At 65.9% G+C, this 43,486-nt stretch carries 46 protein-coding genes, 1 tRNA gene and 1 pseudogene; 36 read left to right on the top strand and 12 right to left on the bottom strand.

From position 1 onward, the window contains the following. A partial coding sequence (locus tag TX88_RS20150) for a nitronate monooxygenase (RefSeq protein ID WP_044519656.1) occupies positions 1 to 525 on the top strand: 525 nt, incomplete at its 5' end. Here the strand turns inward: TX88_RS20150 and TX88_RS20145 are convergent. From TX88_RS20145 to TX88_RS20130, 4 genes are all read right to left on the bottom strand, one after another. Further along, complete coding sequence (locus tag TX88_RS20145; protein WP_044519655.1) at positions 522 to 1,412, bottom strand: DUF4097 family beta strand repeat-containing protein; 891 nt, start codon at positions 1,410 to 1,412, stop codon at positions 522 to 524. The two genes, TX88_RS20150 and TX88_RS20145, sit on opposite strands and share 4 nt — an antisense overlap. A 32-nt stretch (positions 1,413 to 1,444) precedes the next feature. Then, complete coding sequence (locus tag TX88_RS20140) at positions 1,445 to 2,089, bottom strand: response regulator transcription factor (protein WP_044519654.1); 645 nt, start codon at positions 2,087 to 2,089, stop codon at positions 1,445 to 1,447. Beyond that, positions 2,077 to 3,387 carry a sensor histidine kinase gene (locus TX88_RS20135; protein ID WP_044519653.1) on the bottom strand — a complete coding sequence of 437 codons (1,311 nt, stop codon included), beginning with the start codon at positions 3,385 to 3,387 and terminating at the stop codon, positions 2,077 to 2,079. Before TX88_RS20135 ends, TX88_RS20140 begins: the two co-directional genes overlap by 13 nt. Before the next feature lie 83 nt (positions 3,388 to 3,470). Continuing rightward, a complete protein-coding gene (locus TX88_RS20130; protein WP_044519652.1) occupies positions 3,471 to 3,884 on the bottom strand; it encodes a VOC family protein in 414 nt (137 codons plus the stop codon). A gap of 51 nt (positions 3,885 to 3,935) precedes the next feature. Here TX88_RS20130 and TX88_RS20125 point away from each other — a divergent pair, with 51 nt between their 5' ends. The 6 genes from TX88_RS20125 (at position 3,936) to TX88_RS20100 (ending at position 9,761) form a co-directional block, all read left to right on the top strand. Then, positions 3,936 to 4,817: an LLM class flavin-dependent oxidoreductase gene (locus TX88_RS20125; protein WP_044519651.1), complete on the top strand. Its 882-nt coding sequence runs from the start codon at positions 3,936 to 3,938 to the stop codon at positions 4,815 to 4,817. Between the two features lie 382 nt (positions 4,818 to 5,199). Further along, the gene (locus tag TX88_RS20120) at positions 5,200 to 5,571 is read left to right on the top strand and encodes a hypothetical protein (RefSeq protein ID WP_044519649.1); all 372 of its coding nucleotides are present in this window, start codon (positions 5,200 to 5,202) and stop codon (positions 5,569 to 5,571) included. 171 nt (positions 5,572 to 5,742) lie between these two features. Further along, entirely contained in the window at positions 5,743 to 7,098 is a 1,356-nt protein-coding gene (locus tag TX88_RS20115) for an LLM class flavin-dependent oxidoreductase (RefSeq protein WP_044519648.1), read from the top strand. A gap of 13 nt (positions 7,099 to 7,111) precedes the next feature. Then, complete coding sequence (locus TX88_RS20110; RefSeq protein ID WP_044519647.1) at positions 7,112 to 8,170, top strand: ABC transporter substrate-binding protein; 1,059 nt, start codon at positions 7,112 to 7,114, stop codon at positions 8,168 to 8,170. Then, entirely contained in the window at positions 8,167 to 9,042 is an 876-nt protein-coding gene (locus TX88_RS20105) for an ABC transporter permease (RefSeq protein ID WP_049925218.1), read from the top strand. Before TX88_RS20110 ends, TX88_RS20105 begins: the two co-directional genes overlap by 4 nt. Beyond that, the gene (locus tag TX88_RS20100; protein WP_044519646.1) at positions 9,018 to 9,761 is read left to right on the top strand and encodes an ABC transporter ATP-binding protein; all 744 of its coding nucleotides are present in this window, start codon (positions 9,018 to 9,020) and stop codon (positions 9,759 to 9,761) included. The genes TX88_RS20105 and TX88_RS20100 overlap by 25 nt, the downstream gene beginning before the upstream one ends. A gap of 61 nt (positions 9,762 to 9,822) precedes the next feature. Here TX88_RS20100 and TX88_RS20095 read toward each other — a convergent pair whose 3' ends face one another. The 3 genes from TX88_RS20095 to TX88_RS20085 all read right to left on the bottom strand — a co-directional run bounded on the left by TX88_RS20095 (position 9,823) and on the right by TX88_RS20085 (position 12,187). Then, a complete protein-coding gene (locus tag TX88_RS20095; protein ID WP_044519645.1) occupies positions 9,823 to 10,167 on the bottom strand; it encodes a hypothetical protein in 345 nt (114 codons plus the stop codon). 182 nt (positions 10,168 to 10,349) lie between these two features. Further along, on the bottom strand, positions 10,350 to 11,021 hold the full coding sequence (locus TX88_RS20090) for a GntR family transcriptional regulator (RefSeq protein WP_044519644.1): 672 nt from the start codon (positions 11,019 to 11,021) through the stop codon (positions 10,350 to 10,352). An 8-nt stretch (positions 11,022 to 11,029) separates the two neighbouring features. Then, positions 11,030 to 12,187, bottom strand: coding sequence for an acyl-CoA dehydrogenase family protein (locus TX88_RS20085; RefSeq protein WP_209447078.1), 1,158 nt, complete (start codon positions 12,185 to 12,187; stop codon positions 11,030 to 11,032). Positions 12,188 to 12,320: 133 nt separating this feature from the next. On the opposite strand from TX88_RS20085, the gene TX88_RS35225 reads away from it, so the two are divergent. From TX88_RS35225 to TX88_RS34335, 6 genes are all read left to right on the top strand, one after another. Next, complete coding sequence (locus TX88_RS35225; protein WP_049925215.1) at positions 12,321 to 12,884, top strand: tyrosine-type recombinase/integrase; 564 nt, start codon at positions 12,321 to 12,323, stop codon at positions 12,882 to 12,884. A gap of 1 nt (position 12,885) precedes the next feature. After that, positions 12,886 to 13,212, top strand: a complete 327-nt coding sequence (locus TX88_RS35220) for a site-specific integrase (protein WP_049925213.1) — start codon at positions 12,886 to 12,888, stop codon at positions 13,210 to 13,212. Positions 13,213 to 13,377: 165 nt separating this feature from the next. Then, on the top strand, positions 13,378 to 13,722 hold the full coding sequence (locus TX88_RS20075; RefSeq protein ID WP_244438553.1) for a type VII secretion target: 345 nt from the start codon (positions 13,378 to 13,380) through the stop codon (positions 13,720 to 13,722). A gap of 12 nt (positions 13,723 to 13,734) precedes the next feature. After that, positions 13,735 to 15,171 carry an Rv0964c family protein gene (locus TX88_RS20070; RefSeq protein ID WP_044519643.1) on the top strand — a complete coding sequence of 479 codons (1,437 nt, stop codon included), beginning with the start codon at positions 13,735 to 13,737 and terminating at the stop codon, positions 15,169 to 15,171. A gap of 2 nt (positions 15,172 to 15,173) precedes the next feature. Next, positions 15,174 to 15,491 carry a hypothetical protein gene (locus TX88_RS20065; protein ID WP_168441794.1) on the top strand — a complete coding sequence of 106 codons (318 nt, stop codon included), beginning with the start codon at positions 15,174 to 15,176 and terminating at the stop codon, positions 15,489 to 15,491. A gap of 15 nt (positions 15,492 to 15,506) precedes the next feature. Then, the gene (locus TX88_RS34335; protein ID WP_162563190.1) at positions 15,507 to 15,803 is read left to right on the top strand and encodes a hypothetical protein; all 297 of its coding nucleotides are present in this window, start codon (positions 15,507 to 15,509) and stop codon (positions 15,801 to 15,803) included. A 21-nt stretch (positions 15,804 to 15,824) separates the two neighbouring features. Here the strand turns inward: TX88_RS34335 and TX88_RS20060 are convergent, their stop codons facing one another. Both TX88_RS20060 and TX88_RS20055 read right to left on the bottom strand, forming a co-directional pair. After that, positions 15,825 to 16,547 carry a sensor domain-containing protein gene (locus tag TX88_RS20060; RefSeq protein WP_049925210.1) on the bottom strand — a complete coding sequence of 241 codons (723 nt, stop codon included), beginning with the start codon at positions 16,545 to 16,547 and terminating at the stop codon, positions 15,825 to 15,827. A 225-nt stretch (positions 16,548 to 16,772) separates the two neighbouring features. Continuing rightward, positions 16,773 to 16,845, bottom strand: a tRNA-Arg gene (locus TX88_RS20055). Between the two features lie 105 nt (positions 16,846 to 16,950). Here TX88_RS20055 and argS point away from each other — a divergent pair. The 6 genes from argS to rho all read left to right on the top strand — a co-directional run bounded on the left by argS (position 16,951) and on the right by rho (position 25,750). Further along, a complete protein-coding gene (gene argS, locus TX88_RS20050; RefSeq protein ID WP_044519641.1) occupies positions 16,951 to 18,600 on the top strand; it encodes an arginine--tRNA ligase in 1,650 nt (549 codons plus the stop codon). Further along, positions 18,597 to 20,021, top strand: a complete 1,425-nt coding sequence (gene lysA / locus TX88_RS20045; protein WP_044519640.1) for a diaminopimelate decarboxylase — start codon at positions 18,597 to 18,599, stop codon at positions 20,019 to 20,021. Before argS ends, lysA begins: the two co-directional genes overlap by 4 nt. Next, complete coding sequence (locus TX88_RS20040) at positions 20,018 to 21,337, top strand: homoserine dehydrogenase (RefSeq protein ID WP_044519639.1); 1,320 nt, start codon at positions 20,018 to 20,020, stop codon at positions 21,335 to 21,337. The genes lysA and TX88_RS20040 overlap by 4 nt, the downstream gene beginning before the upstream one ends. Beyond that, complete coding sequence (thrC, locus tag TX88_RS20035) at positions 21,334 to 22,434, top strand: threonine synthase (RefSeq protein WP_044519638.1); 1,101 nt, start codon at positions 21,334 to 21,336, stop codon at positions 22,432 to 22,434. The genes TX88_RS20040 and thrC overlap by 4 nt, the downstream gene beginning before the upstream one ends. A 5-nt stretch (positions 22,435 to 22,439) precedes the next feature. Beyond that, positions 22,440 to 23,387, top strand: a complete 948-nt coding sequence (gene thrB / locus TX88_RS20030; RefSeq protein ID WP_044519637.1) for a homoserine kinase — start codon at positions 22,440 to 22,442, stop codon at positions 23,385 to 23,387. Positions 23,388 to 23,698: 311 nt separating this feature from the next. Then, positions 23,699 to 25,750 carry a transcription termination factor Rho gene (rho, locus tag TX88_RS20025; protein ID WP_044519636.1) on the top strand — a complete coding sequence of 684 codons (2,052 nt, stop codon included), beginning with the start codon at positions 23,699 to 23,701 and terminating at the stop codon, positions 25,748 to 25,750. A gap of 53 nt (positions 25,751 to 25,803) precedes the next feature. Here the strand turns inward: rho and TX88_RS20020 are convergent, their stop codons facing one another. Beyond that, positions 25,804 to 26,448: a TetR/AcrR family transcriptional regulator gene (locus TX88_RS20020; RefSeq protein WP_044519635.1), complete on the bottom strand. Its 645-nt coding sequence runs from the start codon at positions 26,446 to 26,448 to the stop codon at positions 25,804 to 25,806. Between the two features lie 85 nt (positions 26,449 to 26,533). On the opposite strand from TX88_RS20020, the gene fadD1 reads away from it, so the two are divergent. The 16 genes and pseudogenes from fadD1 (at position 26,534) to TX88_RS19940 (ending at position 41,094) form a co-directional block, all read left to right on the top strand. Beyond that, entirely contained in the window at positions 26,534 to 28,087 is a 1,554-nt protein-coding gene (gene fadD1 / locus TX88_RS20015) for a fatty-acid--CoA ligase FadD1 (RefSeq protein ID WP_044519634.1), read from the top strand. A gap of 135 nt (positions 28,088 to 28,222) precedes the next feature. Beyond that, complete coding sequence (gene rpmE / locus TX88_RS20010; RefSeq protein ID WP_019344296.1) at positions 28,223 to 28,465, top strand: 50S ribosomal protein L31; 243 nt, start codon at positions 28,223 to 28,225, stop codon at positions 28,463 to 28,465. An 84-nt stretch (positions 28,466 to 28,549) separates the two neighbouring features. Further along, the gene (gene prfA / locus TX88_RS20005) at positions 28,550 to 29,626 is read left to right on the top strand and encodes a peptide chain release factor 1 (protein WP_044519633.1); all 1,077 of its coding nucleotides are present in this window, start codon (positions 28,550 to 28,552) and stop codon (positions 29,624 to 29,626) included. Then, positions 29,623 to 30,468 carry a peptide chain release factor N(5)-glutamine methyltransferase gene (gene prmC / locus TX88_RS20000; protein WP_044519632.1) on the top strand — a complete coding sequence of 282 codons (846 nt, stop codon included), beginning with the start codon at positions 29,623 to 29,625 and terminating at the stop codon, positions 30,466 to 30,468. Before prfA ends, prmC begins: the two co-directional genes overlap by 4 nt. A 30-nt stretch (positions 30,469 to 30,498) precedes the next feature. Beyond that, on the top strand, positions 30,499 to 31,161 hold the full coding sequence (locus TX88_RS19995; RefSeq protein ID WP_044519631.1) for an L-threonylcarbamoyladenylate synthase: 663 nt from the start codon (positions 30,499 to 30,501) through the stop codon (positions 31,159 to 31,161). Between the two features lie 7 nt (positions 31,162 to 31,168). After that, the gene (locus TX88_RS19990) at positions 31,169 to 32,389 is read left to right on the top strand and encodes a glycosyltransferase family 4 protein (RefSeq protein WP_084622032.1); all 1,221 of its coding nucleotides are present in this window, start codon (positions 31,169 to 31,171) and stop codon (positions 32,387 to 32,389) included. 293 nt (positions 32,390 to 32,682) lie between these two features. Continuing rightward, positions 32,683 to 33,129: an ATP synthase subunit I gene (locus TX88_RS19985; protein ID WP_044519629.1), complete on the top strand. Its 447-nt coding sequence runs from the start codon at positions 32,683 to 32,685 to the stop codon at positions 33,127 to 33,129. 10 nt (positions 33,130 to 33,139) lie between these two features. Next, positions 33,140 to 33,916, top strand: a complete 777-nt coding sequence (atpB, locus tag TX88_RS19980) for a F0F1 ATP synthase subunit A (RefSeq protein ID WP_044519628.1) — start codon at positions 33,140 to 33,142, stop codon at positions 33,914 to 33,916. 81 nt (positions 33,917 to 33,997) lie between these two features. Continuing rightward, entirely contained in the window at positions 33,998 to 34,258 is a 261-nt protein-coding gene (locus TX88_RS19975) for a F0F1 ATP synthase subunit C (protein WP_003888102.1), read from the top strand. A gap of 9 nt (positions 34,259 to 34,267) precedes the next feature. After that, positions 34,268 to 34,786, top strand: coding sequence for a F0F1 ATP synthase subunit B (locus TX88_RS19970; RefSeq protein ID WP_044519627.1), 519 nt, complete (start codon positions 34,268 to 34,270; stop codon positions 34,784 to 34,786). After that, complete coding sequence (locus TX88_RS19965) at positions 34,787 to 36,124, top strand: F0F1 ATP synthase subunit B/delta (protein WP_044519626.1); 1,338 nt, start codon at positions 34,787 to 34,789, stop codon at positions 36,122 to 36,124. A gap of 58 nt (positions 36,125 to 36,182) precedes the next feature. Then, complete coding sequence (gene atpA, locus TX88_RS19960) at positions 36,183 to 37,832, top strand: F0F1 ATP synthase subunit alpha (protein WP_044519625.1); 1,650 nt, start codon at positions 36,183 to 36,185, stop codon at positions 37,830 to 37,832. Positions 37,833 to 37,839: 7 nt separating this feature from the next. Beyond that, positions 37,840 to 38,763: a F0F1 ATP synthase subunit gamma gene (locus TX88_RS19955; RefSeq protein ID WP_044519624.1), complete on the top strand. Its 924-nt coding sequence runs from the start codon at positions 37,840 to 37,842 to the stop codon at positions 38,761 to 38,763. Positions 38,764 to 38,804: 41 nt separating this feature from the next. Then, entirely contained in the window at positions 38,805 to 40,232 is a 1,428-nt protein-coding gene (gene atpD, locus TX88_RS19950; RefSeq protein WP_044519623.1) for a F0F1 ATP synthase subunit beta, read from the top strand. Positions 40,233 to 40,265: 33 nt separating this feature from the next. Then, entirely contained in the window at positions 40,266 to 40,631 is a 366-nt protein-coding gene (locus tag TX88_RS19945) for a F0F1 ATP synthase subunit epsilon (protein ID WP_044519622.1), read from the top strand. Between the two features lie 27 nt (positions 40,632 to 40,658). Next, positions 40,659 to 41,094: pseudogene (locus TX88_RS19940) on the top strand (DUF2550 domain-containing protein). A gap of 32 nt (positions 41,095 to 41,126) precedes the next feature. On the opposite strand, the gene TX88_RS19935 reads toward TX88_RS19940, so the two are convergent. Further along, the gene (locus tag TX88_RS19935; RefSeq protein ID WP_044519621.1) at positions 41,127 to 41,693 is read right to left on the bottom strand and encodes a cob(I)yrinic acid a,c-diamide adenosyltransferase; all 567 of its coding nucleotides are present in this window, start codon (positions 41,691 to 41,693) and stop codon (positions 41,127 to 41,129) included. 97 nt (positions 41,694 to 41,790) lie between these two features. Here TX88_RS19935 and murA point away from each other — a divergent pair, with 97 nt between their 5' ends. Further along, a complete protein-coding gene (murA, locus tag TX88_RS19930; RefSeq protein WP_044519620.1) occupies positions 41,791 to 43,047 on the top strand; it encodes a UDP-N-acetylglucosamine 1-carboxyvinyltransferase in 1,257 nt (418 codons plus the stop codon). Between the two features lie 74 nt (positions 43,048 to 43,121). On the opposite strand, the gene TX88_RS34715 is transcribed toward murA, so the two are convergent. Beyond that, on the bottom strand, positions 43,122 to 43,486 hold a 365-nt coding region (locus TX88_RS34715; protein ID WP_209447077.1), incomplete at its 5' end, for a hypothetical protein.

The raw sequence follows: 43,486 nt of genomic DNA, 5'->3' as shown, positions 1-43,486 counted from the left end.
GCGCTCGCCGTGCAGGGGCCCTCCGCGGGTGGGCACCGGGGCACGTTCGACCCGGCCGCAGCGCCGGCATCGCAACCGCTGGAGGAGTTGCTGGCCGAGGTGCTGGCGGCGGTGGACGTTCCCGTCGTGGCGGCGGGCGGATTGGTCAGCGCCGGCGACGTGGCGGGTGTGCTGGCCGCCGGCGCGGTGGCCGTCCAACTCGGCACCGCGTTCCTGCTGGCCGACGAAGCCGGCAGCAGCCCGGTACACCGTGCCGCGCTGCAAAGTCCTGAGTTCACCGAAACCGTTGTCACCCGGGCATTTTCCGGCCGGTACGCCCGCGGGCTGCGCAACCGCTTCATCGTCGAGCACGATGCACAGGCCCCGCTGGGCTACCCCGAGATCCATTACCTGACCAGCCCGGTGCGCAAGGCCTCGGCGGCTGCGGGTGATCCGCAGGCCACCAACGTGTGGGCCGGAACCGGATGGCGCCAGGCCCGGACCGGGACGGTGGCCGAGATCATGACGGGGTTGGCCCCGGTCTAGCCCCGTCCGCGCCCCGGACCCACACGCTCCACGACCACGTCGCCATCGTCGGAGCGGACGGTGACCTCGGCGGCAGCGACGTCGGGATCGTTGGTCTCGGCCACGCGGACCTCTGTCGAGGCCCCGGACTGTGCGTGCACGAGATACGGTCCCCGCTCCGGCAGTCCGATCACCACGTCGCCGTTGCGGCTCACCGCGTCGACGCGGCGCGGCGCGGCGTCGCGGAAGTCGACGGTGATGTCCCCGTCGGAGGTGGTGGCGCTGAATTCTTCGGTGACCGCGATCGGGTCGCGCGAGACGATCTCGCCGTCGACGGTGTGGGCCTCGACGCGGCGGGCGGCACCGCGCAGGATGATCGACCCGTCAGACACCCGGGAGATCAACTGGTCCACATCGGCCTGTGCGATCACCGTGCCGAGCTCCTGCTCAGTGCGTACCGTCAGGCGCCGGGCCTGCTCGGGCGGCACGGCGATCGTGATCTCCCCGCCGCGGGCCCACTCCAGCATGGGGGAGGGCTTGCCCGCGATGGTGATCCGGGTGCCGTCGCCGTCGGTGGTGACCTGCAGTCGGTGTACCCCGCTGTGTGTGGTGTTAACCAGGCGCAGATCCGCTGTGGCATCGCGGGTTTCGCGGTCCGCGGTGATGCGGATCGCGATGGGGATCTGCGCGGTGTCGATCACCAGAGACCGCATCGTCGCGGGCAACGCCTGGTGATCGGTGACGACCCGGACGGTGCTCACGGCCCAGGCCGCCACGCCGAGCGCGGCTACCGTGCCGACCACCAGCAGCACGGCCGAGGAGATCAGGACGAGACGGAACGTGGTGCGGCCGCCTGAGTTCAACTGGGGCGGCGGATTGACCGGTGGCGGAGGGGCGATGGTTGTCACGATGAAAGTCCTTCCCGGTAGGGGTGTTCGTTCTAGGTCTCGAGGTAGCGCAGCACCGCCAGCACGCGGCGGTTCTCGCTCTCGTCGGGAGCGAGGTCGAATTTCGTGAAGATCGAGGCGATGTGTTTCTCGGCCGAGCCGACCGAGATGTGCAGGGCGGCGGCGATCGCCGAGTTCGTCTTGCCCTCGGCCATCAGTTGCAGGACATCGCGCTCCCGCGGGGTCAGCTGGCTCAGGGCGCTGCGGCGGGCCGAACGGACCAAGATCTGTGACACCACCTCGGGATCGAGCACCGTGCCTCCGCCGCCCACCACGGCGACGGCGTCGAGGAATGCCGGCACGTCGGCGACCCGGTCCTTCAGCAGGTAGCCGAATCCTCTTGTGTCCGACGTGATCAGATCGGCCGCATAGCGCTCTTCGACGTAGTGGGAGAGCACCAGCACGGGGGACTCGGGATTCTGACTGCGCAGGAGCGCCGCGGCCCGGATGCCCTCGTCGGTGAACGTCGGCGGCATCCGGACGTCGAGGATGGCCAGGTCGGGATGATGCTCGTTGACCAGTCGCAGCAGGTTGGTGGCGTCGGGCACCCCGGCGACGATCTCGTGCCCGGCGTCGGCCAGGATCCGTTCGATGCCTGCCCGCAGCAGTGCCGAATCCTCGGCGATCACGATCCGCATGGCAGCACCGCCGTGATGATCGTCGGGCCCGTGGCCGGGCTGGACACCGCGAAGGTTCCGCCTGCCGCGCGTACCCGTTCATCGAGCCCGCGCAGGCCGGTGGCGTTCTCGCCGGCATCGACAACCGCGCCGCCCTGACCGTCGTCGAACACCGAAACGTGCAACACGTCGGCGGTGTCGTCGAGCCGGACGGTGACCACGGCCTGAGAGGCGGCGGCGTGTTTGGCGACGTTGGTCAAGGCCTCGGCGACCACGAAGTAGGCGACCGATTCCACTTCGTCGGGCAGCCTGCGAGGCAGATCGATGTGCAATGTGGTTGGTACTCCGGAGGTCTCGGTGCGCTGCACCACCGAGGACAACGCGGCGTCAAGACCTCGGTCCGACAGGATCGTCGGGGCGATACCGCGCACCACGTTGCGTAGTTCCACCAGTGCGCTCTTGGCGTCGTCATGCGCCTCGGCGATCAGCGCCTTGGCGGCGGGCGGATCCGAATCCAGCTTGGTCTGGGCCAGCCCGATCGTCATCGCCAGGGAGACCAGCCGGGGTTGCACGCTGTCGTGCAGATCGCGTTCGATGCGGTGGCGCTCGGTCTGCGCCGAGGACACCGCGCCCTGCCGCGCATCGGCCAGCGCGTTCACCTGGTACTCGAGGGCTGCGGTGGGCGAGGGGGACAAGAGCCATCGGTCGATCGCGGCATCCACGGCCGGGGCGAAGATCAGGATGGCAACCGCGGCGGCGGCGGCGACGATCGCCAGCAGCACGGCGATCGGCGGCGAGAGGAAGATCAGACCGGCGTCGTTGTCGCTCTGCCGGATCGCGATGGCCGCGGCCGGGCCCACGAACGCGAAGGCGAGCAATGCGAACGCGACGCCGGTGGCCAGCATGTCGTAGGTCATCCGCAGGTAGTGCTGGCAGACGCCCTTCCAGAACCGGGTACTGCTGATGTCCAGCCACAGCTGATGAGCCCAGCCCTGGAACCCCGTGTGAGGTGACAGCTGGCGAGGCGGAATCCCGATACCGAGGCCGAACACCGCTTCGCTGCGCGTTCGCTCGACCCACTCGACACCGCGCATCAGGTAGATGAAGACCACCCCTGAGAGCAGGAATCCGATCACCGAAGGAATCGAGGAGACCCCGATGACCATGATGGACAACGGAATCCAGAACCACACCAGTGCCACTGCGGCACCGGTGATCATCGACGCGGTCGGCACGAGGCCGATGTTGCGTGGTGCCGTCACGGACTCGGCAGCCGGCTCGGCCGGGGCGGGCAGGGCGGTTTCGCTTGTTGCGACCATGCCTTCAACCTACGAAGTTGCGCGGCCCGGCGACACAGCGTTTTCCCCAGACCCGGGTGGGGGATATCCCCCGGGCCGGGGATCTACTTCGGCGCGGTGAGCTCCAAGGCGATGTTGTCGGGGTCGCGGAACTCCAGGATGTAGGAGGGTCCGATGTCCTTGACGGCCTCGTGTTCGATGCCCAGATCGTCGAGGTGTTGCGCGGCGTCGTTCAGCTCGTCGAGGCTCTTGAGCCGAAAGGCCAAGTGGTCCAGTCCTGTTCGGTTCTCGTCGAACGCGTCGCGCCCGACCGGGCGTAGGCCGATCAGCGTCGCCCCGGCGTCGTAGATGACCCCGCCGGACAGAAAACTGAGGCGGGCGCGGGTGGTGGCGTCGGCGTCCTGCGGCAGTTCGATCAGAATCGGCCAACCGAAAACGCTCTCGTAGAACTGCCGGGACCGTTCGATATCGGTGACCGTCAGCCGCACGTGGGCGACCGAGGACGTGGTGATGGCCATAAGGATCATGCTGCCACCTGGACGTGACAGAATCCCTGCGTGCGCGTGGGTATGACGATGCCGGTCATGGAACCTCAGTTGGATGCGACGACGCTGCGGTCCTGGGCGCACGTCATCGACGGAGGCCCGTTCTCGTCGCTGTGCTGGGGCGAGCGCATCGCCTTCGACAATCCCGACAGCCTGACGCTGCTGGGCGCCCTGGCGGCGTGGACCGACCGCGTGCGGCTGGTCACCACGGTGGTGGTGCCCCAGCTGCACGATCCGGTAATGCTGGCCAAAGGCCTGGCGACCGGAGATCTGCTCAGCGGCGGGCGGTTGACCGTGGGCATCGGCGTCGGCGGCCGCCACGAGGACTACCACGCGGTCGGCGCCGACCCGGCGTCCCAGACCCGGCGGGGCATGGCGGAGCGCGTCGCGGTGATGAAACGGGTCTGGGCAGGGGAGAAGGTCACCGACTCGGTGCTTCCGGTCGGGCCATCACCGGTTCAGACCGGCGGACCGCCCCTGCAGATCGGCTCCATCGGGCCCAAGACCATCCGTGACGCCGCGGCCTGGGCCGACGGCGTGGCAGGCACGACACTGGACCTGGATCTGACCCGCCAGGCCGAGTTGTTCGACGTCGCCCGCACCGCCTGGGCCGAGGCCGGCAAACCCAAGCCGCACCTGGCCACCTCCTTCTGGTTCGCGCTCGGCAAGCCCGAGGAGGCCCGCGCCCAGGTCCACCGGCACCTGCGCCGGTACATGAACTGGATCCCGGCCGAGTATGTCGACGCCATGGCTCCCATGACCGGGTGGGCCGGTACCGAAGAACAACTGATCGAGGTGCTCGGCAAGTTCGAGGACATCGGTACCGACGAGGTGCACCTGATCCCCACCAGCTCCGATATCGACCAGGTGCGCCGGGTGGCCGAGGTGGCAAAGGTCTTCGCCTGAGGTACCAGCGCAGGTCATCCCAGCAAAAAGTGAGCAAGATCATCCGGGGGCCTGCGACGTAGTCTGGGTCTCGAAATCGCGATGAGCTTCCCGGCGTTGTCCACTTCGAGGTGGCCTGTCTGCAGCACCCTCGAATGCCGAGGAAGCGCATGGTAGATGGGCATGGTGCGCGGCTGTTAACCCGGCGGTTACCTGCTGTTCGGTTACGGGGACCGGCCCGGTCGGGCGCACTGGGCCGTGGCCAGGGGTCGCCCCGGGCGGGCGCAGCTACAGCAAACGATCTCGAGCGGCTGACATGGCAGGACGGGAGCTGGGTTCTGGGACTAGCGTGTCAAATCGGCGTCGCGGTCGGGCGGCGTCGGACACGACAGTTGGGGACCCAATGATCCAGAAGAGTTTGATCGCCACGACCCTCGCCGCGGGGGCCCTCGGCGCCGCGGTGGCGCTGTCCGCGCCGGCGTCGGCCGATTCCAAGGGCAACAGCACCGTCGGGTGCTCGCCGTGTGACCGCGTGTCTTCGTCGGTCACCGATGCCATCACCGACGCCGCCGAGAAATCCCTGACCGGCGGGGTTGATCTGCCCGACATCCCTGTCGTCGACAAGTGGACGAAGTTCCCGGGTGAGACCGCCGAGAAGTGGGCGGGTTTCCCTGGCAAGACCGCCGAGAAGTGGGCGACGTTCCCCGGCAAGACCGCCGAGAAATGGGGAGGCTTCCCGGGCAAGGTCCTGAAGAAGTGGACAGGCCTGGGCTGAACCCCGACCGACGGCACCAACCTCACTCACGAGCGTGCGGCAGACATGCCGCACGCTCGTGTGCTGTCTGCGGGTTAGCTGGAATTTCGCTGATCTTAACTGTTCTCGGAGCGCAGCCCGTCCCCCTGAAATAGACGCAGCCCGGTTCACCGACCAAAGGAGCTCGTCGCAATGGCTGCGCCCGCAAGGCAGTTGCACCTCAACGCATTCCTGCGCAACATCGGCCAGCACGAAGCGGCGTGGCGTCTCCCCGAGACCGATCTGTCGGGCATCACCGACATCGGCCACTACATCGAACTGGCCCGCATCGCCGAGCGCGGCAAGCTCGACGCGGTTTTCTTCGCCGACCATCCAGTCCTCAAGGACCAGACCGAGTTTCGTCCGTTCGATGCTCTTGACCCGGTCACCCTGGTCTCGGCGCTGGCCGGGGCGACCACCAACGTCGGGCTGATCGCGACAGCGTCCACCACCTACAACGACCCGTACGGTTTGGCGCGTCGCTTCGCCACACTCGACCATGTGAGCCGCGGACGGGCCGGCTGGAACGTCGTGACGACCGCCAATGCCTCGGCCGCGGCCAACTTCGGGGTGCCGAACCACCCGGACCCGGCGGCTCGATACCAGCGTGCCGACGAATTCCTCCAGGTCGCGCTGAAATTGTGGGACAGCTGGGAAGACGACGCCATCGTCGGCGACAAGGTCGCGCCACGGTTCGTGGATCCGGCCAAGATCCACGCGATCAACCACTCCGGGCCGCATTTCGACGTGGCCGGGCCGCTGGAGGTGCCGCGCTCCCCGCAAGGGCATCCAGTGCTGTTCCAGGCGGGATCGTCGGAGCCCGGTAAGGATCTCGCGGCCAGGTACGCCGAGGCGATCTTCACCGCGCAGCCGACGCTGGACGAGGCCCGCGACTTCTACCGCGACGTCAAGGCCCGGATCCGCCGGTACGGTCGCAACCCGGACCAGGTGCACATTCTGCCCGGGTTGTCGACGATCATCGGTGGCTCCGAAGCCGAGGCGCGCGAGCGTCAACGTGAGTTCGAAGAACTCACCGTGCCCGATTACGGGCTCGAACAACTGAGCGCCATCGTCGGATTCGCGGTCACCAAGGACGATCTCGACCGGAAACTGAGCTTCCCGTCCGAGGATCCGGGCGACACCTTCATCAAGAGCCGGCTCTCCCTGGTGAAGCGGTTGGTCGAGACCGACAATCTCACCGTCCGGGAGTTGTTGCTGCGGCTCAGCAGTGGTCGGGGACATCGATTGTTCGCCGGCACGCCCGAGCAGGTGGCCGACACCATCGCGGAGTGGTTCACCACCGGTGCCGCAGACGGTTTCAACCTCATCCCGCCCGCGCTGCCGTCCTCACTGACCGAGTTCGTCGACCACGTCGTCCCAGAGTTGCAGCGCCGCGGCATCTTCCGCGAGGAATACACCGGCAGCACCCTCCGTGACCACCTCGGTTTGGACCGGCCGGCCAACCGATTCACCACCGGCGCGGACGCTTCCGTGTCGGCCGCGAGCTGACAGGGAACCAGACATGCGTAATCCGTTGACCCGCTTGACCCGGGTGATCCTGGCCGCCGGCCTCGTCGCGGTCGTGGTGGCCGGTTGCCAGTCGTCCGGATCCGGGACGCAAGGCAGCGGCGGACTGTCCGCCGACGCACCGATTCCGGTGGCGGTTCCGGCGGGAACCAGCCTGGTGGTGGCCGACGACGCGAACCGGCTCAAGACATTGTTCAAACTCTCCGGTGAGCAGGACCGGCTCAGCGCCGACGTGACCTACGCCAACTTCAGCAGCGGACCGCTGCGCCTGGAGGCGATCCGGTCGGGCAACGCGCAATTGGGCCGGGTGGGTGATGTCCCGCCGATCCTCGCGCAGTATTCGGACGCCGGGGTGCCCATCGTCGGGGCGGTGAAATACGACGGGAACGGGCTGGTGCTGGCAACCTCACCGGGCTCGGGCATCAAATCGCTGAAAGACCTGGCCGGCAAGAAGATTGCGATCAACGAGGGCACTGCGCAGCAGGCCGTCGTGCTGCGCAACCTGAAATCCGCAGGCCTGAGCATCAAGGACGTGCAGCCGATCAATCTGGGTCTGGCCGAGTTCGCCGACGGTCTGCGTGCCGAGCAGGTCAACGCCGCGGTGCTCAAGCAACCCGACCGCGTCCGGTACCTCGCTTCCACACAGGGGGAGGGGAGCATCGAAATCCCCAACGCCCCAGGCGCCTACCCCGGCCTGTATTACGTCTACGCCAGCCAGGAAGCGTTGTCGGACCCGGCTCGCGCGGCCGCCATCCGCGAATTCGTGATCGCCTGGTACCGCGCCGAGCAATGGCTCAACGACAACAAGCAGACCTGGATCGACGAGTACCTGATCAAGGATCAGAAGGTCAGCCCCGAGGACGCCAAGGCCATCGCCGCGGCCGACGGAAAGTCCTCGGTGCCGGGGTTCACCGATGAGCTGATCAACACCCAGCAGGAGACCATCGACCTGCTGCAGCAGGCGGGCGCGTTCTCCGGGAAAGAGTTGCACGCCAAGGACGAATTCGATTCCCGGTTCGCCGATCTCAACGCGACGTCGACGGGCAAACAGTGACCACCGTCCAGACGGCCCCTGCTTCGGCGGTGACAGATGGGGCCGCCGGACGCCAGGACTATCCGCATCTGGAACACCGGTCGGGCAGTGAACGCCGCCGGCGGTTGGGGCCGGGCCGGGCCATCCCCGCGTCGTTGGCCATCGGACCGCTTCTGCTGGTGGTCATCTGGATCGTCACCTCGCAACTGGGCATCCTCGATCCGCGTACGCTGCCGCACCCGCTGGACATCGTGCGCACGATCGGCGAGATGTGGTCGGACGGCCGGTTACCCACGAACATCCTCGCCTCACTCAAGCTGGCATCGATCTCATTGGCGATCGGCGTGGCATTGGGTCTGGTGCTCGCGTTGATCTCGGGGCTGAGCCGCATCGGCGAGGCCATCGTCGACGGGCCGATCCAGGTCAAGCGCGCGGTGCCGACCCTGGCCATCATCCCGCTCGCGATCATCTGGTTCGGGATCGGCGACACCATGAAGATCATCATCATCGCCACCAGCGTGCTGATCCCCGTCTACATCAACACCACCGCACAGCTCAAGGGTGTCGACCTGCGCCACGTCGAACTTGCTGAAACCGTTGGGCTTTCCCGCAGCCAGTTCATCCGCAAGGTGGCCATCCCCGGTGCCCTGCCCGGTTTCTTCACCGGGCTGAGGCTCGCGGTCACCATCTCGTGGACCGCGCTGGTGGTCGTCGAACAGGTCAATGCGACCAGTGGCATCGGCTATCTGATGACCCAGGCCCGGATGTACGGGCAACTGGACGTCGTGGTGGTGGGCCTGCTGGTCTACGCGGTGTTCGGACTCACCGGCGACTACGCGGTCCGGGCCATCGAGAGGAGAGCGTTGTCGTGGCGGCGCGCACTGGGAACCTGACCGAGGAAGTCGCCGTAGTCCGGCAACTGAGCCGATCATTCGGTGGCACGACAATTCTCGACGAGGTGGACCTCACCATCCGCAAGGGTGAGTTCGTGGCCCTGCTGGGCCGCAGCGGCTCCGGCAAGAGCACGCTGCTGCGCGCGCTGGCCGGGCTGGATCACGGAGTCGCCGGAACAGGGGACCTGTTCGTCGCCCGCGACGTATCGGTGGTGTTCCAGGACTCCCGACTGCTGCCGTGGGCGCGGGTGCTCGACAACGTCGCGCTCGGTTTGTCCGGTCGCGAGGTCAGACAACGGGCGAGCATGGTGCTCGCCGATGTCGGCCTGGCCGGACGCGAACAGGCCTGGCCATACGAGCTGTCTGGCGGTGAACAACAACGGGTGGCGCTGGCCCGGTCGCTGGTGCGCGATCCCGCGCTGTTGCTGGCAGATGAGCCCTTCGGGGCGCTCGACGCGCTCACCCGGGTTCGCATGCATCACCTGCTCAAGGAACTGTGTGCGAAATACGAACCCGGGGTCCTGCTGGTGACCCACGATGTCGACGAGGCCGTGACTTTGGCTGATCGCGTGCTCGTCCTCGACGGCGGCTCGTTCGTCGTCGACCGTCACCTGGACTTCCAGACGCCGGATGCCCGCACGTACCGCAACCCCGAGTTCGTCGCGCATCGCGAGGCGCTGCTCGCCGCGCTCGGGGTGGGGGCAGGCGAAGGGCCGTAAACAGATCAGTGGTGACCCGCTGTAAACGGATCACCACTGATGTGAGGCGGTATTCGGAGGATTACTCCGCTTCGTCACCGCCTCCGGTCCACTTATCCTTCAGGTTCTTGGGGAAGTCGTTCCACTTCTTGGCGACATCGGCGGGGGCGTTGGCCCACTTGTCGGCGGTGTCGGCGGGGAAGCTGCCCCACTTGCCGGTGATGCTGCCCGGGAAGGTCGCCCACTTGTTCGCCTGGATCTCGGTGGCGCAGGACCACTTCTCACCGCTGGTGGGCGTGTAACCGTCCTCGCTGTTGATCTTGTCGACGATGTCGGAGCAATTCGGTGCCGCCGCGGCCGGCGCGGCGAGTGCGAGTCCGGCGCTCAAGGCACCGGCGGCCACCGCCGCTGCGACGAACTTCTGCATGCTTGTGTCCCCCCTGAAGGAATGCTGAAACGTTGGGGCAACTGTATACCTTTGGGACAGTTTGCTAAAGACTTTTCTTCCGCGCTTTTGGAGGCGGCCTCAACCCTGGGTTCAGGGCAGGCAGGACGCCCGAAATCGTGGTACCGATGGATTCAAACTTCTCGTTTGCCAAAACCGCCCAGTCAGGGCGATTCGTCGTTCTGCGCCAAGTGCTCGGCGAGCAATGCGCCGGCATTGCGGATGTGCCGGGCCATCGCGGCACGGGCCTTCTCTGGATCGTTGGTCCGTAGGTGCTCGATGATGGCGCGGTGATCCTGGGCCGAGGCTTCGGGCCACCCTTCCACCGCGGCGAAGAACTTACGCGGTGCGTATGCCAGCGTCGTCTTGATCAGCCAGCGCATCTTGCGTGACCCGCTCAGCTGGTAGATCAGGGCGTGGAACTGATGGTTGAGGCGTTCCTCTTCATCGAAATCGTTGGCGGCAGCGGCACGTTCGAGCGCCTCCTGGATGCGTTCGAGTTCGTCCACCGCGGTCGACGTGATGGTGGCGGCGGTGCGGGCGGTGAGCTCACCGCCCAACAGCGCCTGGGCGTCGTAGATGTCGCGAATGTCGTCGCTGGAGAGCGCGGTCACCATGAAGCCGCGCCGAGGCTCCACTGACAGAAAGCCCTCGGTCTGCAGTTGGAGCAGGCCTTCGCGCGCCGGGGTTGCGCTGATCCCGAGCTCATCGGCGACCGTCTCCGGCCGGATGAACTCTCCGGAATGCAGCTGCCCCGAAACGATGAGCTCGCGAACATGGGCCGAGGCGACGTCGGACAACCGCATCTGCACGGGTCTCTTCGAGTTTCCGGTCATGGCGCGCCTCAGATATCGAGTCCGCCGCGCTTGACCAACTGCTTGGCGATCACTCCGCGCTGGATCTCGTTGGTGCCCTCGCCGACGATCATCAGCGGCGCGTCGCGGAAGTAGCGTTCGACGTCGTACTCGGTGGAGTATCCGTAGCCGCCGTGGATCCGCACCGCGTTGAGCGCGATCTCCATCGCGGTCTCGGAGGCGAACAGTTTGGCCATGCCGGCCTCCATGTCGCAGCGCCCGCCCGCGTCGATCCGCTCGGCCGCATCGAGCAGGAGGCTGCGGGCGGCGTAGAGCTTGGTGCCCATGTCGGCGAGCATGTTGCCGACCGATTGGTGCTGCCAGATCGGCACCCCGAAGCTCTCCCGGTCCTGGGCGTACTGCAGGGCGTCATCGAAGGCTGCCCGCGCTACACCGGTTGCCCGGGCGGCGACCTGGATCCGGCCGACCTCGAGCCCCTTCATCATCTGCGCGAAGCCGCGTCCTTCGACTCCGCCCAGTAGTGCATCCGAATCCACTTGGCAGTCAACGAAATTGATCTCACAGCTCTCGACGCCCTTGTATCCCAGTTTCGGCAGGTCCTTCGAGACCGTGAAGCCGGGGACCTTCTCCACCAACAGGATCGACACTCCCTTGTGGGCGGGGGTCGCGGCCGGATCGGTCTTGCACAGCAGCGCGACGAGGCCGGCCTTGCGGGCATTGCTGATCCAGGTCTTCGACCCGTTGATCACATAGCCGGACGCGTCCTTCGTCGCGACCGTCCGCATGGCCTGCAGGTCGGAGCCGCCACCGGGTTCGGTCAGGGCCATCGTCGCGCGGAGCTCACCGGTGGCCATGCGGGGGAGGTATTTCTGCTTCTGCTCCTCGGTGCCGAACTGCAGCAGCAGCTTGGAGACCACGGTGTGCCCGCCCATCGCGCCGGCCAGGCTCATCCAGCCGCGCGCCAGTTCCTCGGTGACCTGGGCGTAGCACGGCATCGAAACGGCAGCGAAGCCATAGGGTTCCGGGATCGCGAGCCCGAAGATGCCCAGTTCCTTCATCGCCTCGATGAGCTCTTCGGGATAGGCGTTGGCGTGCTCGAGTTCACGGACCACGGGCCGGACCTGCTTGTCGACGAAGTCGCGGACGGTACTGACGATGGCCTGCTCTTCGGCGGACAAGGTGATCACTGCGGCATCCTTTCCCGGGACTCTATAGAAAATATTCTATAGAGTTTGAGGGCAGCGAGATGGCTCTGGTAGCAACAGGCCGGGGCAACCGGGTGATCGGGGGCTTACGAAAACGGACAACAGACACGTCGTCGTGACGCTGGCCTACTATGCCGGCATCTGGGTGGAGGATCGGAACGTGAAACCGCGAACGCGCTCGATGTATCGGGATCTGCTGCGGCTGCACATCACGCGGACGCTCGGGCGCCTGCCGCTGAAGAACGTCACCCCCGAGACGGTACGAGTCTGGTTTGCCGCGTTAGGCACCGAGCGTGTCCGGCGCAACAGCCACGCCTATGGGTTGTTGCATGCGGTCCGCGCCACGGCGGTCTCTGATGGGTTGCTGGCCGTTAATCCGTGCAACCTGTCGGGGGTGATGAATCCGCCCCGCAAGCGGGAGCCGGTGATCTTGTCGGTGGCTGAGGTCGCCGCGCTCGCCGATGCGGTTGAGCCGCAGCGGTTGCGCGCTCCGGTGCTGTTGTCGGCCTGGCGTGGGGTGCGCTGGGGAGAGGTGTCGGAATTGCGGTGCAAGGACATGGGCGGCGACTGCGAAACCATTCATGTGATGCGGGCGGTGACCCGCCGTGACCGCGAGTATCGGGTGGATACTCCGAAGTGCGGTTCGGGTAGTGGCGATACCTCCGCATATTCGCGATGATGTGCGCGTACACCTGGCCACCCATGTGGCCAAAGACGCTGAGGCGCTGCTGTTTCCAGCGGCACGCGGCGGGCACATGAACGATCGGCTATTCAGCCGTGAGTACTTCGCTCCCGCGGTTGCCCGGATTGGACGCAGTGGAGTCCGGGTTCACGATCTGCGTCACTTCGCCGGGACGCAGGCCGCCCGGGTCGGCAATCTGGTGGAGACGATGGGCCGGCTCGGACACAGCACGGCCAAAGCCTCCCTGATGTATCAGGCCATCGTGTCTGGATGGGACCACGAAATTGCTACTGCACTATCCGAACTGGCCGTCAACGGGGAGTAGGCAATTGCAGGGGATGAGCCGACCCGCCAACGAGGGGTCGTCATTGCACCGCTGTGCCGATCGGCCATCGCGCAGTAGATCAGATCGGATGGATTCCGCGCCGGGATGTGGTTTGAACTGGGGTTACCCTGGTCTCGGGCGGCGTTGGTGTCGTGTAGTCTACCGGTGAACATCACGTTGCTGAGGGGGGACGAGATGCCGAGTTCTAACGAGCCGTTGAAAGTTACTCCGGCTGAGCTTCAATCGGCGGCAGACAAGCTCGATGGTCACGGCAGTGATTTTGTGACCGCCCATCAGGCGGCACATGAGCGGGCGGGTCAGGTGCGCTTGGGGTCTGGGTTGGCGAGCGGGGCGTTGCCAGGGATGCTGACTGCCTGGGAGACCGACGTGACTCGATTCGGGAAGCAGTTCGCCGGCCACGCCGAGGACTATCGCGTGGCCGCGACTGGTTATGCGGACACCGATGCCGATGGCGCGGCAGGGATCGATGACGCGGGCTCGGCGTTGTGAGGTGACGACCTCTTGGGCCTGAACTTGAGGGAGCTCCGGGAGCTGCCGCCGGAGGTCAACGAACTGGCCGGGGCCGCGCGCGACGCTGCTGCAAATCACACGAACACTGCTGAGTTCTACCGTTCGTTGAACAAGGCGTCGACGTGGGAAGGGCGCAGTGGCGAGACTGCGCGGGCGGCGATGGAGACCAGTGCCCGTGACCATGAGGCGGCGGCGGAAAATCTGGGTAAAGCAGCGTCGGCGTTCGAGTTGGCTGAGCAGGACGCTGAGGATGTTGCGAATGAGATCAAGAAGGTTCTCGATCACGCGGCAGAACAACCTTGGCCTGTGGAGATCAACCAAGACACAAATCAGGTAGTTGCGCCCGACACCAGTTATCTGACCGACGATGCAGCGGCGGAGGTTGCGGCCAAGGTTGCCGACTTGCAGGCAGAGGTCGCGGCTGTACTCTCCGCTGGTGAACTCGTAGATACCGACCTGGCCCGGGCGATTGCCACTGCAACGGGAACTGAGGCTCCCGACGTGCGTGACAGCACACCGACACCGCTTCCCGATGGCACTGTGCGACGCGACGATCCCGCTCGTGTCCGTGCGTCTGCGGAGGCGTTCGAGAAGATCTTCGGCCGGTTGCCCACCAGTCCCGCCGACTGGTCCACCGCCGAGGCTCTGAACCCAAACAGCTACGACCCGAAATTCAAGGGCAATGGTTCTGAAACTGTCGGCCCTGTGGTAAAGGTGGTGAAGATCGATCCAGTGCCCGGTCAGGGGGTAATCCGGTCCTCACAGTTCATCGAACAGCCCGACGTGGCGAGCTGGCCGCCTGGCAGTTTGGATATCGGCAACAACCGATCTACTGACATCAATTTTGATCCAGAAAACACCAAGGTGACGACGTACATTGATTACGAGAATGGCATTGTCGTGCTACGGCAGAACCCATCGGTTGAGATTACCGAGAATGGTGAGCTTGGGCAGGTTAAAGTTGGCACACCAAAAGGGGAGGTGTGGCAGACGCCGGACGGGGCAGTCCGCATCAAATACGACTCTGCGAACCCATTCGCACCGGATATCGCCCAGAACCCGCCCTGGCCTTTCCAGGACCATCCCGTGTCTGTAACCGGAGACTTGGTGTTCACGCCGCAGGAGGGTGGCATCCGCGTCGACGGCACGCGTTCCGATTACCCCTCCTTGGAGGTGTACCAAGATATGCCTGACGGCACAACGAATACCGTCCTGATTGATCCAGCGGCTAGCGGGCGGTCGGTTGGGCCTGCTACAAACCTGCCGTTTCATCACGATGTGGGAGCAGGCGGCGGTGCGTTCGCCCCCTTCGACACGGGAGGGTACAACCCGAACTATGACGTTAAGGTTCCGCTGCCCTCCACGCCGTTCGGCCCTACGTCGAGTCCTCCCTCGGTTCCGATTCCAAGCAAGCCTGCACAATTCTGATCATGAGAACATCTAATGCTGAGCCGGGTGACACCATAGCTTGGTCAACCGCGACTTGGTCGTCGCCATTCACCACACAGGGTGTTCTAGCGCTGATGTTTGTCGCGCAGTGGCTGCTGGGGCAGCTCGCTGTATTTCCAGAGCGGGAACGCGCCTGGTTCCTGGCAGGCTTGGCCATAAGTGTGATTGTGTCGCTGACGGTTGGGGCCATGCTATTGACTCGACAATCGGCCCGGATACGAGGCGTGGCTTTGAGCATTCTCGGATCGTCCGTTGTCGTTCTGACGGGCGGAATTATCTTCAGCGTTTGGATGATGTAGCAGTGAGATTATTTGATGACGAATGAACCTGTAGCGACATCCAAATATGGCCCTGCCGGGTTTGTCGCGGCTCTGGTACATATTTTTGTTGTCAATTTTGTGTCACTGGTGCTCGTTGTTTTTGCGTTCCCGGTATTGCTATATTTCGTGCCGATTTTATTTGGCGATTTGCTCGTATCTGTGGTGCTAATGACCCGTCCTGCTAAGCTGGGTCAAATTGGTCGTGGAATGCTTATTGGATGGCTATCGGCACCCGTATCGGTGATACTATTTGTCGGCGTATTTATCGCAGGAAAAGCTATTGGGCTATGACAGCCATTATCATTCCGCCGTCTATGGTGTGGAATTGATCGTGTCGGCTATCAGCTGTGCGACCGCAATTGCGTTGTTCGCGTTGATGGAATCGTTTGTGCGCCAACCTATATCGGCTACCTGGACGTCCACGAGGTACCGCGACTCGGCGGTGAGAGCTCGTTCCATTGGGGATGGGCGTGCGTCTCCCGTCATTGCCATCTGCATGTCCACAGCGGTCACAATTCCCCCAGAGTCGGACACGCGCGTGATTTTGTCAGAGTACGTGGTGCCTTGACTGACGACGTTGTGGGTTATCACGGTCTTGCCCTGGCAGAGTTGCCACTGGGCGCTGAACTTGGAGTACCAAGCGCGGGCGTCACGGGTTGATTCCAGTTCCACTACGCCCACTGTCACTGCGAAATTGGGGCGGGGGTATGTCGTCACATCAGGGTTTGTCTGCCACAGAATCGTTCTCGCGGATCGCACGGGAGCATCCTGGTAGGTCTGACGCATGCGCGGTCGTTTTACCCCGACGCAGTCGAGTGGGGAGGCATCCCCGATGTTATCGGGGAGGACATCGAGCCCGCCGACCTGTGGTGCATCGCTAACTTTCATCGGCGAACCCAACACGTCGGACAGATCGGCCTCATCAGGCAGTACGTGCGAATCGGTGGCCTTAGTGGGTTCCCCAACAAGGGCTCCCGTGCACCCGGTGAGAATAGCGGCGCACGCGAGCGTCCCGAGTCGCAGCAGGTGTTTCATGAGGCCAGGGTAGAGGTTACGTGTTAGCCAGGATGTAGACATGTGTCAGCCAGCTCCTTGACCCTAAATGCGTGACAACCCCCTCTCACACCCCAAAATATCGAGGCAACGCGCGCACTGGGCCGGCGACAAGCACGAATGGAAGCGCCTGAGCCTGATGGCACACCCATGACACGCCTGTAAAGAGGAGGGCTAAATAGGCGGCGTGAACTGCGAAAACATGAGTGCCCCCGGCAGGATTCGAACCTGCGGCCTTCTGCTCCGGAGGCAGACGCTCTATCCCCTGAGCTACGGGGGCGCGGGCTGAAGATCAGCTGCGCCGATTGGGCTTGCATAGCGTAGCGCATGGAAGAGCGAATACGGATTCGGGGCGCGGGGACCCCAGACCATAGGATGGACCCTCGTGACCCCCGCCGACCTCGCAGAGCTGCTCAAGGCTACTGCCGCCGCAGTGCTGACCGAACACGACCTGGACACCGCCGCGTTGCCCGACACCGTCACGGTCGAGCGCCCGCGCAACCTTGAGCACGGCGACTACGCGACCAACCTCGCGCTGCAGCTCGGTAAGAAGGTCGGCGTCAATCCGCGCGAGCTGGCCGGCTGGCTGGCCACGGCACTGGCCGCGGCCGACGGCATCGCCGCCGCCGAGGTCGCCGGTCCCGGCTTCGTCAACCTGCGCATCGAGGCCTCCGCGCAGGGCGTCATCATCACCAACGTGCTCGACGCGGGCGCGGCGTACGGCAACTCCGCCGGGCTGAACGAGAAGGTCAACCTGGAGTTCGTCTCGGCCAACCCGACCGGACCGATCCACATCGGCGGCACCCGCTGGGCTGCGGTCGGCGACGCGCTGGGCCGGCTGCTGACCACACAGGGCGCCGACGTCACCCGCGAGTACTACTTCAATGACCATGGCGCCCAGATCGACCGGTTCGCCCGCTCATTGGTCGCCGCGGCCAAGGGAGAGCCGGCCCCCGAGGACGGCTACGCAGGCAGCTACATCAACGACATCGCCGCGGCAGTGCTGGCCAAGCGGCCCGATGCGATGAGCCTGCCCGCCGACGAGCAGCAGGAAACCTTCCGTGAGATCGGTGTGGACCTGATGTTCACCCACATCAAGGAATCGCTGCACGAGTTCGGCACCGACTTCGACGTGTACACCCACGAAGACTCGATGCACACGTCCGGCCGGGTCGACCAGGCCATCGCCAAGCTGCGCGAGACCGGCAACATCTACGAGAAGGACGGCGCAACCTGGTTGCGCACCACCGAATTCGGCGACGACAAGGACCGTGTCGTCATCAAGAGCGACGGCAACGCGGCCTACATCGCCGGCGACCTCGCCTACTACCTGGACAAGCGTCAGCGCGGGTTCGACCTGTGCATCTACATGCTCGGCGCCGACCACCACGGCTACATCGCGCGCCTGAAGGCCGCCGCCGCGGCGCTGGGGGACAACCCGGACACCGTCGAGGTGCTGATCGGCCAGATGGTCAACCTGGTCCGCGACGGCCAGCCGGTCCGGATGAGCAAGCGTGCCGGCACCGTCATCACGCTCGACGATCTGGTCGAGGCCATCGGCGTCGACGCCGCCCGGTACTCACTCATCCGCTCCTCGGTGGACACCCCGATCGACATCGATCTGGCCCTGTGGTCCAGCGCGTCCAACGAAAACCCGGTCTACTACGTGCAATACGCGCACGCCCGGCTGTCGGCGCTGGCCCGCAATGCGGCCGACCTCGGCGTCACCGCCGATACCGCGCACCTGGATCTGCTGACCCACGACAAAGAGGGCATCCTGATCCGCAACCTGGGTGAGTTCCCCCGGGTGCTCAAAGCCGCTGCCGCGCTGCGCGAGCCGCACCGCGTGTGCCGCTACCTGGAAGACCTGGCCGGCGACTACCACCGCTTCTACGACGCCTGCCGGGTGCTGCCGCAGGGTGATGAAGAGCCGGGCGAACTGAACTCGGCGCGGTTGGCGCTGTGCGAGGCCACCCGCCAGGTGATCGCCAACGGTCTGGCCATCCTCGGTGTCACTGCCCCGGAGCGGATGTGAACGCGCACCCCGCCGGGCCCCGGCACGCCGAAGAGATCCACCACCCCGGCGCACCAGCCAAGCCGCAGTCTCCCGACGAGATCCTGCTGCTGGCCCCGAATGTGTGGCCGCGCAACCTGGTTCGCGGCGCCGACGGCGTCGTTTCGATCGCCGGGGTGCCGGTCACGGCGCTGGCGGCCGAGTACGGCACGCCGCTCTTCGTGATCGACGAGGACGACTTCCGGTCGCGCTGCCGCGAGATCGCCGCGGCGTTCGGCGGCGGCGATCATGTGCACTACGCGGCCAAGGCGTTCCTGTGCAGCGAGATCGCGCGCTGGGTCAACCAGGAAGGCCTCTCGCTCGACGTCGCCACCGGGGGAGAGCTCGCCGTCGCGTTGCACGCGGAGTTCCCGCCGGAGCGAATCACGTTGCACGGCAACAACAAATCTGTCACCGAGCTGACCGCCGCGGTCAAGGCCGGGGTCGGCCATGTGGTGGTCGACTCGCTGATCGAGATCGAGCGCCTGGACGAAGTCGCCGGAGCGGCGGGCATCGTCCAGGAGGTGCTGGTCCGGGTGACCCCGGGCGTGGAGGCACACACCCACGAGTTCATCTCGACCGCGCACGAGGATCAGAAGTTCGGTCTGTCGCTCGCCAGCGGTGCGGCGATGGACGGGGTGCGCAAGGTTTTCGCCACCGACAACCTGCGGCTGGTCGGCCTGCACTGCCATGTCGGCAGCCAGATCTTCGACGTGGCCGGCTTCGAGCTGGCCGCCCACCGGGTGATCGGCCTGCTGCGTGACGTCGTTTCGGAGTTCGGTGTCGAGAAGACCTCGCAGATGTCGATCATCGACCTCGGCGGTGGCCTGGGCATTTCCTATGTGCCGCAAGATGACCCGCCACCGATGAAGGAACTGGCCGACAAGCTGCTGGCCATCGTGCGCAGCGAGTCCGAGGCGGTCGGTCTGCCGACGCCGAAGCTCGTGGTGGAGCCGGGCCGCGCCATCGCCGGACCGGGCACCATCACCCTCTACGAGGTCGGCACCGTCAAGGACGTCGCGGTCAGCGCCACCGCGCAGCGGCGTTACGTGAGCGTCGACGGCGGGATGAGCGACAACATCCGCCCCGCCCTGTACGACGCCGAGTACGACGCGCGCCTGGTCTCCCGGGTCAGTGACGCGTCGGCGGCCTTGGCGCGCATCGTCGGAAAGCACTGCGAGACCGGTGACATCGTCGTCCGAGACACCTGGGTCTCCGATGACATCGCGCCGGGCGACCTGCTGGCGGTCGCCGCGACCGGCGCCTACTGCTACTCGATGTCGAGCCGGTACAACCTGTTGTGCCGTCCCGCCGTGGTCGCCGTGAAGGACGGCAAGACGCGGCTGGTGCTCCGTCGGGAGACCGTCGACGATCTTTTGAGCCTGGAGGTGAGTGGTCAATGAGTGAGAAGCCCATCGGCGTAGCGGTACTGGGGCTGGGCAACGTCGGCAGCGAAGTGGTGCGCATCATCAACGAGAGCGCCGCCGACCTGGCAGCGCGCATCGGCGCCCCGCTCGAGGTGCGCGGCATCGGCGTGCGCAAGGTCTCCGGTGACCGTGGGGTGCCCAAGGAGCTGCTCACCGACGACATCGTCGAACTCGTGTCGCGCGACGACGTCGACATCGTGGTCGAGTTGATGGGCCCGGTGAAGCCGGCCCGCAAGGCCATCCTGGCCGCACTCGAACAGGGCAAGTCGGTGGTCACCGCCAACAAGGCGCTCATGGCGCAGTCCACCGGTGAACTCGCGCAGGCCGCCGAAAAGGCGCGCGTCGACCTGTATTTCGAGGCCGCGGTGGCCGGTGCCATTCCGGTCATCCGCCCGCTGACCCAGTCGCTGGCCGGTGACACCGTGCTGCGGGTGGCCGGCATCGTCAACGGCACCACCAACTACATCCTGTCCGAGATGGACAGCACCGGAGCCGATTACAACTCGGCCCTGGCCGATGCCAGTGCGCTGGGTTACGCCGAGGCCGATCCCACCGCCGATGTCGAGGGCTACGATGCCGCGGCCAAGGCGGCGATTCTGGCTTCGATCGCCTTCCACACCAGGGTCACCGCCGACGACGTCTATCGCGAGGGCATCACCAAGGTGAGTGCCACCGACTTCGAGTCGGCCCGGGCACTGGGTTGCACCATCAAACTGCTGGCCATCTGCGAGCGGCTGACCAGTGACGAAGGCAAGCAACGTGTTTCGGCGCGTGTCTACCCGGCACTGGTGCCGCTGACGCACCCGCTGGCCGCCGTCAACGGCGCCTTCAACGCGGTGGTGGTCGAGGCCGAGGCAGCCGGTCGGCTGATGTTCTACGGCCAGGGCGCCGGGGGAGCGCCGACCGCATCGGCCGTGATGGGTGATGTCGTGATGGCCGCGCGCAACCGGGTCCAGGGTGGCCGTGGTCCCCGGGAATCCAAGTACGCGAAGCTCCCGATCGCCCCGATCGGATTCATCCCCACCCGCTACTACGTCAACATGAACGTCTCGGATCGGCCCGGTGTGTTGTCCGCCGTGGCAGCCGAATTCGCCAAGCGTGAGGTCAGCATCGCCGAGGTGCGCCAGGAAGGCATGGTCGACGAGGGCGGGCAGCCGTGCGGCGCGCGCATCGTGGTCGTCACCCACCAGGCCACCGATGCCGCGCTGTCGGAAACCGTCGAGGCGCTGGCCGATCTCGACGTGGTGCAGACCATCAACAGCGTGCTGCGTATGGAAGGAACGAACGCATGAACCCCGGGACGCAAGGAAAGACCAGCGCAGGGCCGGTGCACCGGCCCTGGCCGGGATTGATCGAGGCCTACCGCGATCGGTTGCCGGTCGGCGACAACTGGACGCCGATCACGTTGCTCGAGGGCGGCACGCCACTCATCCACGCCAAGCGGCTGAGCGAACTCACCGGTTGCACGGTGCATCTCAAGGTCGAGGGGCTCAACCCGACCGGGTCGTTCAAGGACCGCGGCATGACCGTGGCGGTCACCGAGTCGCTGGCCCGCGGACAGGAGGCCGTGCTGTGTGCCTCCACCGGCAACACCTCGGCCTCGGCGGCGGCCTACGCCGCGCAGGCCGGTATCACCTGTGCGGTGCTGATCCCGCAGGGCAAGATCGCGATGGGCAAGCTGGCGCAGGCCGTCATGTACGGCGCCAAGATCATTCAGGTCGACGGCAACTTCGACGACTGCCTGGAGCTGGCCCGCAAGATCACCGCGGATTTCCCGACCATCGCCCTGGTGAACTCGGTCAACCCGTACCGCATCGAGGGGCAGAAGACCGCCGCGTTCGAGATCGTCGACGCGCTGGGCATCGCCCCCGACGTGCACGCGCTGCCGGTGGGCAACGCGGGCAACATCACGGCCTACTGGAAGGGCTACACCGAGTACCACCGCGACGGTCTGACGGACCGGCTCCCGCGCATGCTGGGCACCCAGGCCGCCGGGGCTGCCCCGCTGGTGCTGGGTGAGCCGGTCAAGGAGCCCGAGACCATCGCCACCGCCATCCGGATCGGGTCGCCGGCCTCGTGGTCCGGCGCGGTCGAGGCCCAGCAGCAGTCCAAGGGCCGGTTCCTGGCGGCCACCGACGAGGAGATCCTGGCGGCGTATCACCTGATCGCGCGCAACGAAGGCGTGTTCGTCGAGCCCGCGTCGGCGGCCAGCGTGGCCGGTCTGCTCAAGTCGATCGAGGACGGCTGGGTCAAGCGTGGCTCGACGGTGGTCTGCACGGTCACCGGCAACGGCCTCAAGGACCCCGACACTGCACTCAAGGACATGCCTACCGTCACCGCGGTGCCGGTGGATCCGGTTGCCGTCGTCGCCAAGCTCGGACTGGTCTGAGCCTGGTGACCAACACCCTGCCCGCTGGACTCACGGCCACCGCTGTCGTCGCGGCGTCCAGCGCCAATCTGGGCCCAGGCTTCGACAGCCTGGGCTTGGCGTTGAGCCTGTACGACGAGATCATCGTCGAGACAACCGAATCCGGCCTCCAGCTGGAGGTCGAGGGTGAGGGTGCGGGCCAGGTGCCGCTCGATGCGACGCACCTGGTGGTGCGGGCCATCGAGGCGGGTCTGCAGGCTACCGGCCATCGCGCCGCCGGACTGATCGTGCGCTGCCGCAACGAGATTCCGCATTCGCGCGGGCTCGGATCCTCGGCCGCCGCGGTCGTCGGGGGTCTGGCTGTGGTCAATGGTCTTGTCGCACAGGCTGGTTCGGATCCGATGAGCGAGGAGCAGCTGATTCAGCTGTCCAGCGAGTTCGAGGGGCATCCGGACAACGCCGCGGCGGCGGTGCTGGGCGGGGCAGTGGTGTCCTGGACCGAGACCGGTGACGACGGGAGGCCGCGCTACCGCGCGGCGCCGATTCGGGTTCATCCGGACATCCGGCTGTTTCCCGCGGTTCCGCAGCAGCGATCGTCCACGGCAGAGACTCGCGCGGTGCTACCCGAGCAGGTCAGTCACACCGATGCGCGATTCAATCTCAGCCGCGCAGCCCTGCTCGTCGTGGCGTTGAGCGAGCGTCCGGATCTGCTGATGGCCGCCACCCAGGATGTGTTGCATCAGCCACAACGCGCCGCGGCGATGCCGGCTTCGGCGGAATACCTGCAACTCCTGCGGCGTTATGGTGTGGCAGCGGTGCTGTCCGGGGCCGGACCTACGGTTCTGGGGATGAGTTCCCAGGTGGGATTGCCTGATGAGGCCGTGGATTACGGCACTGCCAATGGGTTCACCGTCAGGGAGATGTCGGTCGGAGCGGGCGTCCGTTGGACGTCGGGTGTGGCCGCCAGGAACTGATGATGAGTGACACAAGAGGAAGCAAACGCCACACGCCCAGCGTCGACGTTGCTTGATTACTTCACCAAAGCGAGATATTCTCGCTCTCGTCCAGCACTCGCAGGGTCTCTGCCTGCGTCGACACCAGGACGACCACCCAATCTTCTTGTGTTCTACTCGTGGACTGACGGTTCGCCATCTCGGCGAATCCTGGCGATCGCCGTTGCGCAGGCGACGGTGTGAGCTACGCGATCAGCGGTTCAGCTGAACGCGCATCGACCTTTGGGGAACCCCTCGCACTACCTGATGAGCGAGGGAAAGAAAGGAAATCCGTGACAGATACGGACCTCTTCACGGCTGACAGCGCCAATGGCACTGGGGATTTACCGAACGCCGTGACATCTGAAAGCACTGCGACCGCTGACACCGCGGCGACGGCTGCTGCCTCTGCGCCCGGATCGGACACCGCGCGGCGCGCTTCGAGCGCCCGTCCCGCGTCGCTGTCGACCATGGTGCTGCCTGAGCTGCGAGCGCTGGCCAAGGAAATCGGTGTTGAAGGCGCATCCGGTTTGCGTAAGAGTGAATTGATCGCAGCTATTCGCGCCCATCGTGGCGAATCCAACGGAGCCACCGAGGCCCCCAAGAACGCCCCCGCCGACGCCCAGCCGGACGCCGGTGCCGAGGCCGCTGAGCAGCCCGCGACCCGCCGCCGTGAGCGTCGGGGTTCCTCGCGCCAGGCCGGCGCTCCTGCCGCCGACGCCGCCCAGGACGACGCGGGCAACGAGGCAGCGAAGGGTGAGGCGAAGACCGAAGCCCCTGCCGAGGCCGACACCAAGAGCGCCGAGCCCGCCGCCGAGCAGCAGGAAAAGCCTGCCAAGCGTGAGCGTCAGGAACGACGCGAGAAGCGCGAGCAGTCCGGCGACGAGAACAAGGCCGACAACAAGGCCGACGCCAAGCAGGACGACAAGCGCGACCAGAAGCAGGACCGCGACCAGAAGCAGGACCGCGACCAGAAGCAGGACCGGGGTCAGGGCCGCGACCAGTCCGATCAGCAGGACAACCAGCAGAACCGGGGCGGTAACTCGTCGGGCAACAACAACGACGACGACGGCGATGGCGACGGACGCCAGGGCCGCCGCGGCCGCCGGTTCCGTGACCGTGACCGTCGCCGCCGCGGAGAGCGTGGCGCCGAGGGCGGTAACGAGACCGAGCTGCGTGAGGACGACGTCGTCCAGCCGGTCGCCGGCATCCTCGATGTCCTCGACAACTACGCCTTCGTCCGTACCTCGGGCTACCTGGCCGGGCCGAACGACGTCTACGTGTCCATGAACATGGTGCGCAAGAACGGTCTGCGCCGCGGCGACGCGGTGACCGGTGCGGTCCGTGTGCCCCGTGAGGGTGGTGAGAGCGGCGGCGGCAACAACCCGCGGCAGAAGTTCAACCCGCTGGTGCGCTTGGACAGTGTCAACGGCGGTCCGGTGGAAGCGGCCAAGAACCGGCCTGATTTCACCAAGCTGACCCCGCTGTACCCGAACCAGCGGCTGCGCCTGGAGACCACGCCCGAGCGGCTGACCACCCGCGTCATCGACCTGATCATGCCGATCGGCAAGGGTCAGCGTGCCCTGATCGTGTCGCCGCCCAAGGCCGGTAAGACCACGATCATGCAGGACATCGCCAACGCGATCACCAAGAACAATCCGGAATGCCACCTCATGGTGGTGCTCGTCGACGAGCGTCCGGAAGAGGTCACCGACATGCAGCGCTCGGTGAAGGGTGAGGTCATCGCCTCGACCTTCGACCGTCCGCCGTCAGACCACACCCAGGCGGCCGAGCTGGCGATCGAGCGGGCCAAGCGCCTGGTCGAGCAGGGCAAAGATGTGGTCGTCCTTCTCGACTCGATCACCCGCCTGGGCCGCGCGTACAACAACGCGTCGCCGGCCTCGGGCCGCATCCTGTCCGGTGGTGTCGACTCCACCGCGCTGTACCCGCCCAAGCGGTTCCTCGGCGCGGCGCGCAACATCGAACACGGCGGCTCGCTGACGATCATCGCCACGGCCATGGTCGAGACCGGTTCGACCGGTGACACCGTGATCTTCGAGGAGTTCAAGGGCACCGGCAACGCCGAGCTCAAGCTGGACCGCAAGATCGCCGAGCGTCGGGTGTTCCCCGCGGTCGACGTCAACCCGTCCGGCACCCGTAAGGACGAGCTGCTGCTCAGCCCGGATGAGTTCGCGATCGTGCACAAGCTGCGCCGGGTGTTGTCCGGACTGGATTCACACCAGGCCATCGACCTGCTGATGAGCCAGCTGCGCAAGACCAAGACCAACTACGAGTTCCTGGTGCAGGTCTCCAAGACCGCCCCGGGCTCGATGGACGTCGACTGAGCGCTGTAGACACGCGAAAGGCCCCCGATTGTTCGGGGGCCTTTTTCGTACCGTCAGGCGGTTGGATCGGGGCGCAGCCCAGGCATCAAGTAGCGCCGAACCTGGGCCAGCACCGCGTCCCCGTCACTGGGATCGAGCGTGTTGCCCGGCACCGTCGCCAGCGAGATCAATACGCGCGCAACCCATTCCGATGCCTCGGGGATGTCGATGTCGGCGCGGACCTCGCCGCGATCGCGAGCGGCCACCAGATAGGGCGACCAGAATTCGGCCAGGTCGGGGATCATCCCCTGAACGCCGGCGCCCGCGCAGGCGGCGAACTCCTCGGGTTCCTCGGTGCGCAGTTTCATCACCACAGCGCCGGGATCGTCGTACGCCCGCAGGCCGTTGCCGACACCCCAGGCGATCTGCCGGTCCAGGCCGTCGATCTGTTCGAGCACGGCCTGGGCTTCCGACCAGAACGTGTCATTGAGTCGGACGATCACCGCGCCCAGCAGCGTCACCTTGTCGGGGAAGTGGCGGTACAGCCAGCCGCGGGACACGCCTGCGGCCTCGGCCACCTCCGAGACCGTGGTCGCGCGAATGCCCTTGGTGCGCAGGCATTCTTCGGCAGCGTCTATCAGTCGATCTCGCACGCTGCGCGGAGACGTGGTGCTGGTCAACTGTGGTGTCTCCTGGTCTTCTGATGGGCTTAGGTACATGATTCTGCCAAGGGTGTATCCGTCGCGCCACAACCATGGTAGACAGTTTTCTAATTCTGTTCACTGATCCTTGGGGAATTATCGGATGGCCGAAACGCTGCAGCAGTTGCTCCGCGAGCGCGAAGGAGGCGACACGGTCGCCGTCAAGTACGGCGACCGCACCTGGACCTGGCGCGAGCACGTGGCCGAGGCGAAAGCTCAGGCTGCCGCGTTGATCGGGATGGCCGATCCGCAGCGTCCACTGCATGTCGGCACGCTCCTGGGCAATACCCCCGACATGCTGACCGCGCTGGCCGCCGCGGCGCTCGGCGGCTACGTGCTGTGCGGTATCAACAACACCCGTCGCGGCGACGGGCTGGCCCGGGATATCGCCAGGGTCGAGTGTCAGGTCGTCCTGGTCGACGACCAGCATCGCCGGCTGCTCGACGGCGTCGACCTGCCGGGCGTCACCGTCATCGACGTTTCCGATACCACCTGGTCGCCACAGGAACTCACCCCGCACCGCGAGGTGGGGCCCGATGACACCTTCATGATGATCTTCACCTCGGGCACCAGTGGCGAGCCCAAGGCTGTCGAGGTGGCCCACTCGATCGTGCTGTTCTCGGCTGCGGCGCTGGTACAGCGCTACGACCTCACCGACGCGGACACCTGCTACCTGGCCATGCCGTTGTTCCACTCGAACGGGGTGTACGCGGGGTGGGGCGTCGCCCTCAGTTCGGGCGCATCCATGGCGCCCGCACAGTTCTCCGCGTCCGGCTTCCTGCCGGACATCCGCCGCTACGGCGCGACGTACATGAACTACGTCGGCAAGCCGCTGGCCTATATCCTGGCCACCGCCGAGCAGTCCGACGACCACGACAACACGCTGCGGGTGGCATTTGGCAACGAGGCAGCCGACCGTGACATCGACGAATTCAGCCGCCGGTTCGGCTGCAGCGTGTGGGACGGCTTCGGATCGACCGAGCTGGCGGTCATCATCACCCGCTCCGAGGAGACACCGGCAGGCAGCGTCGGCCAGGGTTTCCCCGGGGTGGCGATCTACGACCCGGAGACCGTCGAAGAGTGCGCCGTCGCAGAATTCGACGACACCGGAGCCCTGGTCAACGCCGACGCAGCCACCGGTGAGCTGGTCAACACCAACGGCAGCGGGATGTTCCGCGGCTACCACAACGATCAGGGCGCGACCGACGAACGACTTCGGCACGGCATGTACTGGTCGGGTGACCTGGCCTACCGCGACGCCGACGGCTGGATCTACCTGGCCGGCCGAACCGCGGACTGGATGCGGGTGGACGGCGAGAACATCACCGCCGCCCCCATCGAGCGAATCCTGCTGCGGCAGCCGGTGATCAGCCGGGTGGCGGTCTACCCGGTGCCCGACGAGTTCGTCGGCGATCAGGTGATGGCCGCCATCGTGCTGCGCGACGGCCAGGAGCTCGCCCCGGAAGCGTTTGCCCAATTCCTCGCCGGCCAGGCGGACCTGTCGCCCAAGTCCTGGCCGCGGTACGTCTGGCTCGCCGAGGATCTGCCCAGCACCGCGACCAACAAGATCCTCAAGCGCGAACTGGTCGCGCTCGGCGCCGATCCGGCCGGCCGGGTGGTGTGGAAGCGCGACGGCACGTCGTACGCGACCATCTGACGAGTCCGGGCAGGAATAGCGGCCGGTCATCGCGCGTTTAGGAGGTTGGCGGTTGACCTGGCATAATGGACCGCCGACCCTCGGTCCCGGTTCACGTCCGTGCGGGCGACCCGGGCCAACGATTGAAGAGGAACCATGAAAACAGGCATTCATCCGGAGTATGTCGAGACCACGGTGCACTGTGGTTGCGGCAACACCTTCCAGACCCGTAGCACCAAGCAGAGCGGCCAGATCGTGGTCGAGGTCTGCTCGCAGTGCCACCCGTTCTACACCGGCAAGCAGAAGATCCTCGACAGCGGCGGCCGCGTGGCCCGCTTCGAGAAGCGGTACGGCAAGCGCAAGCCTGCCGGTGATCAGGCTGCTGCAGCCGACAAGTAGCTACGTCAACGGCGCCCGATCTGTCGCATATGCGTCAGATCTGGGCGCTGTTCTCGTTTCCGGAGAAAGTTGGAGGAGGCTGACGTGACGGATACCGCACCTGCGATCGAGGCGCTGCTCGCTGAGCACGCGGACCTGGAGCGCCAGCTCGCCGATCCCAATTTGCACGCCGATGCCTCCGCCGCCCGCAAGGTGGGCCGGCGGTTCGCCCAGGTGTCACCGGTCGTGGGTACCTACCGCAAGTTGGAGGCCGCCCGCGGCGACCTCGAGGCCGCCCGCGAACTCGCCGCCGACGACGCCAGCTTCGCCGCCGAGGTGGACGAGCTGACCGCCAAGGTCGCCGAACTCGACGCCCAGCTGACCGACCAGCTCGCACCCCGCGACCCGCACGATGCCGATGACATCGTGCTGGAGGTCAAGTCCGGGGAAGGCGGGGAGGAGTCGGCACTGTTCGCCGCCGACCTGGCCCGCATGTACATCCGGTACGCCGAGCGGCACGGCTGGACGGTCACCGTGCTCGACGAGACGTGGTCTGACCTCGGCGGCTACAAGGACGCCACCATCACCATCGCCGGCAAGGGCGATTCCGCCGACGGCGTGTGGTCACGGATGAAGTTCGAGGGTGGCGTTCACCGCGTACAACGGGTGCCCGTCACCGAATCGCAGGGCCGCGTGCACACCTCCGCTGCCGGCGTGCTGGTCTATCCCGAGCCGGAAGACGTCGAGCAGGTGCAGATCGACGAATCGGATCTGCGCATCGACGTGTACCGGTCCTCCGGTAAGGGCGGTCAGGGCGTGAACACCACCGACTCGGCGGTGCGCATCACCCACCTGCCCACGGGCATCGTCGTGACCTGCCAGAACGAACGCTCGCAGCTGCAGAACAAGGCCCGCGCCATGGTGGTGCTCGCCGCCCGGCTGCAGGCACTGGCGGAGGAGCAGGCGTCGGCCGACGCCTCGGCCGATCGCGCCAGCCAGATCCGCACGGTCGACCGCAGCGAGCGGATCCGCACCTACAACTTTCCCGAGAACCGGATCGCGGACCACCGCATCAACTTCAAGGCGCACAACCTCGACCAGGTGCTCGACGGGGACATGGACGCGCTGCTCGACGCGCTGGGCACCGCCGACAAACAGGCCCGGCTGCAGCAGCAGTCATGACGCCCGTGCGGCAGGCGGTCGCGGCCGCGACGGCTCGCCTGGCCGCCGCCGGCGTGGCCTCACCGCGCATCGACGCCGAACTGCTCGCCGCGCACGTCGCGGGCGTCGACCGCAGCCGGTTGATGTTTCTCGATGACCCCGACGAACGGTTCGAGCAGGCCTACGAAGAACTCGTCGCGGCCCGGTCCCGCCGGATTCCCCTGCAACACCTGATCGGCACCGCGCCGTTCGGCCCGTTGACGCTCGCGGTCGGTCCCGGGGTGTTCATTCCCCGGCCGGAGACCGAGGCACTGCTCGAGTGGGCGTGCGCGCAACGGCTTCCGTCGAACCCCCTGATCGTCGACCTCTGCACCGGTTCGGGTGCGCTGGCGCTGGCGCTGGCCGCGCAGTGGCCCGATGCCCGGGTGCTGGCGGTGGAGAACTCGCCCGCGGCCCTGGAATTCGCGCGTCGCAACGCGGCAGGGACGCGCGTCGAAATCCTCGACGCCGACGTCACCGCCCCGGACCTGCTGCCCGAACTCGATGACCAGGTGGACCTGCTGGTGTCCAACCCGCCCTATATCCCCGAGGCCGCCGTCCTGGAACCTGAAGTGGCCGAACACGATCCCGCGCATGCCCTGTTCGGTGGCGCCGACGGCATGTCGGTGATCCGGCCGATCGTCGCGTTGGCCGCCCGATGGTTGCGCGACGGTGCGCCGTGCGCCGTCGAGCACGACGACACCACCTCCGAGCTGTCCGTCGAGGCCTTCGCCCACAACGGGCACTTCAGTGAGGTCACCGCGCGCCGTGACCTCGCCGGACGACCCCGCTTTGTCACGGCGACCCGGATTGGGAGAAGCTGAGCTGATGCGCGCACCGACCGGGGAGCCGACATGACCATCTTCGATTGCACCGATACCGATCAGCGCACGACTGGTATCGCCTCGGCGATCAGCGCGGTGAAGGGCGGCCGGCTTGTGGTGATGCCGACCGACACCGTCTACGGGATCGGTGCGGATGCCTTCGATCGTGATGCGGTCGGCAGTCTGCTCGCCGCCAAAGGCCGTGGCCGCAACATGCCCGTCGGTGTGTTCGTCGGCTCGTGGAACACCATCGACGGGCTGGTCTATTCGGTGCCGCCCGCCGCCCGCGAACTCATCCGCGCATTCTGGCCGGGCGCGCTGAGCCTGGTGGTCACGCAGGCGCCTTCACTGCAATGGGACCTCGGGGACGCCAACGGCAGCGTCATGCTCCGGATGCCGCTGCACCCGGTGGCCATCGAGCTGCTGCGGGAGGTCGGGCCCATGGCCCAGTCCAGCGCGAATGTCTCGGGCCAGCCCGCCGCGGTCACCGCGGCTCAGGCCCACGAGCAACTCGGCGACAAGGTCGAGGTTTATCTCGACGGCGGGCCCGCAGAACAACAGGCCGCCTCCACCATCGTCGACCTCACCGGTGACCAGCCGCGCATCCTGCGGACCGGCCCGATCAGCGCGGCCGACATCGCCAGGGTCGTCGGCGTGGAAACGTCCACGCTCACAACAACACCTACGGAGTGATCTCAGCTTGCTGCAGTACGGTTCATCGGTGATGACGGCCGGCGACCAATTGATCTCCGCGAGTCAAGCCGGGCTTCTTGCCCTGTCGGACCGGGGTGCCGGGGTACCGCTGCGTGAACTCGCGCTTGTCGGGCTGACCGCCGCCATCATCACGTACTTCGCCACCGGCTGGGTGCGCGTGCTGGCCATCCGGATCGGCGCCGTCGCCTATCCGCGCGAACGTGACGTCCACGTACAACCGGTACCGCGGATGGGCGGGTTGGCCATGTACATCGGGGTCGCCGCCGCGGTGCTGCTGGCCTCCCAACTGCCCGCACTCACACGGGGTTTCGTCTACTCCACCGGTATGCCCGCGGTCGTGGTGGCGGGCGGGCTGATCATGGCCATCGGGTTGATCGACGACCGTTGGGGCTTGGACGCCCTGACCAAATTCGCTGGGCAGATCACCGCGGCCAGCGTGCTGGTCACCATGGGTGTGGCCTGGAGCGTGCTCTACATCCCGATCGGGGGAGTGGGCACCATCGTGCTCGACCAGGTGTCGTCGATCCTGTTGACGCTCGCGCTGACGGTGTCGATCGTCAACGCGATGAACTTCGTCGACGGGCTGGACGGCCTGGCCGCCGGCCTTGGGCTGATCACGGCGCTGGCGATCTGCATCTTCTCGGTCGGGCTGCTGCGCGACCACGGAGGCGACGTGCTGTTCTACCCGCCCGCGGTGATCTCGGTGGTTCTGGCCGGGGCCTGTCTGGGCTTCCTGCCGCACAACTTCCACCGGGCCAAGATCTTCATGGGCGACTCCGGGTCGATGCTGATCGGCCTGATGTTGGGTGCGGCGTCGACCACGGCCGCCGGACCGATCTCGCAGAACGCCTACGGTGCCCGCGACGTTTTCGCGCTGATGTCGCCGTTCCTACTGGTGATCGCCGTGATGCTGGTGCCCGCACTGGATACGTTGCTGGCCATCGTGCGGCGCACCCGGGCCGGCCGTAGCCCGCTCAGCCCCGACAAGATGCACCTGCATCACCGGTTGCTGCAGATCGGGCACTCGCATCGCCGCGCCGTGCTGCTGATCTACCTGTGGGTTGGCATCATCGCCTTCGGCGCGGCAGCCACGATCTTCTTCGATCCTCGCTACACCGGAGCGGTCGTCGTCGCGGCCATTCTGGTCGCGATCGTGGTGACCCTGATTCCGCTGTTGCAACGCGGGAGCGAAGGGTCCGAGGACTAGCGCGGGGCTAAGTACGACGAAAAGTAGTAGGCCACGTTTAGGGGTGCCTACCATGTGTTAGGGTGCTGCCAGAACCCGAAAAACCTCGCGGGTTGCCGGCCCGGCCCATCGGTTCGACGAACCGTCAGGTGCCGATCAACGACCGACAAAGGGAGCTACCCCGTGGGTGATTCAAGCCCGCCCGCAGCCCTCCGATATTCTCGGCGGGCATGCACAGGCTTTTGCCAGGGGATAGCGACCGGTGGCATCTCCGAGGGTGCAGCTTTTCGTGACAGCGGGATTGGGGTGAAGCAGTGACGACGCCAGCGCAAGACGCGCCGTTGGTGTTCCCGTCAGTGGCCTTCCGGCCGCTGCGTCTCCTGATCGTTTGCGTCGTACTGACCGCGCTGGCCGTAGTGGCCGCCGCATTCACCGGACACATTTACTTCGGCGTCTTCTTCGGTGTCGGACTGGGCCTCGGCTTGGTCAACGCCTTGCTGGTGCGCCGGGCCGTCGAATCGATCACGGCCGAAGATCACCCGCTCAAGAAGAAGATGGCCGTGAACTCCGCGACACGGCTGCTGATCATCACCGCGATCGCACTCGGCATCGCATTTGTCTTCAAAACCTCGGGCGGCATCGCGGTGCTGTTCGGGCTGGCGATTTTCCAGGCTCTGCTGGTGATGAGCACCAGCATCCCCGTGCTGCGGAAGATCCGCTCGAACGGCCTGGATGTCTTGGATACGGAATCGAAGGGTTGAGCTGACCTATATGACTCAGACGACGACCGTGCTCGCCGCCGAAGAGGGTGGCGCCGCCATCCACGTCGGCCACCACACGATGGTGTTCGAGCTGTTCGGGATGACGTTCAACGGTGACACCATCCTGGCCACCGCGGTCACCGCGGTGATCGTGATCGCCCTGGCGTTCGTCCTGCGCGCGAAGGTCACCTCGACCGGTGTGCCGGGCGGTGTGCAGCTGTTCTGGGAGGCCCTGACCATCCAGATGCGCGGCCAGATCGAGGCCGCGATCGGTATGAAGGTCGCGCCGTTCGTGCTGCCGCTGGCAGTGACGATCTTCGTCTTCATCCTGGTCTCCAACTGGCTGTCGGTGCTGCCGCTGCAGTACGGGGGACCGGACGGTGCCGCCGCCGAGTGGTACAAGCCGCCGGCCTCCGACATCAACTTCGTGCTGGCGCTGGCCCTGTTCGTGTTCGTCTGCTACCACGCGGCCGGCATCTGGCGGCGCGGCATCATCGGCCACCCGGTCAAGGTGCTCAAGGGTCACGTCCCCGCGCTGATGCCGATCAACATCGTCGAGGAACTCGCCAAGCCGATCTCGCTGGCCCTCCGTCTTTTCGGCAACATCTTCGCCGGCGGCATCCTCGTCGCGCTGATCGCGATGTTCCCCTGGTACATCCAGTGGGCACCCAACGCAATCTGGAAGACCTTCGACCTGTTCGTCGGCCTCATCCAGGCCTTCATCTTCTCGCTGCTGACGATCCTGTACTTCAGCCAGTCGATGGAGCTGGACCACGAAGATCACTGAGCATGACCGGCTAGATCCCTACAACTGCACGACACGAACCTCTGGCGGCACAGCCACCAGTTATCAAGGAGGATAAAAGGAATGGAACTCGACCCCAACGCCCTCATCACGGCCGGCGCTCTGATCGGTGGCGGTTTGATCATGGGTGGCGGCGCCATCGGCGCTGGTATCGGTGACGGTATCGCGGGTAACGCGCTGATCTCGGGCATCGCCCGGCAGCCCGAGGCCCAGGGCCGTCTGTTCACCCCGTTCTTCATCACCGTCGGTCTGGTGGAGGCCGCGTACTTCATCAACCTGGCCTTCATGGCGCTGTTCGTCTTCGCCACCCCGGGCCTGCAGTAGTCCATCAGCATGGGTGAACTGAGCGCAACGATCCTGGCTGCAAGCCAGGCAGCGGCGGAGGAAGGCGGTGGGGGCCAGAGCAACTTCCTGGTCCCCAACGGCACCTTCTTCGCCGTGTTGATCATTTTCCTGATCACGCTTGCCGTGATCGCGAAATGGGTTGTGCCACCGGTCGGCAAGGTGTTGGCAGAGCGCGAAGCGATGCTGGCGAAGACCGCCGCCGACAATCGGAAGTCTGCCGAGCAGGTGGCCGCAGCGCAGGCCGACTATGACGAGGCGATGGCCGGGGCGCGTACCCAGGCGTCGGCCATCCGTGACGAGGCCCGCGTAGCGGGTCGCGAGGTGGTCGATGCCAAGCGCGCCGAGGCCGGCACCGAGGTGGCCGAGAATGTGCGCCAGGCCGACGAGCAGCTCGCTGCTCAGAGTGCCGAGGTGCGGTCGGACCTGGAGACGTCGGTGGACGGACTCTCGCAGACCCTGGCCAGCCGAATTTTGGGCGTCGACGTGAAATCAGGTGGGACGCAGTAGATGTCGATATTTATCGGGCAGCTGATCGGCTTTGCCGTCATCGCCTACATCATCATCAAGTGGGTGGTGCCGCCAGTGCGGAGCCTGATGCAGAAGCAGCAGGAAGCCGTGCGGGTCGCCCTCGCCGAGAGCGCCGATGCGGCGAAGAAGCTCGCCGAAGCCGATGAGATGCATGCCAAGGCACTCGCCGACGCCAAGGCCGAGTCGGCCAAGGTGACCGATGAGGCCTCGCAGGACTCCGAGCGGATCACCGCTCAGCTGGCCGAGCAGGCCGGCACGGAGGCCGAGCGGATCAAGGCGCAGGGTGTTCAGCAGGTTCAGCTGATGCGCCAGCAGCTCATCCGCCAGCTGCGGACCGGTCTCGGATCGGAGTCGGTCGCCAAGGCCGACGCTCTGGTGCGGGCGCATGTCGCCGATCCGGCCGCGCAGGCGGCCACGGTCGACCGGTTCCTCGCCGAGCTCGATCAGATGGCCCCGTCGGCGTTTGTGATCGACACCGCCGCAACCGCGAAGCTGCGCGCTGCCAGCCGCGAGTCGCTGGCCGTCGTGGTCGACAAGTTCGACTCCGTCGCAAGCGGTCTCGGTGCAGACGACCTGACGGCGCTGGCCGACGACCTGACCTCGGTGGCCAAGCTGCTGCTGTCGGAGTCGGTGCTCACCAGGCATCTGGCCGAGCCGACCGACGAAGGTGCCGCCAAGGTGCAGCTGGTCGACCGCCTGCTGTCCGGCAAGGTCGGCACCACCGCCCTGGACGTGCTGCGGACCGCCGTCTCGCAGCGCTGGTCGACCGAGTCGAACCTGGTCGACGCCATTGAACACACCGCACGTCTGGCGCTGCTCAAGCGCGCCGAGACCGCCGGTGAGGTCGACGAGGTGGAGGACCAGCTGTTCCGGTTCGGCCGCCTGCTCGACGCCGAGCCCAAGCTCTCGGCCCTGCTCAGTGACTACACCACCCCGGTCGACGGCCGGATTGCCTTGCTGAACAAGGTGCTTGGCGGCAACGCGGGTGGAAGCGGGACGGCGGCAGCGCTGCTGGCCCAGACTGTGGGACTGCTGCGCGGCGAGCGTGCCGACGAGGCAGTCATCGATCTCGCCGAGCTCGCGGTGTCCCGCCGCGGCGAGGTGGTCGCTCACGTGACCGCCGCGGCCGACCTGACCGATGCCCAGCGGACCCGGCTGTCGGAGGTGCTCACCCGCATCTACGGACACCCGGTGTCGGTGCAACTGCACGTCGACCCCGAACTGCTCGGTGGTCTGTCGATCACCGTCGGTGACGAAGTGATCGACGGCTCGATCTCGTCCCGACTGGCCGCAGCGGCCACCCAGCTGCCGGACTGACCGACGGCACTGGCAACCCCAGAACCACCCCAAGAACAAGGTAGGAAGACGAAAAACCATGGCAGAGTTGACAATCTCGGCTGCTGATATCGAAGGTGCCATCGAGGACTACGTATCCTCGTTTTCCGCCGACACCGAGCGTGAAGAGATCGGCACCGTCGTCGATGCCGGTGACGGCATCGCTCACGTCGAGGGCCTGCCCTCGGTCATGACCCAGGAGCTCCTCGAGTTCCCGGGCGGTGTGTTGGGTGTGGCACTCAACCTCGACGAGCACAGCGTCGGCGCCGTCATCCTGGGTGAGTTCGAGAAGATCGAAGAAGGCCAGCAGGTCAAGCGCACCGGCGAGGTGCTCTCGGTGCCGGTCGGCGACGCGTTCCTCGGTCGCGTCGTCAACCCGCTCGGCCAGCCGATCGACGGCCAGGGCGACATCGAGTCCGAGACCCGCCGTGCACTCGAGCTGCAGGCCCCTTCGGTGGTGCAGCGCCAGGGCGTGTCCGAGCCGCTGCAGACCGGTATCAAGGCCATCGACGCCATGACCCCGATCGGCCGTGGCCAGCGTCAGCTGATCATCGGTGACCGCAAGACCGGCAAGACCGCGGTCTGCGTCGACACCATCCTCAACCAGCGTGAGGCCTGGGAGACCGGCGACCCCAAGCAGCAGGTGCGCTGCGTGTACGTCGCCATCGGTCAGAAGGGCACCACCATCGCCAGCGTGAAGCGCGCGCTGGAAGAGGGCGGCGCGATGGAGTACACCACCATCGTCGCGGCCCCCGCCTCTGACCCGGCCGGCTTCAAGTGGCTGGCGCCCTACACCGGTTCGGCCATCGGCCAGCACTGGATGTACGACGGCAAGCACGTGCTGATCGTCTTCGACGACCTCTCCAAGCAGGCCGACGCCTACCGCGCCATCTCGCTGCTGCTGCGCCGCCCGCCGGGCCGCGAGGCGTTCCCCGGCGACGTCTTCTACCTTCACTCCCGTCTGCTGGAGCGTTGCGCCAAGCTGTCCGACGAACTCGGCGGTGGTTCGATGACGGGTCTGCCGATCATCGAGACCAAGGCCAACGACATCTCGGCGTTCATCCCGACCAACGTCATCTCGATCACCGACGGCCAGTGCTTCCTGGAGTCCGACCTGTTCAACCAGGGTGTGCGACCGGCCGTCAACGTCGGTGTGTCGGTGTCCCGCGTCGGTGGCGCCGCGCAGATCAAGGCCATGAAAGAGGTCGCGGGTTCGCTGCGTCTGGATCTCTCGCAGTACCGCGAGCTGGAGGCCTTCGCGGCCTTCGCCTCCGACCTGGATGCGGCTTCCAAGGCCCAGCTGGATCGTGGTGTCCGCCTTGTCGAGCTGCTCAAGCAGGCGCAGTACAGCCCGCTGGCGGTCGAGGATCAGGTCGTCTCGATCTTCCTCGGTACTCAGGGGCACCTGGATTCGGTTCCGGCCGAGGACGTCACCCGCTTCGTCGACGAGCTGCTGGAGCATGTCAAGGCCAGCCACTCCGACATCCTCAAGAGCATCAAGGAGACCAAGAAGCTCTCCGAGGAGAACGAGGAGAAGCTGGTCTCGGTCATCAACGAGTTCAAGAAGGGCTTCGCCGCCACCGACGGCAGCTCCGTGGTTGTCAAGGAGGCCGATGCTGACGCACTGGACCCCGAGGACCTGGAGAAGGAATCGGTCAAGGTCCGCAAGCCGGCTCCGAAGAAGGCCTAGGTAACCAATGGCAGCCACACTTCGCGAGCTACGCGGGCGTATCCGCTCCGCTTCGTCGATCAAGAAGATCACGAAGGCACAGGAGCTGATCGCCACGTCGCGGATCGCCAAGGCGCAGGCCCGGGTCGATGCGGCCCGGCCCTACTCCACCGAGATCACCAACATGCTCACCGAGCTTGCGGGCGCCAGCGCGCTGGACCACCCGCTGCTCGTTCAGCGGGAGAACCCCAAGCGGGCCGGTGTGCTCGTGGTGTCGTCGGACCGCGGTCTCTGCGGCGGTTACAACGCCAACGTGCTGCGCCGGGCCGAAGAGCTCTTCTCGCTGCTGCGGGAAGAGGGCAAGGAGCCGGTGCTCTACGTCGTCGGTCGAAAGGCCTTGGGCTACTACAGCTTCCGTCAGCGTGCGGTCGTCGAGTCCTGGACCGGCTTCTCGGAGCGTCCCGAGTACAGCAACGCCAAGGAGATCGCCGACACCCTGGTGACGGCGTTCATGTCCGGTGCCGACGACGAGGGCGACGACGCCGGAGCGGACGGCATCCTGGGCGTCGACGAACTGCACATCGTGTCCACCGAGTTCCGGTCGATGCTCTCGCAGACCGCAGTGGCGCATCGGATTGCACCGCTGGTCGTCGAGTACGTCGGTGAGCCGGAAACCGGTCCACACACGCTGTATTCGTTCGAGCCGAATGCCGAGGACCTGTTCGACGCGCTGCTGCCGCGCTACATCGCAACCCGCGTGTACGCGGCGCTGCTGGAGGCGGCGGCCTCGGAGTCGGCTTCGCGCCGGCGCGCCATGAAGTCGGCCACCGACAACGCCGACGATCTGATCAAGGCACTCACGCTCGCGGCCAACCGCGAACGTCAGGCGCAGATCACTCAGGAAATCAGCGAGATCGTGGGCGGCGCGAACGCGCTGGCCGACGCGCGCTAGCCGGACCAAAGACGAAAGCCTCGTAGGAAAGCGAAGAGAGAATGACTGCTACTGCAGAGAAGACCGCGGGCCGCGTAGTCCGCATCACCGGCCCGGTGGTGGATATTGAATTCCCGCGCGGTGCCGTGCCCGAGCTGTTCAACGCGCTGCACGCCGACATCACCTACGGCGCGCTCGCCAAGACCCTGACGCTCGAGGTTGCCCAGCACCTCGGCGACAACCTGGTGCGCTGCATCTCCATGCAGCCCACCGATGGCCTGGTGCGTGGCACCGACGTCCGCGACACCGGCGCCTCGATCTCCGTGCCGGTTGGCGACGGCGTCAAGGGCCACGTGTTCAACGCCCTCGGTGACTGCCTCGACGAGCCCGGCTACGGCAAGGACTTCGATCACTGGTCGATCCACCGCAAGCCGCCGGCCTTCGCCGACCTGGAGCCCCGCACCGAGATGCTGGAGACCGGTCTGAAGGTCGTCGACCTGCTCACGCCGTACGTGCGTGGCGGCAAGATCGCCCTGTTCGGTGGCGCCGGTGTGGGTAAGACGGTTCTGATCCAGGAGATGATCAACCGTATCGCCCGCAACTTCGGTGGTACCTCGGTGTTCGCCGGCGTGGGTGAGCGCACCCGTGAGGGCAACGACCTGTGGGTCGAGCTCGCCGACGCCAACGTGCTGAAGGACACCGCGTTGGTGTTCGGTCAGATGGACGAGCCGCCGGGCACCCGTATGCGCGTCGCCCTGTCGGCCCTGACCATGGCCGAGTACTTCCGCGACGAGCAGAACCAGGACGTGCTGCTCTTCATCGACAACATCTTCCGGTTCACCCAGGCCGGTTCCGAGGTTTCGACCCTGCTGGGTCGTATGCCTTCGGCCGTGGGTTACCAGCCGACGCTGGCCGACGAGATGGGTGAGCTGCAGGAGCGCATCACCTCGACCCGTGGTCGCTCCATCACCTCGATGCAGGCCGTGTACGTGCCCGCCGACGACTACACCGACCCGGCGCCGGCCACCACGTTCGCCCACCTGGACGCCACCACCGAGCTTTCGCGTGCGGTGTTCTCCAAGGGCATCTTCCCCGCTGTGGACCCGCTGGCTTCGTCCTCGACGATCCTGCACCCCAGCGTCGTCGGCGACGAGCACTACCGCGTCGCCCAGGAAGTCATCCGCATCCTGCAGCGCTACAAGGACCTCCAGGACATCATCGCCATCCTCGGTATCGACGAGCTGTCGGAAGAGGACAAGGTGCTGGTGTACCGCGCCCGTAAGATCGAGCGCTTCCTGAGCCAGAACATGATGGCTGCCGAGCAGTTCACCGGCCAGCCGGGCTCTACCGTGCCGCTCAAGGAGACCATCGAGGCCTTCGACAAGCTGGCCAAGGGCGAGTTCGATCACCTGCCCGAGCAGGCGTTCTTCCTCATCGGTGGTCTGGACGACCTGGCGAAGAAGGCCGAAAGCCTCGGCGCCAAGCTGTGATGAAGCCGTTCGGAAACAGGGAGGTGGTGTGACATGGCTGATTTGAACGTCGAGATCGTTGCCGTCGAGCGTGAGCTCTGGTCCGGCACCGCTACGTTCGTCTTCACCCGGACCACCGCTGGTGAGATCGGCATCCTGCCGCGGCACATCCCGTTGGTCGCTGAGCTCGTCGACGACGCCATGGTGCGGGTCGAGCGTGAAGGCGAAGACGATCTGCGGATCGCCGTCGACGGCGGTTTCCTGTCGGTGACCGAGGAGACGGTTCGCATCCTGGTGGAGAACGCACAGTTCGAATCCGAGATCGACGCAGACTCCGCCAAACGGGATGCGGAGTCCGACGACGAGCAGACAGCGGCATGGGGTCGGGCGCGCCTGCGCGCTCTCGGCCAGATCGACTGACGACAGAGACGACAGATGAGCGCGCCCATGATCGGCATGGTCGCGCTCGTCTGCGTTCTGGCCCTTTTTGGCCGGCGCCTTGAGTTACCGGCTGTGGAAGCTACGTCAGGTCGGCGGGACAGCCGCCATCCTGCGCGACATTCCCGCCGATGGCGGTAGCGGATGGCGCCACGGCGTGATGCGTTACCGCGGAGGAGAGGCCGGTTTCTACCGGCTTTCCAGCATCCGGTGGTGGCCTGACCGGCGATTGAGCCGGCGGGGGCTGGAAGTGGTGTCGCGCCGCGCCCCGCGTGGCGACGAGTTCGACATCATGACCGATGCCACGGTCATCCTCGAACTGCGCGACAACAGTCCCGAACGCCGGCAAGGCTATGAGATCGCCCTGGACCGGGGCGCCCTGACGGCGTTCACGTCCTGGCTCGAGTCACGGCCATCGCCGCGGGCCCGGCGGCGCAACTACTGAGCGGCTGACCACACGGTCTTCGCGCAAGCGGCTCATCCGCCGGGCTTCCAGAGCACGTCCCCGTCCGGGTTCGCCACCCGCGACAGGATGAACAGCAGATCCGAAAGCCGGTTGAGGTACTTCGCCGGCAGCACGCTGACCGATTCGCCGTGCTCGTGCACAGCGATCCATGCCGACCGTTCAGCGCGGCGAGCCACGGTGCGTGCGACATGCAACAGCGCCGACAGGGGAGTGCCGCCCGGCAGGATGAACGAATTCAGTGCGGGCAGCGCCTCGTTGAACTCGTCGCACCACTTCTCCAGCCGATCGATGTAGGCCTGCGAGATCCGCAGCGGCGGGTGCTCGGGGTTTTCCACGACCGGCGTGGACAGATCCGCGCCGGCGTCGAACAGGTCGTTCTGAATCTGACGCAACACCGCCAGGATTTGCTGATCAGGTTCGCCCAGGGCCACCGCGACGCCGATGGCGGCGTTGGCTTCGTCACAGTCGGCGTAGGCCGCCAACCTCGAATCATTCTTGGAAACCCTGCTGAAGTCACTCAGCCCGGTCGTGCCGTCGTCGCCGGTGCGGGTGTAGATACGCGTGAGATGAACCGCCATAGCTGAACCGTACCGGGCTTGAGGACAGGCTCGCCGGGGCCGCCGGATCTGTCCGAGCAGGGAGAAACTCGACGGCGGGCTGTTTACACTGACCGGCGTGAGCGAGCGTTTCTTGGTGACCGGAGGAAACCGGTTATCAGGCGAAGTTGCTGTCGGCGGCGCGAAGAACAGTGTGCTGAAACTGATGGCCGCTTCGTTGCTGGCCGAGGGCACCAGCACGATCACCAATTGCCCCGACATCCTGGATGTCCCGCTGATGGCGGAGGTCCTCCGGGGGTTGGGTGCCACGGTGGAGCTGGACGGCGACACGGTGCGCATCACGTCGCCCGACGAACCCAAGTACGACGCCGATTTCGCGGCGGTGCGTCAGTTCCGCGCGTCGGTCTGTGTGCTGGGGCCACTGGTAGGCCGCTGCAGGAAGGCCAAGGTTGCGCTGCCGGGTGGTGACGCGATCGGGTCGCGTCCGCTGGACATGCACCAGGCCGGGCTGCGCCAACTGGGGGCGACCTGCAACATCGAGCACGGCTGTGTGGTGGCCGAAGCTGACCATCTGCGGGGTGCCGAGATCCAGCTGGAGTTCCCGTCTGTGGGGGCGACGGAGAACATCCTCATGGCCGCGGTGCTGGCCGAAGGTGTCACCACCATCCACAACGCCGCACGCGAGCCCGACATCGTCGACATCTGCGCGATGCTCAACCAGATGGGTGCCAAGGTCAGCGGCGCGGGTACGTCGACGCTGACGATCACCGGTGTCGATCGGCTCTATCCCACCGAACACCGGGTGATCGGTGACCGGATCGTGGCGGCGACGTGGGGGATAGCCGCGGCGATGACCCGCGGCGACATCTCGGTGACGGGCGTCGACCCGCAGCACCTGCAGCTGGTGCTGCACAAGCTGCATGACGCCGGCGCCACCGTGACCCAGAACGATGACGGTTTCCGGGTGGTGCAGTACGAGCGACCCAAGGCGGTCAATGTGGCGACGCTGCCGTTCCCGGGATTTCCGACCGACCTGCAGCCGATGGCGATCGGGCTGGCCTCGGTGGCCGACGGCACTTCGATGATCACCGAGAACGTGTTCGAAGCCCGCTTCCGGTTCGTCGAGGAGATGATCCGGCTGGGCGCTGACGCCCGGACGGATGGTCACCATGCCGTGGTGCGTGGAATCCCGCAGCTTTCGAGTGCGCCGGTGTGGTCCTCCGACATCCGGGCCGGCGCCGGCCTGGTGCTCGCCGGCTTGGTCGCGGACGGAGAAACCGAGGTTCACGACGTGTTCCACATCGATCGCGGCTACCCGTTGTTCGTGGAAAACCTGTTGAGCCTCGGAGCCGAGATCGAACGCGTAGGCTCGTAGACAGCACGTTCGGGCCTGTTTGCAGCCTCGAAATCGCGCTGACCAGCCGATTTGACCTTGCACGGTGCCCCGGGCTAATCTTTTGAAGTCGCCACGGAGCGGGTGAAACACCCCGGACCGGAGCGACTTGACAAGCCAGCCGAGATCGTACTAAGCTGGCGAGGTTGCCTCAGACCGGATGAAATAAGCCAAAATGAAGCAACTTGACTTGCCGGCAAGATTCCGATTAAGCTGGTGGGGTTGCCCCAAAACAGGGTGACGAAGCAAAAAAAGTCTGTTGTTTGAGAACTCAATAGTGTGTTTGGTGGTTTTTGTTTGTTGTTTTTTGGCCACTCATTTTGGGGGACTCCCCGTCTTCCGATCATGGTGGGTGGTTGTTTTTTTGATGCCAGTTTTTGGTGTCTTTTGTTTGTAATCGGATTTTTCTGATTGAATTCTT

The organism is Mycolicibacterium septicum DSM 44393, from assembly GCF_000455325.1.
GTDB classification, from domain to species: Bacteria; Actinomycetota; Actinomycetes; order Mycobacteriales; family Mycobacteriaceae; genus Mycobacterium; species Mycobacterium septicum.
This window is presented reverse-complemented; position numbering and strand designations above follow the sequence as displayed.

Coding starts and splice junctions, on each gene's coding strand:
- TX88_RS20140 (WP_044519654.1), bottom strand. CDS start 2,089: ATGCGGATCGTGATCGCCGAGGATTCGGCACTGCTGCGGGCAGGCATC.
- TX88_RS20135 (WP_044519653.1), bottom strand. CDS start 3,387: ATGGTCGCAACAAGCGAAACCGCCCTGCCCGCCCCGGCCGAGCCGGCT.
- TX88_RS20130 (WP_044519652.1), bottom strand. CDS start 3,884: ATGGCCATCACCACGTCCTCGGTCGCCCACGTGCGGCTGACGGTCACC.
- TX88_RS20125 (WP_044519651.1), top strand. CDS start 3,936: ATGACGATGCCGGTCATGGAACCTCAGTTGGATGCGACGACGCTGCGG.
- TX88_RS20120 (WP_044519649.1), top strand. CDS start 5,200: ATGATCCAGAAGAGTTTGATCGCCACGACCCTCGCCGCGGGGGCCCTC.
- TX88_RS20115 (WP_044519648.1), top strand. CDS start 5,743: ATGGCTGCGCCCGCAAGGCAGTTGCACCTCAACGCATTCCTGCGCAAC.
- TX88_RS20110 (WP_044519647.1), top strand. CDS start 7,112: ATGCGTAATCCGTTGACCCGCTTGACCCGGGTGATCCTGGCCGCCGGC.
- TX88_RS20095 (WP_044519645.1), bottom strand. CDS start 10,167: ATGCAGAAGTTCGTCGCAGCGGCGGTGGCCGCCGGTGCCTTGAGCGCC.
- TX88_RS20090 (WP_044519644.1), bottom strand. CDS start 11,021: ATGACCGGAAACTCGAAGAGACCCGTGCAGATGCGGTTGTCCGACGTC.
- TX88_RS20065 (WP_168441794.1), top strand. CDS start 15,174: ATGAGAACATCTAATGCTGAGCCGGGTGACACCATAGCTTGGTCAACC.
- TX88_RS34335 (WP_162563190.1), top strand. CDS start 15,507: ATGACGAATGAACCTGTAGCGACATCCAAATATGGCCCTGCCGGGTTT.
- TX88_RS20060 (WP_049925210.1), bottom strand. CDS start 16,547: ATGAAACACCTGCTGCGACTCGGGACGCTCGCGTGCGCCGCTATTCTC.
- TX88_RS20040 (WP_044519639.1), top strand. CDS start 20,018: ATGAGTGAGAAGCCCATCGGCGTAGCGGTACTGGGGCTGGGCAACGTC.
- thrC (WP_044519638.1), top strand. CDS start 21,334: ATGAACCCCGGGACGCAAGGAAAGACCAGCGCAGGGCCGGTGCACCGG.
- TX88_RS20020 (WP_044519635.1), bottom strand. CDS start 26,448: ATGTACCTAAGCCCATCAGAAGACCAGGAGACACCACAGTTGACCAGC.
- fadD1 (WP_044519634.1), top strand. CDS start 26,534: ATGGCCGAAACGCTGCAGCAGTTGCTCCGCGAGCGCGAAGGAGGCGAC.
- rpmE (WP_019344296.1), top strand. CDS start 28,223: ATGAAAACAGGCATTCATCCGGAGTATGTCGAGACCACGGTGCACTGT.
- prmC (WP_044519632.1), top strand. CDS start 29,623: ATGACGCCCGTGCGGCAGGCGGTCGCGGCCGCGACGGCTCGCCTGGCC.
- TX88_RS19995 (WP_044519631.1), top strand. CDS start 30,499: ATGACCATCTTCGATTGCACCGATACCGATCAGCGCACGACTGGTATC.
- atpB (WP_044519628.1), top strand. CDS start 33,140: ATGACTCAGACGACGACCGTGCTCGCCGCCGAAGAGGGTGGCGCCGCC.
- TX88_RS19975 (WP_003888102.1), top strand. CDS start 33,998: ATGGAACTCGACCCCAACGCCCTCATCACGGCCGGCGCTCTGATCGGT.
- TX88_RS19970 (WP_044519627.1), top strand. CDS start 34,268: ATGGGTGAACTGAGCGCAACGATCCTGGCTGCAAGCCAGGCAGCGGCG.
- TX88_RS19965 (WP_044519626.1), top strand. CDS start 34,787: ATGTCGATATTTATCGGGCAGCTGATCGGCTTTGCCGTCATCGCCTAC.
- atpA (WP_044519625.1), top strand. CDS start 36,183: ATGGCAGAGTTGACAATCTCGGCTGCTGATATCGAAGGTGCCATCGAG.
- TX88_RS19955 (WP_044519624.1), top strand. CDS start 37,840: ATGGCAGCCACACTTCGCGAGCTACGCGGGCGTATCCGCTCCGCTTCG.
- atpD (WP_044519623.1), top strand. CDS start 38,805: ATGACTGCTACTGCAGAGAAGACCGCGGGCCGCGTAGTCCGCATCACC.
- TX88_RS19945 (WP_044519622.1), top strand. CDS start 40,266: ATGGCTGATTTGAACGTCGAGATCGTTGCCGTCGAGCGTGAGCTCTGG.
- TX88_RS19935 (WP_044519621.1), bottom strand. CDS start 41,693: ATGGCGGTTCATCTCACGCGTATCTACACCCGCACCGGCGACGACGGC.